57 protein-coding genes (2 of these 57 only partly in view) are annotated in these 54,219 nt (G+C 67.3%); 25 read left to right on the top strand and 32 right to left on the bottom strand.

The features are described from left to right. The 4 genes in view from dgcA to EKM57_RS04305 are tightly spaced (at most 1 nt apart) and all read left to right on the top strand, a layout consistent with a single transcriptional unit that may run on beyond the window. A protein-coding gene (dgcA, locus tag EKM57_RS04320) for an N-acetyl-D-Glu racemase DgcA (protein ID WP_129791246.1) crosses the window boundary here: on the top strand, positions 1-732 show its 3' portion. 264 nt of this gene lie to the left of the window's left edge; the window shows 732 of its 996 coding nt (coding positions 265-996); its start codon lies off the left edge, out of view; its stop codon occupies positions 730-732. Continuing rightward, complete coding sequence (locus EKM57_RS04315; RefSeq protein ID WP_129791245.1) at positions 729-2,282, top strand: amidohydrolase family protein; 1,554 nt, start codon at positions 729-731, stop codon at positions 2,280-2,282. The genes dgcA and EKM57_RS04315 overlap by 4 nt, the downstream gene beginning before the upstream one ends. Further along, complete coding sequence (locus EKM57_RS04310; RefSeq protein ID WP_129791244.1) at positions 2,279-3,529, top strand: dicarboxylate/amino acid:cation symporter; 1,251 nt, start codon at positions 2,279-2,281, stop codon at positions 3,527-3,529. Before EKM57_RS04315 ends, EKM57_RS04310 begins: the two co-directional genes overlap by 4 nt. A 1-nt stretch (position 3,530) precedes the next feature. Continuing rightward, complete coding sequence (locus EKM57_RS04305; protein WP_165357166.1) at positions 3,531-4,352, top strand: phytanoyl-CoA dioxygenase family protein; 822 nt, start codon at positions 3,531-3,533, stop codon at positions 4,350-4,352. A 34-nt stretch (positions 4,353-4,386) separates the two neighbouring features. Here the strand turns inward: EKM57_RS04305 and EKM57_RS04300 are convergent, their stop codons facing one another. Then, positions 4,387-6,231, bottom strand: coding sequence for an amidohydrolase family protein (locus tag EKM57_RS04300; protein ID WP_129791242.1), 1,845 nt, complete (start codon positions 6,229-6,231; stop codon positions 4,387-4,389). Further along, positions 6,228-8,267, bottom strand: coding sequence for an alpha/beta fold hydrolase (locus tag EKM57_RS04295; protein WP_129791241.1), 2,040 nt, complete (start codon positions 8,265-8,267; stop codon positions 6,228-6,230). The genes EKM57_RS04300 and EKM57_RS04295 overlap by 4 nt, the downstream gene beginning before the upstream one ends. A gap of 149 nt (positions 8,268-8,416) precedes the next feature. Between EKM57_RS04295 and dacB the strand changes: the two genes are divergently transcribed. Then, positions 8,417-9,886: a D-alanyl-D-alanine carboxypeptidase/D-alanyl-D-alanine-endopeptidase gene (dacB, locus tag EKM57_RS04290; protein WP_129791240.1), complete on the top strand. Its 1,470-nt coding sequence runs from the start codon at positions 8,417-8,419 to the stop codon at positions 9,884-9,886. On the opposite strand, the gene EKM57_RS04285 is transcribed toward dacB, so the two are convergent. Both EKM57_RS04285 and EKM57_RS04280 read right to left on the bottom strand, forming a co-directional pair. Then, the gene (locus tag EKM57_RS04285; RefSeq protein WP_129791239.1) at positions 9,883-10,911 is read right to left on the bottom strand and encodes a serine hydrolase; all 1,029 of its coding nucleotides are present in this window, start codon (positions 10,909-10,911) and stop codon (positions 9,883-9,885) included. The two genes, dacB and EKM57_RS04285, sit on opposite strands and share 4 nt — an antisense overlap. Next, positions 10,908-12,407 (bottom strand): permease, encoded by a 1,500-nt coding sequence (locus EKM57_RS04280; protein WP_243450881.1) that lies wholly within the window; start codon positions 12,405-12,407, stop codon positions 10,908-10,910. The genes EKM57_RS04285 and EKM57_RS04280 overlap by 4 nt, the downstream gene beginning before the upstream one ends. Before the next feature lie 358 nt (positions 12,408-12,765). Between EKM57_RS04280 and EKM57_RS04275 the strand changes: the two genes are divergently transcribed. Both EKM57_RS04275 and lysA read left to right on the top strand, forming a co-directional pair. Then, positions 12,766-15,594 carry a TonB-dependent receptor plug domain-containing protein gene (locus tag EKM57_RS04275; protein ID WP_371414115.1) on the top strand — a complete coding sequence of 943 codons (2,829 nt, stop codon included), beginning with the start codon at positions 12,766-12,768 and terminating at the stop codon, positions 15,592-15,594. 71 nt (positions 15,595-15,665) lie between these two features. After that, complete coding sequence (lysA, locus tag EKM57_RS04270; RefSeq protein ID WP_129791237.1) at positions 15,666-16,937, top strand: diaminopimelate decarboxylase; 1,272 nt, start codon at positions 15,666-15,668, stop codon at positions 16,935-16,937. 130 nt (positions 16,938-17,067) lie between these two features. Here the strand turns inward: lysA and EKM57_RS04265 are convergent, their stop codons facing one another. Continuing rightward, entirely contained in the window at positions 17,068-19,521 is a 2,454-nt protein-coding gene (locus EKM57_RS04265) for a zinc-dependent metalloprotease (protein WP_129791236.1), read from the bottom strand. A 140-nt stretch (positions 19,522-19,661) separates the two neighbouring features. Between EKM57_RS04265 and ychF the strand changes: the two genes are divergently transcribed. Next, positions 19,662-20,762, top strand: a complete 1,101-nt coding sequence (gene ychF / locus EKM57_RS04260; protein WP_129791235.1) for a redox-regulated ATPase YchF — start codon at positions 19,662-19,664, stop codon at positions 20,760-20,762. Here the strand turns inward: ychF and EKM57_RS04255 are convergent, their stop codons facing one another. Continuing rightward, positions 20,763-21,164: a DUF1398 family protein gene (locus EKM57_RS04255; RefSeq protein WP_129791234.1), complete on the bottom strand. Its 402-nt coding sequence runs from the start codon at positions 21,162-21,164 to the stop codon at positions 20,763-20,765. A 21-nt stretch (positions 21,165-21,185) separates the two neighbouring features. Further along, positions 21,186-21,656, bottom strand: coding sequence for a MarR family winged helix-turn-helix transcriptional regulator (locus EKM57_RS04250; protein WP_129791233.1), 471 nt, complete (start codon positions 21,654-21,656; stop codon positions 21,186-21,188). A gap of 146 nt (positions 21,657-21,802) precedes the next feature. On the opposite strand from EKM57_RS04250, the gene EKM57_RS04245 reads away from it, so the two are divergent. Further along, positions 21,803-23,350 (top strand): alkaline phosphatase, encoded by a 1,548-nt coding sequence (locus EKM57_RS04245; RefSeq protein WP_129791232.1) that lies wholly within the window; start codon positions 21,803-21,805, stop codon positions 23,348-23,350. 172 nt (positions 23,351-23,522) lie between these two features. Continuing rightward, on the top strand, positions 23,523-23,963 hold the full coding sequence (locus EKM57_RS04240; protein WP_129791231.1) for a MaoC family dehydratase: 441 nt from the start codon (positions 23,523-23,525) through the stop codon (positions 23,961-23,963). Positions 23,964-24,022: 59 nt separating this feature from the next. On the opposite strand, the gene EKM57_RS04235 is transcribed toward EKM57_RS04240, so the two are convergent. From EKM57_RS04235 to petA, 5 genes are all read right to left on the bottom strand, one after another. Next, positions 24,023-24,562 (bottom strand): hypothetical protein, encoded by a 540-nt coding sequence (locus EKM57_RS04235; protein ID WP_129791230.1) that lies wholly within the window; start codon positions 24,560-24,562, stop codon positions 24,023-24,025. A gap of 162 nt (positions 24,563-24,724) precedes the next feature. Further along, entirely contained in the window at positions 24,725-25,264 is a 540-nt protein-coding gene (locus EKM57_RS04230) for an adenine phosphoribosyltransferase (protein ID WP_129791229.1), read from the bottom strand. A 103-nt stretch (positions 25,265-25,367) separates the two neighbouring features. Beyond that, entirely contained in the window at positions 25,368-26,282 is a 915-nt protein-coding gene (locus EKM57_RS04225; RefSeq protein ID WP_129791228.1) for a cytochrome c1, read from the bottom strand. A gap of 15 nt (positions 26,283-26,297) precedes the next feature. Next, a complete protein-coding gene (locus tag EKM57_RS04220; protein ID WP_129791227.1) occupies positions 26,298-27,596 on the bottom strand; it encodes a cytochrome b/b6 in 1,299 nt (432 codons plus the stop codon). Between the two features lie 11 nt (positions 27,597-27,607). Continuing rightward, positions 27,608-28,174, bottom strand: coding sequence for a ubiquinol-cytochrome c reductase iron-sulfur subunit (gene petA / locus EKM57_RS04215; protein ID WP_129791226.1), 567 nt, complete (start codon positions 28,172-28,174; stop codon positions 27,608-27,610). A gap of 190 nt (positions 28,175-28,364) precedes the next feature. Here petA and EKM57_RS04210 point away from each other — a divergent pair, with 190 nt between their 5' ends. From EKM57_RS04210 to EKM57_RS04200, 3 genes are all read left to right on the top strand, one after another. After that, positions 28,365-28,814, top strand: coding sequence for a tRNA (cytidine(34)-2'-O)-methyltransferase (locus tag EKM57_RS04210; protein ID WP_129791225.1), 450 nt, complete (start codon positions 28,365-28,367; stop codon positions 28,812-28,814). A gap of 16 nt (positions 28,815-28,830) precedes the next feature. Further along, complete coding sequence (hemF, locus tag EKM57_RS04205) at positions 28,831-29,688, top strand: oxygen-dependent coproporphyrinogen oxidase (RefSeq protein ID WP_129791224.1); 858 nt, start codon at positions 28,831-28,833, stop codon at positions 29,686-29,688. Positions 29,689-29,761: 73 nt separating this feature from the next. After that, positions 29,762-30,277: an N-acetyltransferase gene (locus EKM57_RS04200; RefSeq protein ID WP_129791447.1), complete on the top strand. Its 516-nt coding sequence runs from the start codon at positions 29,762-29,764 to the stop codon at positions 30,275-30,277. 85 nt (positions 30,278-30,362) lie between these two features. On the opposite strand, the gene EKM57_RS04195 is transcribed toward EKM57_RS04200, so the two are convergent. Beyond that, complete coding sequence (locus tag EKM57_RS04195) at positions 30,363-31,166, bottom strand: glycerophosphoryl diester phosphodiesterase membrane domain-containing protein (RefSeq protein ID WP_129791223.1); 804 nt, start codon at positions 31,164-31,166, stop codon at positions 30,363-30,365. A gap of 42 nt (positions 31,167-31,208) precedes the next feature. On the opposite strand from EKM57_RS04195, the gene lipB reads away from it, so the two are divergent. The 4 genes from lipB (at position 31,209) to EKM57_RS04175 (ending at position 33,614) form a co-directional block, all read left to right on the top strand. Further along, positions 31,209-31,919 carry a lipoyl(octanoyl) transferase LipB gene (gene lipB / locus EKM57_RS04190; protein WP_129791222.1) on the top strand — a complete coding sequence of 237 codons (711 nt, stop codon included), beginning with the start codon at positions 31,209-31,211 and terminating at the stop codon, positions 31,917-31,919. Positions 31,920-32,010: 91 nt separating this feature from the next. Next, positions 32,011-32,274 carry a hypothetical protein gene (locus EKM57_RS04185; protein WP_129791221.1) on the top strand — a complete coding sequence of 88 codons (264 nt, stop codon included), beginning with the start codon at positions 32,011-32,013 and terminating at the stop codon, positions 32,272-32,274. Positions 32,275-32,486: 212 nt separating this feature from the next. Beyond that, entirely contained in the window at positions 32,487-32,792 is a 306-nt protein-coding gene (locus tag EKM57_RS04180) for a hypothetical protein (protein WP_129791220.1), read from the top strand. Positions 32,793-32,912: 120 nt separating this feature from the next. Beyond that, positions 32,913-33,614, top strand: a complete 702-nt coding sequence (locus tag EKM57_RS04175) for a hypothetical protein (protein WP_129791219.1) — start codon at positions 32,913-32,915, stop codon at positions 33,612-33,614. Positions 33,615-33,724: 110 nt separating this feature from the next. Here EKM57_RS04175 and queE read toward each other — a convergent pair whose 3' ends face one another. From queE to EKM57_RS04145, 6 genes are all read right to left on the bottom strand, one after another. Further along, complete coding sequence (queE, locus tag EKM57_RS04170; RefSeq protein WP_129791218.1) at positions 33,725-34,375, bottom strand: 7-carboxy-7-deazaguanine synthase; 651 nt, start codon at positions 34,373-34,375, stop codon at positions 33,725-33,727. Next, positions 34,372-35,088 carry a 7-cyano-7-deazaguanine synthase QueC gene (gene queC / locus EKM57_RS04165; protein ID WP_206185289.1) on the bottom strand — a complete coding sequence of 239 codons (717 nt, stop codon included), beginning with the start codon at positions 35,086-35,088 and terminating at the stop codon, positions 34,372-34,374. The genes queE and queC overlap by 4 nt, the downstream gene beginning before the upstream one ends. Before the next feature lie 182 nt (positions 35,089-35,270). Beyond that, positions 35,271-36,191 (bottom strand): Hsp33 family molecular chaperone HslO, encoded by a 921-nt coding sequence (locus tag EKM57_RS04160; RefSeq protein WP_129791216.1) that lies wholly within the window; start codon positions 36,189-36,191, stop codon positions 35,271-35,273. A 56-nt stretch (positions 36,192-36,247) separates the two neighbouring features. Then, a complete protein-coding gene (locus tag EKM57_RS04155; protein ID WP_129791215.1) occupies positions 36,248-37,435 on the bottom strand; it encodes an aspartate aminotransferase family protein in 1,188 nt (395 codons plus the stop codon). A gap of 126 nt (positions 37,436-37,561) precedes the next feature. Further along, the gene (locus tag EKM57_RS04150; protein WP_129791214.1) at positions 37,562-37,924 is read right to left on the bottom strand and encodes a hypothetical protein; all 363 of its coding nucleotides are present in this window, start codon (positions 37,922-37,924) and stop codon (positions 37,562-37,564) included. 138 nt (positions 37,925-38,062) lie between these two features. Continuing rightward, entirely contained in the window at positions 38,063-38,890 is an 828-nt protein-coding gene (locus EKM57_RS04145; RefSeq protein WP_129791213.1) for an ABC transporter permease, read from the bottom strand. Between the two features lie 69 nt (positions 38,891-38,959). Here EKM57_RS04145 and EKM57_RS04140 point away from each other — a divergent pair, with 69 nt between their 5' ends. Next, complete coding sequence (locus tag EKM57_RS04140) at positions 38,960-39,640, top strand: GcrA family cell cycle regulator (protein WP_129791212.1); 681 nt, start codon at positions 38,960-38,962, stop codon at positions 39,638-39,640. A gap of 205 nt (positions 39,641-39,845) precedes the next feature. Continuing rightward, on the top strand, positions 39,846-40,004 hold the full coding sequence (locus tag EKM57_RS21765; RefSeq protein ID WP_165357165.1) for a hypothetical protein: 159 nt from the start codon (positions 39,846-39,848) through the stop codon (positions 40,002-40,004). Positions 40,005-40,196: 192 nt separating this feature from the next. On the opposite strand, the gene EKM57_RS04135 is transcribed toward EKM57_RS21765, so the two are convergent. Continuing rightward, positions 40,197-40,697: an Hsp20 family protein gene (locus EKM57_RS04135; protein WP_129791211.1), complete on the bottom strand. Its 501-nt coding sequence runs from the start codon at positions 40,695-40,697 to the stop codon at positions 40,197-40,199. 211 nt (positions 40,698-40,908) lie between these two features. Here EKM57_RS04135 and parE point away from each other — a divergent pair, with 211 nt between their 5' ends. Both parE and EKM57_RS04125 read left to right on the top strand, forming a co-directional pair. After that, the gene (parE, locus tag EKM57_RS04130; RefSeq protein WP_129791446.1) at positions 40,909-42,885 is read left to right on the top strand and encodes a DNA topoisomerase IV subunit B; all 1,977 of its coding nucleotides are present in this window, start codon (positions 40,909-40,911) and stop codon (positions 42,883-42,885) included. After that, entirely contained in the window at positions 42,882-43,241 is a 360-nt protein-coding gene (locus tag EKM57_RS04125; protein ID WP_129791210.1) for a hypothetical protein, read from the top strand. The genes parE and EKM57_RS04125 overlap by 4 nt, the downstream gene beginning before the upstream one ends. Positions 43,242-43,250: 9 nt before the next feature. On the opposite strand, the gene EKM57_RS04120 is transcribed toward EKM57_RS04125, so the two are convergent. Then, positions 43,251-43,514: a hypothetical protein gene (locus EKM57_RS04120; protein WP_129791209.1), complete on the bottom strand. Its 264-nt coding sequence runs from the start codon at positions 43,512-43,514 to the stop codon at positions 43,251-43,253. An 87-nt stretch (positions 43,515-43,601) separates the two neighbouring features. On the opposite strand from EKM57_RS04120, the gene EKM57_RS04115 reads away from it, so the two are divergent. Next, positions 43,602-44,891, top strand: coding sequence for a serine hydrolase (locus tag EKM57_RS04115; protein ID WP_129791208.1), 1,290 nt, complete (start codon positions 43,602-43,604; stop codon positions 44,889-44,891). Here the strand turns inward: EKM57_RS04115 and apaG are convergent. From apaG to uvrC, 3 genes are all read right to left on the bottom strand, one after another. Beyond that, on the bottom strand, positions 44,888-45,286 hold the full coding sequence (apaG, locus tag EKM57_RS04110; protein ID WP_129791207.1) for a Co2+/Mg2+ efflux protein ApaG: 399 nt from the start codon (positions 45,284-45,286) through the stop codon (positions 44,888-44,890). The genes EKM57_RS04115 and apaG overlap by 4 nt on opposite strands. Positions 45,287-45,317: 31 nt before the next feature. Further along, positions 45,318-45,950: a DNA repair protein RecO gene (gene recO / locus EKM57_RS04105; protein WP_129791206.1), complete on the bottom strand. Its 633-nt coding sequence runs from the start codon at positions 45,948-45,950 to the stop codon at positions 45,318-45,320. Between the two features lie 113 nt (positions 45,951-46,063). Next, positions 46,064-47,986: an excinuclease ABC subunit UvrC gene (gene uvrC / locus EKM57_RS04100; protein WP_129791205.1), complete on the bottom strand. Its 1,923-nt coding sequence runs from the start codon at positions 47,984-47,986 to the stop codon at positions 46,064-46,066. A gap of 65 nt (positions 47,987-48,051) precedes the next feature. Here uvrC and EKM57_RS04095 point away from each other — a divergent pair, with 65 nt between their 5' ends. Both EKM57_RS04095 and EKM57_RS04090 read left to right on the top strand, forming a co-directional pair. Beyond that, complete coding sequence (locus EKM57_RS04095; RefSeq protein ID WP_129791204.1) at positions 48,052-48,771, top strand: SDR family oxidoreductase; 720 nt, start codon at positions 48,052-48,054, stop codon at positions 48,769-48,771. A 6-nt stretch (positions 48,772-48,777) separates the two neighbouring features. Then, a complete protein-coding gene (locus EKM57_RS04090) occupies positions 48,778-49,104 on the top strand; it encodes an MmcQ/YjbR family DNA-binding protein (RefSeq protein WP_129791203.1) in 327 nt (108 codons plus the stop codon). 95 nt (positions 49,105-49,199) lie between these two features. On the opposite strand, the gene EKM57_RS04085 is transcribed toward EKM57_RS04090, so the two are convergent. From EKM57_RS04085 to EKM57_RS04065, 5 genes are all read right to left on the bottom strand, one after another. Next, complete coding sequence (locus EKM57_RS04085) at positions 49,200-49,814, bottom strand: F0F1 ATP synthase subunit B (protein ID WP_129791202.1); 615 nt, start codon at positions 49,812-49,814, stop codon at positions 49,200-49,202. Beyond that, complete coding sequence (locus EKM57_RS04080) at positions 49,807-50,301, bottom strand: ATPase (protein ID WP_129791201.1); 495 nt, start codon at positions 50,299-50,301, stop codon at positions 49,807-49,809. The genes EKM57_RS04085 and EKM57_RS04080 overlap by 8 nt, the downstream gene beginning before the upstream one ends. Positions 50,302-50,401: 100 nt before the next feature. Beyond that, positions 50,402-50,629 (bottom strand): F0F1 ATP synthase subunit C, encoded by a 228-nt coding sequence (locus EKM57_RS04075; RefSeq protein ID WP_129791200.1) that lies wholly within the window; start codon positions 50,627-50,629, stop codon positions 50,402-50,404. A gap of 48 nt (positions 50,630-50,677) precedes the next feature. Beyond that, a complete protein-coding gene (locus EKM57_RS04070) occupies positions 50,678-51,454 on the bottom strand; it encodes a F0F1 ATP synthase subunit A (protein ID WP_129791199.1) in 777 nt (258 codons plus the stop codon). A 30-nt stretch (positions 51,455-51,484) separates the two neighbouring features. After that, positions 51,485-51,805, bottom strand: a complete 321-nt coding sequence (locus EKM57_RS04065) for an AtpZ/AtpI family protein (RefSeq protein ID WP_129791198.1) — start codon at positions 51,803-51,805, stop codon at positions 51,485-51,487. Between the two features lie 174 nt (positions 51,806-51,979). On the opposite strand from EKM57_RS04065, the gene EKM57_RS04060 reads away from it, so the two are divergent. Further along, the gene (locus tag EKM57_RS04060; RefSeq protein WP_129791197.1) at positions 51,980-52,729 is read left to right on the top strand and encodes a PdaC/SigV domain-containing protein; all 750 of its coding nucleotides are present in this window, start codon (positions 51,980-51,982) and stop codon (positions 52,727-52,729) included. Between the two features lie 140 nt (positions 52,730-52,869). On the opposite strand, the gene EKM57_RS04055 is transcribed toward EKM57_RS04060, so the two are convergent. The 3 genes in view from EKM57_RS04055 to EKM57_RS04045 are tightly spaced (at most 47 nt apart) and all read right to left on the bottom strand, a layout consistent with a single transcriptional unit that may run on beyond the window. Then, the gene (locus tag EKM57_RS04055; RefSeq protein WP_243450879.1) at positions 52,870-53,262 is read right to left on the bottom strand and encodes a YdbL family protein; all 393 of its coding nucleotides are present in this window, start codon (positions 53,260-53,262) and stop codon (positions 52,870-52,872) included. Beyond that, entirely contained in the window at positions 53,262-53,447 is a 186-nt protein-coding gene (locus EKM57_RS04050) for a YnbE family lipoprotein (RefSeq protein ID WP_129791196.1), read from the bottom strand. The genes EKM57_RS04055 and EKM57_RS04050 overlap by 1 nt, the downstream gene beginning before the upstream one ends. A gap of 47 nt (positions 53,448-53,494) precedes the next feature. After that, positions 53,495-54,219, bottom strand: partial view of a YdbH domain-containing protein gene (locus tag EKM57_RS04045; RefSeq protein WP_129791195.1) — the 3' end only. Its footprint extends 2,449 nt past the window's final position; 725 of the gene's 3,174 nt are visible here — the last part of the coding sequence; its start codon lies off the right edge, out of view — the gene reads right to left on this strand; it ends in the stop codon at positions 53,495-53,497.

The following is a 54,219-nucleotide window of genomic DNA, read 5'->3' as shown; positions in this document are numbered from 1 at the left end:
CGCAACGCGATCGACTGTGCCTTATGGGATCTGGAGGCCAAGCGCTCCGGGCGCGATGTTGCGGCCCTGATCGGCGGCCCCGCTTTGCAAGCCATCCCCACCGCGATGACCGTGGTGATCGACACGCCGGACGCGATGGCCCGGGAAGCGGCCATGCTGGCGCATGCGCCGGTGCTGAAGGTCAAGGTGGATGCGAACGATCCGGCAGCGCAGATCCTGGCTGTGCGAGCGGCGGCCCCAAGGTCTGACCTGATCGTCGATCCCAATGAAAGCTGGGACCGAGCGGTGATGGAGGCGATGCAGTCGGTGCTCGTCGAAGCGCGGGTCGGGCTGCTCGAGCAGCCGGTCCCTGCCGGCTCGGACGAATGGCTGGAGGACTTTACCCCGGCGGTTCCGATCTGTGCCGACGAATCCGTCCATGTGGCGGCCGATCTCGCGGTCGTCGCGCGACGCTACCAGGCGGTGAACGTGAAGCTCGACAAGACTGGCGGGCTCACGGCGGCGCTGGAGCTCGCCCGGGAGGCGCGAGTGCGCGGACTGGGTCTCATGACCGGTTGCATGGTGAGCTCCTCGCTGTCGATCGCGCCGGCGCTGCATATCGCCATCCTCTCGGACTTCGTCGACCTTGACGGTCCGTTGTGGCTCCGGGAAGATCGGCCGGGCGGGGTAAGGGGAGACGGCGGCTTCATCCATCCGCCGGCGGCGGGCTTCTGGGGAAATTTGCAAGCATGAAGCGAATTGCGCTGCTTCTGGCCATCGGGATGCTCGGTGGAGCCGCGGCGCCGGAGCGGGTCGACCTGATAATCCGCGGCGGCACCGTCTATACCGGATCCGAGGCGCCGTTTGTCGGCGACGTGGCGGTCTCCGGTGATCGAATCCACGCGGTCGGGCAACGGCTCCCGCATCAGGCTTCACGCGAGATCGATGCCAGCGGAATGATCGTTGCCCCCGGTTTCATCGACCCGCATACGCATCTCGGCGCGCAGCTCACCGGCGAAGACGCCCAGCAGCGGCTGATTCCGGGCTTTCTGATGCAGGGGGTGACGACCGCGTTCATCGGCAATGACGGCGGCGGGGACCCGGACGTCGGCGTCGTGATCGGCAGCGCCCGGACACGGCCCGTCGGGATCAACTATGCCGCCTATGTCGGGTTCGGCGGAGTTCGGGAAGCCGTCATCGGCGAGGCGGACCGCGCGCCCACGCCCGACGAGCTGGCGCGGATGCGGCAGATGGTCGCGGCGGCGATGTGCCAGGGCGCGCTGGGACTTTCGACCGGTCTATTCTATGCCCCGCAAAGCTTCGCCGAAATGGACGAGGTCGTCGCGCTGGCCCGCGAGGCCGGCAACCGCGGGGGCGTCTACGACAGCCACATCCGCGATGAATCCTCTTATTCGATCGGGCTGGCCGCGGCGGTGGACGAAGCGATGGCCATCGGGCGCGAGGCAGGATTGCCGGTCAACATCTCCCACATCAAGGCGCTCGGCGTAGACGTCCACGGTCAGGCGCCGGCGATCATCGAACGGATCGAGGCGGCGCGCCGGTCCGGGCAGCGGGTCACCGCCGATCAATATCCCTGGTCGGCGTCGGGCACGAGCCTCGCCGCCGCTTTGGTGCCGCGCTGGGCGCATGACGGCGGTCGGCCCGCAATGCTGCAGCGTTTCGACGATGCGAGCGTGGCGGAGCGCCTGCGCGCGGACATGACGGAAAATCTGCGCCGGCGCGGCGGGGCCGAATCGCTGCTGATCACGCAAGGATTGTATCGGGGGCAGAGGCTCGCCGAGGTCGCCCGGTCGCTCGGCACCGAGCCGGTGGCCGCGGCCATCACCGTCATCCGGGTCAGCGACCCTTCGGTCGCGTCCTTCAACCAGACCGAGGAAGACATTGCCGCCTTCATGCAGCGGCCCTGGGTGATGACCGGATCCGACGCGTCGGGCGGGCATCCCCGCGCTTATGGGAGCTTCGCCCGCAAATATGCCGAATATGTGCGCGGGCGCGAGGTGCTGAGCCTGCGCGAGTTCATCGAGCGCAGCACGGCGCTCACGGCCGACACCTTCCGGCTCGCCGACCGCGGCCGGCTGCGGCCGGGCGCCTTCGCCGACATCGTCGTCTTCGATCCGGAATCCTACGCCGCCCGGTCGACCTATGAGGAGCCGACCTTGCTGGCGACCGGGGTCCGGACGGTGCTCGTCAACGGCGTGCCGGCGGTCCAGGATGGTGCGTTGACCGGCGCGGCCGCCGGACGAGGGCTGACGCAGACGCCGCCGGCCGGTAGTTGCCCGTGACGCTGCTGCGCGGCTGGTTCGCCATCCCGCTATGGAAACGCGTGCTGGCCGCGCTGGCTCTCGGCCTCCTCCTTGGTGCCTTCTGGCCCCAGGCCGCTCCCGCAGTCCAGTTTCTCGGCGAGCTGTTCGTCCGCGCGATACGGATGCTGGTGGTTCCGATCGTGCTGGTGACCATCGCCGCGGGAATCACCACGCTTGGCGATCCCAGGCGGATCGGCGGAATCGGCGGGCGCACGATCGCCCTGTTCGCTTTGACCACCGCCATCGCGGTGTCGATCGGCATGGCGACGGCGAGCCTCATCCGGCCGGGCGAAGGGGCGCCGCTCGGTACCGCCGGGCCGCACGCAATGGGCACCCCGCCCACGCCCTACGAGCAGCTGATCGGCATCATCCCGGTCAACATTTTCGACGCGCTCGCGAATGGGGACATGCTGGCGATCATCTTCGTCGCCATCCTGCTTGGCGTCGGTACCCTGCTGGCGGGAGAGGCGGGCCGGCCCTTCGCGAACCTGCTCGAGTCGGCAACGACCGTTTTGCTCAGGATCGTCGGCATCGTCATGGAAGCAACGCCGTTCGGCGTGTTCGCGCTGATCGCCAATGCGGTCGCCGCGAACGGCGCGGCGGTTTTCGTCAATGTCGGCTGGCTGGCGCTGGCGGTCGTGCTCGGCTCCGCGATCCAGATTCTCCTGGTTCACAGCCTGTTGCTGCGGTTCGTCGCGCGCGTCCCGGTGCTGCATTTTTTTCGCGGTATCATCGATGCGCTGGCGGTCGCCTTCTCGACCGCTTCCAGCTCTGCGACTCTGCCGGTCGCCATGCGGGTCGCGGAGAAGAATCTCGGCGTCGGCCGTCCGATCTACTCGACCGTGCTGCCGCTCGGAGCCAGCATCGGCAAGGATGGCACCGCCATGTATGTCGGCCTGCTCAGCATGTTCAGCCTGCAGGCGCTCGGCGTGCCGCTCACGCCGACGACCTATGGGCTCGTCCTGCTGACCGGCGCGCTTGCCGCGTTCGGCACTGCGCCTGTCCCGAGCGCATCCTTGTTCATGCTCGCGGCGGTGCTTTCGTCGGTAGGCGTCGCACCGGAACAGACCGCCTTGGTGGTCGGCTTCGTGCTGCCGTTCGACCGACTGCTCGACATGACGCGAACGGTGCCCAGCGCGAGCGCGAATCTCACCGTCGCGACGACCGTGGCGCGCTGGGAGGGCGAACTCGACGACGATGTGCTTCGTTCTCCGCATGAGGACTGAGATGATCGATTTGGCAGACTGGCACCGCGACGGATATGCGATCGTCCGTGGCTTCTTCACACCCGAGGAAGTCGCCGCGATCGGCGCGGACATCGACGCCGTCCATGCCGAGGGCGTGGCGCATGGCCGCAGCTTCCGCCACGGCAATCTCTTCTACAAGATCTCTCGAGCTACGCACGGTCCGCTGGTGCAGATGGTGCAATGGCCCTCCTATCATCGGCCCGCGCTCGATGCGGTGCGCCTCGATCCTCGCTTCGCGGCGCTGCTCGAGCCGCTGATCGGGCGCGACGTCAAGCAGATCATCAACCAGATCCACTGGAAGGCTCCCGGAGCCGCCAGCGATTTCGCCTGGCACCAGGACTCACGCTTCCGCCGGCCCGCCGATTGCTACCGCAATCTCGGAACGTCCTACGTCCAGACCGGGCTTGCGATCGATCCGCACGGGCCCGAATCCGGGGGCATGGCCTTCCTGCCGCGCAGCCATCTGCACGGCGACCTCGATCTCGATACCTCCACCGAGGTGCTGGGCAATGTCATGCGCGAGGACGAGCTCGAGCGGGTGGGACTCTCGGCCGCGGATTCGATCCAGCTCGTACTCGACCCGGGCGATCTCGCGCTGTGGAATCCCTATCTGGTCCACGGTTCGGGCCCCAACCGCTCGCACCATCAGCGCCGCTTCTACATCAACGGCTATGTCCGCGCACGCGATTGCGACCGCGGCGAATGGGCGTTCCGCGAAGGCCGGCCGGTTCCGCTCGGCCCCGAGCCCGCGATGGTGCACTATGAGGAACTGCGCGAACGGGGCGAACCGCACTACGTTTGATAGTTTGCGAAACGCATGCTGAGCCCGCTGCGGTTCAATCCGACCTGTAGAAGCGGACGTTCCCCAGCTCGAGGGCCGCTTGGCCGCCCGGCTCGCCTTCTAGCCGGAAGACCAGCGCCCGAAGCCGCGCGAGATCGAGACGGTTCGCAGGATCGGGGCTCCGGAGCGCGCTGAAAGGGATGACGATCTCGCGCATGGTCTCGCCGGCGCTGAAGCTGGTTCCGAACGAATCTCTCGGCCCGATGCCGTAGCTTTCCAGCAGCAAGGCATAGCGGCCAGTCCCACGGGCATCGAACGCGATACCGGTGAAGCCGCGGGCGTCCGCTAGCTGGATCGCTCCGGGCGTGAGCGGCAGCACGAGGTTCGCATAAGGCTGCCCAGCCGCGCCCAGGCGCGCATAGAGGAACAAGCGCCCCTGCCCCTCCTGCACGCGGACATGATGCAAATGGCTGTGATCGATGCCGGGCTCGTTCGTCTCGACCGGCAGCGTGCCCAGATCGGTGCGGCCGTTCCTGCCTGCGCCAGTATCGATCGGCCCCGCCATTCGGTGGCTCGGCAGGGGCGATAGCGCATCGGAATCGAGCAGGCGCCGAAGCGCCGGGATGGCGATCTCGTTCCCCGAGACGAAGACCCGGCGGACATCGTACAGATCCTCGACCCGCTCGTCGGGGCGGCCGCCCACGAGGACGAGGTCGGCGCGCTGCCCGGGCGCGATCCGGCCGCGATCTTCGGCCTGCCGGAGAATTCCTGCACTGACGCCGGTCGCGGCGGCCAGCGCCTCCGCCGGCGTGAAGCCGTGCTGCGTCAGGACGCGGATCTCGCGCGCCGCCGAAGAGCCCTGATAGACGCCGCCGATGCCTGCGTCGGTGCCGATGCCGACGCGGACGCCGCCCGCCTTCAGGCGCCGGAGATTCTCCCGGAGGATGGTCCAACGCCGCGCCTCCAGATCGGGTATCGACTCTCGCGGCTGCGCCATCCGGGCTTCTTCTCGCGCACGCTCGGGCCCGCGCAGCTTGCGCCACTCCGCGGGCGAGAAGGCGCGGTCCTGCTGCGGTTCGTAGACGACCATCGTCGGGACATAAGCGGTGCCGTTCGTCCGCATCAAAGCGATCAGTTCGTCGTCCACGATCGCATCCCCGATGCCGTGGCCGAGCGCGTCGACGCCGGCGGCGGCGGCCACTTTGGCCCCTTCCAGCGTGACGGTGTGGGTGATGACCGGAATGCCCGCTTCATGCGCCCGCTCGACGATGGTCCGAAGCGTCGGCAGGTTCATGCTGTCGAGGTCCGGCGATCGACCATAGCGCCAGCCGTCGGTGAACACCTTGATGACGTTCGGCCGGTAGGCAAGTGCGCGACGCATCGCGATCTCCGCTGCGCGCGGCGTCGTCGCCTGAAGCGTGAACGCATCGCCCCAACCGTATTCGGTCCCATGCCCCTGCGGAACGCCGAGGCGGATGGCGAGCATCAGGTTCGGCGCCGTGACCGCGCCCGATCCCGTCATCTCCCGGATCGGCGCCAGCATCTCGCCCGACACGGAGAAGTCGTTGACGGTGGTCACGCCGTGCACGAGATGTCCGGCATAGGCCTTGCCGAGGTCTTCCGGCGCCGAAAAGCCAGGCGCGCGAAGATGCGTATGCAGGTCGTGCAGGCCCGGGATGAGGGTCATGCCCCGCGCGTTCACGACTCGGGCCCCGCGGGGAGCGCGCAGGCCGCGGCCGACCCCGACGATCCGCTCGTCCCGGATCAGCACGTCGGCGGGCGCAGCCGGCGCGCCGGTGCCGTCGAAAACATGCGCGCCGCGGATGAGCGTGCCGCCCTCCGGTGCAGCGCCAAGGCACAGCAGCCCCAGCAGGACGCAGACGAGCTTCGTCCAGCTCACGGCAGGGGCTGCTTGCGCATCAAGGTGAGGTCGAGAAACGTCTCGGTCGCGCGCAGGCCGCGAAGCCAGCTGTCATAGCGGAAGAAGCTGTGCCGCTCATTGGGGAAGACCAGCTCGCGATAGGGAATGTTGCGGGCGGCCAGCTCTCGGGCGAGGAGCAGCGACTGCGAGAAATCGACGTTGCGATCGTCGTCGCCATGGATCAACAGGACCGGTGATCGCCACCGCTCGATCGCGCCGAGTGGCGAGGAATCCCATTGAAGCTGGCGTGCCCGCTCCTGCGCTTCGGGCGACAGCGTGTTCGGCACCGGGCGGAGCATGCTGTGGACGCCGTGGAAATCGATGCCGGCGGCGAAGAGGTCGCTGTCCCGGGCCAGGGCGAGCGCGGTGAGATAGCCGCCCCAGCTTCCGCCCCAGACACCGATGCGAGCCGGGTCAACCTCGTCCTGTGCGGCCAGCCAACGGCCGGCGGCGAGGATGTCGCGATATTCCGACGCCCCCTCCCGGCCGGTGTCCGGCGCGTCGCGGAACGCTGATCCGTAGCCGGTGCCGCCCCGATAGTTCACGGCCAGCACATGATAGCCCTGGCCCGCCAGATACTGGTTCATGACGTAGGCATTGGAATAATAGCTGGATGGGTGAAAGCCGAGCAGCATCTGCCGGCGCGGACCTCCATGAACGTACACCAGAGCGGGGCGCCTTCCGGCACCGCGCGCGCGGAAGAGCTGGCCCCTGATCTCGAGACCGTCGGCTGCCCGGAATGTGATGGGTTCCGGGGCAGCGAAGCCGGTGGCGGTGGGCACCTGGGCCAGAGGCAGGTTTTGCTCGCCGAGCAGGACAGGGTGGGCCGGATTGGAGACGTCCGTCGCGATCGCGGCCACTTGGCCGCCGGCAATCGTCGGGAAGAAGTGCATGGCGTCGCCGTCACTCAGGCGCATCGGCGCGCCATCCCCCAGCGGCCGGCTCCAGATGCGACGGCGGTCGATATGGTCGGCATTCGCCGCGTAGAGGAGGAGATCCCGCTCCCGGTCGATCAGGAAGGTTTCCACCTCGAAGTCGCCGCCGGTAAGCGCGCGCGGCTCGCTGCCCCGCCGTGCCTCCAGTGCATAGATGTGAAGCCAGCCGGTGCGCTCCCAGGGAAAGAGGATCAGGCCGCCCCGGCTCCAGAAGAGATTGCGGCTGCGCGTTCCGACATAGCGGCCGCCAGGCCCCGAGGGCGCAGACCAGAGCGTGCGGGCGACCCCAGTGGCAAGATCGACGATCCGGATCGACCAATAAGGTCCGCTGTCGGGAGAGGCTTCGGCGGGCGGCGAAAGATAGCGGACGAAGGCGACCTCACGCCCGTCCGGCGAGAAGATCGGTTCGACGGAATGGCCGAGTCCCGGATCGAGATAGCGAAGCCGTTGGCCGTCGGCATCCAGGATCGCTACGTAGCTGTGCTCGCCGCGATCTTCGGAAAACAGCAGCTGGGTGCCGTCCGGCGACCAGGTGAGGCGATCGACATGGCCGTCGACCTTGGCAAGGCGCCGCGCCTCGCTGCCGCGCGTCCAAAGCCACAACTCGCCCCGGCGGGTGAAGGCCAGCCGCTCGCCGTCCGGCGAGAAAATGGGCGAATGGCCCTCCCCTATGGCCAGCGGCGTGCCGCCGCGCGTGGAGACCAGGAACACCTCCTGGGCCGGCGTGGTCGGCGCGATGCCGGTATTGGGCAATGCCTGCTGATCCGGGAATTCCTCGTCGCCGCCGCGGACGAAGGCGAGGCTGGCGCCGTCGTCGCTCAGGACGAGGCCGTAGAGTTCCTGACCATCATCCTCTGTGAAGGCGGTGAGGCGGTGCGTCGCCTGGCCGGCCGTCGCCATCCAGATGTTGCGCACCCCGGCTTCATTCTCGACCCACGCGAAGCGGGGCTCGTCGCGCGCGCCGACGAGGCCGCTCGCCACCGGCAGGCCGAGCGCCTCGGCAAGACGGCCACGTTCCTGGGCGACGCCGGGCTGGGAGAGTGCAAGGCCGATGACGGCCAGCCAGAGGCGGAAGAACATGCGCGGCGCCATGGCCTATGCTTGAAGCCGCTGCGCGCGCGCCACGCAAGCGCCGGCCGGATGGAAATGCCCCCGCGTTATAGCGGCGGCAACGCTCTGAATGAGCGATGCCGGGTTGTTCCTCGCGCGATGTGCCCTAGGCTTTGTTCATGCCAACCCTCCGTCTCCCTCCCCTCGGCGCCTTGTTGGCCCTCGCAATCTGTGTGGCTTCTCCGGCCCAGGCCCTGCAGGCGCCGCTTCAGCAACGGGTCGAGGCAGCGTTGGGGGCCGCGGGACCCGGAACGCGCTTCGGGCTGATGGTCACGACCGAGGATGGCCGCGAACTGATCGCGATCAATCCAGACGGCCGCTTCATCCCGGCGTCCAACACGAAGATGCTGACCACCGCCGCGATCTTCGCGAACCTGGCCGGGCTGGATCAGCCGGACGCGGTGGGCGGCGCGGCGGTGCGGCTCGACGGAGACGGGCGGAGCGTGCCCGACGTCATCCTGACCGGGCATGGCGATGCCCGCCTGTCGAGTGCGCCGGACTGCGTCGTGAATTGCCTCGCCGCACTGGCCGACACCGTCGCGGCGCGGGCGCGCCAGGTGCGCCATGTCGTCGGCGATGACAGCCTCTTCCCCGACCAGCGCTGGAGCCCCGGGATGAGCTGGAACAACATCCAGACCCGATATGGCACCGCCATCTCGGCGCTGACGCTGGACGACAACGAACTGCCGATGCGTGTTTCGCCGGGCGCCGTCGGCGAGCGTCCCGCGGTCGAGATATTGCCATATTACGAGGTGCTCAACGTCGCCACGACGGTCGCGGACGGGGCGACGGAGCTGAGCTTCCACCGGCTGCCGGGCAGCCGCACGCTGCGCCTCAGCGGAACGATCGCGGCCGGCGCCGAGCCCGAAACGCTGCGGCTCGGCGTGGACGATCCGGCCCATTTCGCGGCGTGGCGGCTGCGGGCCCTGCTCGAAGCACGCGGTGTCCGGGTGACCGGTGAGACCCAGGTCCGTCACCGGCCGTTCACGCCGGCCGATGATCCGGCAAATCGCAACGACGCCCCGGCGCCCCGGCCGCCGGCAACGGAGGCGCTCGCGCGCCTGACCCCTCCGCCGCTCCTCGAGGACGTCGTGCACGTCAACAAGGTCAGCCAGAATCTACATTCCGAGCTTCTCATCCGCCGGCTCGGGCTCATCGCCGGTTCCGGCTCGATCGAGGATGGCGTCGCGGTGATTGCGGCCATGATGGAACGGGCGGGGGTGCCGAGGACCGCCTGGGACCTTTCCGACGGCTCAGGCATGTCTACCTACAACCGCCTGGCGCCGCGAGCGGTCGCCACTCTGCTGCGCTGGGCTGCCGCGCAGCCGTGGGGCGCGGCGTGGCGCGCGACATTCCCGATTGCCGGAGAAGACGGCACGCTGGCCCGCCGCTTCCGCGGCACACCGCTCCAGGGCCGCCTGTTCGCCAAGACGGGAACGCTCAACGCGACCAATGCTTTGTCAGGCTATATGATCGCCCGCAGCGGCCAAACCCTGATCTTCTCCTTTTACGCCAATGACGTTCCCGGTGACGCCGGCGCCACCGAGACGATGGATTCGGCGCTCGCGTTGATCGCGGCGGCAAATTAGGGTCTGGCCCTAGCCTCGTCCCAGGCGGCGATCACCGCATCGCCCGTGGCACGGCGCAACTCCAGGATGCCGGTCTCGCGATGCCGGGACGGATGGACGCGGTTGGTGAGAAGCGTCCAGGCGAGGCCGCGGCCGAAATCCACCCAAAGGCCGGTGCCGGTGAAGCCGGTATGCCCGATCGTTTCGTCCGAGCATGCGTCCCCGCCAGGCCAGCTTTCGAAGCGGCGTTCCCAGCCGCAGGTGCGGTGCCCGTACACGGGCGTGCGGATCGCTTCGAGCCTGAACGGCGTGGTGCCGCCGCCGTCCAGCAAGCCGGCTGCGAAGTCGAGCACGCCCGCCACCGTCCCGAACAGCCCCGCGTGGCCGGGCGCCCCGCCGAGCGCCCAGGCATTCTCGTCATGGACCTCGCCTTTCATGACGCGCCCGCGCCAGGAGCAGGCTTCGGTCGCTACGGCCGGTCCGGGCGGCGGGCCGAAGCTCAAGCCCGGCCCGAGCCGCCATTCCGATAAAGGCGCGCCGGTAATCCGCTCGACGGCAATTCCGAGGAGGATGAAGTTGATGTCGGAATAGACTGCCGGGCCATGGCGCCACGCCCGCTGCAGCACGAACGCGCGTAGACGGTCCGGGTCGTCGCCATACGTGTAGATCGGCTCGACCGCCGGCAGGAACGTGCGATGGGCGAGGCAGTCACGGAACGTCAGGTTCCGCTCGGGTGCCGTCGCGACCTCATATTGGCGCAGGTCCGGTATCGCGTCGGTGAGCGGCCGGTCGAGACCGATCCGTCCCTCCTCCGCCAGGGTCAGGATCATGGTCGTCGTGGCGATGACCTTGGAGACTGAGGCGAGGTCGAACCAGTGATGCTCCGTCAGCGGTTCCGGTTCCGGCAGCAGCGCGGCCATGCCGGCCAGGCGGGTCGCCCGCCGCCCGTCGGCCGAAACGAGGCCGAGCACCGCGCCGGGTATGCGGCCGGCAGCCACGGCCTCCGCCGCAGGCGCGAAGGCCCGCTCCGCCACCGCGTCGATCATGCCGAATTCTCCGCCGGCCGCGGTCTCGCATTGGCGATGATCGGCAGGAACAAAAGCGCGGCCAGGCTCAACAGCCCCGACAGGGCGAAGAACAGGTCGAAACCTCGATAGCCGGCGCGGTCGAAGGCCTCGACGATCCCGCCGCCCGCCCCGGACAGCAGCCGCGGCAGCAGGAAGGCGAATCCCGACAGAAATGCATATTGGGCGCCCGGATAGCGGGGATTTACGAGCATCGAGAGATAGACCACGAACACGGCGCCGGCCATGCCGTTGCCGAACTGGTCGGCCGCCGTGGCGATGTAGAGCGCGGCGCCGTCGACGGGCTGATGGGCCAGCCAGACGAACCCGAAATTGCCCAGCGCAGCGAAGATAGCGCCGAGCGCGAGCGTCCACCCCTGCCGCCACCGTGCCGCCATCCAGCCGCCGAGTCCCACGCCGACGATGCTCGAGACCAAAGCGACATAGCTGTCGGCAAGGCCGATCTCGGTGAGCGAGTAACCGAGCTCGCGGATCATCGGCTTGGAAAGGTTGAGGGCGAGCACGTCGCCCATTCGGTAGATGGAGACGAAGGCCATCAGTGCCAGGGCCATAAAACCATAGCGCCAGAAGAAGTCGACATAGGGGCCGATCACAACGGAGCGCCGCGCCGGTGCGGTCGGCGGGAGCTTGCGGATCTTCGGCAGCGCCGCCGCCATGAGCAGAAACGGCACCATGCAGATCACCAGCACGAACGGCGTGACGTTGGTCTGGCCGGTGACGCCGACGCCCGAGGCGGCGCCGAGCAGCAGCCAGCCGACCATCGCGACGATGGCCGTCGCAGCGCCGAGGATGACGGCGCTCGCGCCGAGGCCGGTCAGCAGCGCGCGGCCGCGACTGCCCCCATGGCCGGGATCGGGCCGCATCAGCGCAAGAAGCGGGAAAGGCAGGAAGGAGGCGGCGGCAATGGCGAGATAGGCGCCGGTCCAGCCCCAGCCGGGCTGATCGGCGACGAGCAGCGCGCCGCTGCCGGCCGCGACCATGGCGGTGCGGTAGCCCCACAGGTTGGCGGCGGCGAGCGGGCCCTGTTCGGCCTGCGTCGGCGCGAGCTCGATGCGCCACGCATCGGCGGCGACCTCCAGCGTCGTCGTCCAGAAGGCGAGCAGCACGGCGAACAAGGCCGTTATTCCGAGATTTTCGTCAGAGGAGGTGAGGCCCATCGTCGCCATCGAGACGAAGATGCCGAGCTGCGCGAGCATGATCCAGCCGCGCCTCTTGCCCCAGAAGCGGCCGAAGCCCGGGACCTCATAGCGGTCGAGCAGAGGGGCCCACAGGAACTTGAAGGTCGGCAGCAATTGCACCCAGGCGAAGAAGCCGATGACGACCAGCCCGACCTCGTGCGCCTGCAGCCTGAGCGACAGCACGGTCGAAAACATGTAGAAGGGTAAGCCGGCCGAAAAGCCGAGCAGCACGTAGAGCGCCTGCCGGCCGAGGCCTCTCGGCACGACCTCGCCCGTCAACGCGCCTCCGTCTTGTGCCTGTGACGCCATCGCCCTCCCCGTCGCGGCCTCCTCGCGGACCGTCTTCACGGCTGCGCTGGTAGCATGTCCGCCGGCCTTTCCGCGGCACAATGGCGACAGGTTATGGATTGGCCAACAGAAACTATGGCGATCTGTTTCATAATTGTTACTTAATGGAGTTCGGCCGCTGCCCAGGGGGACAGATCAGATGCTTGCTTCCATTTCGCTGAAATCATTGCTCTTTTCTGGAGGAGCTTGCGCTGCGCTCGCGCTGGCCGGTACCGCATCGGCCCAGACGGCGCCGGTCCAAGGTCCGGATTCCGCTGCCGCTCAGGCAGCCGAGAGATCGTCGAGCGACGTGCAAACCCGGGACGATATCATCGTCACCGGCACCCGCGTCGTCCGTGACGGCTATGAGGCGCCGACTCCGCTCACCGTGCTGACTCAGGAAGAGATCCAGAACAGCTCGCCGACCAACAATGTCGCCGATTTCGTCAACCAGCTGCCGGCGCTCGCCGGGTCGACGCGGCCATCCAACTCACGCCTGAACCTTAGCAGCGGGCAGGCGGGCATCAACGCGCTCAATCTGCGCAACTTGGGCGAGGTCCGCACGCTGGTGCTGCTCGACGGCCGCCGGTCGGTCGCCTCGACCGTCACCGGCCTGGTGGACGTCAACACGATCCCGCAATTGCTCGTCGAGCGGGTCGAGGTTGTCACGGGTGGCGCTTCGGCGACCTACGGCTCGGACGCGATCGGCGGTGTCGTCAACTTCATCCTCGACAAGGACTTCGAAGGGCTGAAGTTCCAGGGGGACACCGGCATCACCTCTCGCGGCGACGGGTTCAACTATTCGGTCGGAATCGCGGGCGGCATGTCCTTCGCGGGCGGCCGCGGCCATGTGCTGGTGAGCGGCGAGATCGCGCATCGCGACGGCATCTTCGACGTCGATCGCGACTGGAACCATACCGGCTTCGTGCGAATCCAGGATCCCAACTGGACGTCGACCAGCACCACGCCGCAATTCCTCATCCGGCGCCAGGTCGGCGCGGTGAACTCGACTCCGGGCGGCCTCATCACCGGATCGACCGGCGGGATCCCCAATCGGTTGCGCGGCCTTTACTTCACCGGCGGCGGAGCGGTGAACCAGCTTCAATATGGCGAGCTGACCTTTCCGTCGCCCGACGGGTCCGCCCCGCCGACGCTGACGCAGGGCGGCGACTGGCGCGTCAACGATTCCGGACGGCGCATCGGCCTCGACCCGGAGGACGACCGCCGCGGCGTTTTCGGGCGGCTCAGCTACGAGGTCGCGGACGGCGTCGAGCTGTTCGCCGAAGGCTCGTACAATTGGCAGGAAGTCTTCTTCAACGCCGGCCCGAACCTGAACACCGGCGTTCGGCTGGAAGCCGACAACGCCTTCCTCATCAACACGCTGGGCGCGGAACGGCTGGCGGGCATCACCTCGGTGACGATCGCGACGACGGCCCGCGATCTTCCCTTCCGCGCGGCGAACAACAAGCGCGAGGTGCAACGCTACGTGCTTGGCGCCGAGGGTGATTTCGAGCTGTTCGGCGGACCGGCCCTGTGGAACGTGTTCGGACAATATGGACGTGCCGATCTGCGCGAGCAGCTGCGCAACATCATGCATATAGGGCGGCTGAGGAACGCGACCGACGCCGTGTTTTCGGTTCCTGGCGACACTTCCAGCCCCATCGTCTGCCGGATCAATGTCGACGCAAATCCGGACAATGACGATGCAGGCTGCGTGCCGCTCAACCGTCTCGGCATAGGCGTCGCCAATCCGGCGGCGATCCCCTACGTGCTCGGCGATCCCTATCGCGACGAGACCGTGGAGCAGATCGTTGCCGGCGCCAACCTGTCGTTCACGCCTTTCGCGACGTGGGCCGGTGACGTCAGCGTCGCGGTCGGCGCCGAATATCGCGAGGAGAAGATCGAGGGCTTCGTTCCGCAGGAATTCCAGCCGATCATCAACGACAACGACACGACGACGAACGTCTGGTCGGTCGGCAACTATCTGCCGACCAACGGCAAGTATGACGTGAAGGAGGCCTATCTCGAGACGGTCGTGCCGCTGGGCTTCGGCCTCGAGTTCAACGGCGCCGTGCGGGCCACCGATTATTCGACGGCCGGCTACGTCACGACCTGGCGCGCCGGCGCCACATGGCAGCCGATCGACGATATCAGGCTGCGGGTCACGCGATCGCGCGACGTTCGCGCGCCCAACCTCAACGAGCTCTTCCAGGCCGGCACCGCGAACAGCGACTCGGTGCGCAACCCGGCCTTCACGCCCGATGGGGCGAACGGACCGGCGACGTTCGGCTATTCGGGTTTCTCCACCGGCAATCCGGATCTGGGCGTCGAAAAGGCCGATTCGTGGAACGTCGGCGCGGTCGTCTCGCCGCGCTTCCTGCCGGGCTTCAGCGCGTCGGTCGACTATTTCCGGATCGACATGGAGGATGTGATCGACAGCCTCACCGCGCAGGAAATCGTCAATCGCTGCTTCGAGGGAATCCAGGCATTCTGCGACGCGATCACGGAGGACCCGGCGCGATCCCAGCCGGGACAGCCTTACCTGCTCATCCGCAGCCAGCCGTTCAACTTTGCGAGCAAGCTGGTGCGCGGCATCGACTTCGAGGCGACCTACCGCCTGCCGTTGAGCGACGTCTTCTCCAATGCCGAGGGCAGCTTCACGCTGCGCGGCATGGCGACGCGCTACATCGACAACATCACCGACACGGGTGTCGCAGGGACGGTGCCGCTCAACACGGTCGGCGCGAACGGCGGCCAGTACAGCACGCCCAAATGGATCTATCGCTTCAGCGCGACCTACGACACGGATGACATGTCGATCACCGCCGTGGGACGCGGTGTGAGCTCGGGCGTCTACGTCGCCAACGGCATCGAGTGCCAGACCGGCTGCCCGGTTTCGACTCCTCAGTTCCCGACCTATGACGATCTCGACATATCGGGAGCCTTCTACGTCGACCTCAACTTGACGCAGAAGATCGACTTCCTGGGGCGCGGCGACGCCGAATTCTTCGTGAACGTCACCAATGTGTTCGACTCCAACCCCATCCTGCTGCCGGAGACTGGCCTCGCGGCCAATTCGACCTACAGCGATCTGCTCGGCCGCGCCTTCCGGGTCGGCGTTCGCATGCAGATGCGCTGACGGAGCTACCTTGGAAGCCGCGGCTCCCCCGGGGGCCGCGGCTTTCGTTTGGCGTATATCGAGGACCAGGAATGAGTCATTTCCATCTTCGCGACGGGGTGACCCATTGTGAAGACGTGCCCCTGCCCACAATAGCGCAGGCAGTCGGTACGCCCGTCTTCGTCTATTCGGCCAATGCGATGCGCAGCCAGGCTAAGGCTCTGCGCGCCGCCCTCGCCCCTCTCGGCGATCCGCTCGTCGCTTATGCGGTCAAGGCCAACCCGAACATCGCCGTTCTGACCGCGCTGGCGGCGGAAGGGCTCGGCGCCGACGTCGTGTCCGGCGGCGAGTATCGCCGCGCGCGCGCGGCCGGGGTCGCTCCCGACAAGATCGTATTTTCCGGTGTCGGCAAGACGGCCGCCGAGATGCGGCTCGCGCTCGAGGGCGGCCTTTGCCAGTTCAACCTGGAATCCTTTCCCGAGGCCGAAATGCTGTCCCAGGTCGCGCAGTCCGTGGGTCGGACGGCGCCTGTGGCCTTCCGGATCAATCCCGATGTCGACGCCGGCTCGCACGCGAAGATCTCGACCGGTGCAGCCCACAACAAGTTCGGCATTCCCATCGACGAGACGGCGGCCGCCTGCCGGGCATTGCAAAGCCTGCCGGGGCTCGAGCTCATGGGGCTGGCGGTCCATATCGGCAGCCAGCTCACCCGCCTCGCGCCGCTCGAGGCGGCGATCGCCAAGCTGGGAGGAATGATCGCGCAGCTGCGTTCCGAAGGGCATAGGATCCACACGGCGGACCTGGGTGGCGGCCTCGGCGTGCAATATGATCCCTCCTCGCAGCCGCCGCCGAGCGTGGAAGATTATGGCGCCATGGTCACGCGCCTGACCCGCGGCTGGAACGTGCGGCTGATCTTCGAACCCGGCCGGCTGATCGTCGGCAATTCAGGCGTGCTGCTGACCGAGGTCATCCGGATCAAGTCCGGTCCCAGATCTCCGTTCGTGATCGTCGATGCCGCGATGAACGACCTGCTGCGACCGAGCCTCTATGATGCGTGGCACGAATTCGGCGCCGTCGCGCCCAGAGGCGGGGAAATGGTCGCCGACGTGGTCGGTCCGGTTTGCGAGAGCGGCGACGTCTTCGCGCTGGCGCGCCGGCTGGACCGGGTCCAGGCGGGCGACCTGATGCTCATCCATACGGCGGGCGCCTATGCCGCTGCCATGGCCGGCACCTACAATTCGCGGGCGCTGGCGCCCGAAGTGCTCGTCGACGGAGGCGAGTGGGCGGTGGTCCGGCCGCGGCGCGGAGACGAAGCCTATCTCGCGGACGAAGATGTGCCGCCGTGGCTCAAGCGCGCCGAATAGGATTCTGACGGACTTTCCGGACGCTCTTCAGGAGACGTTCCCACTGGTGGGTGGACCCTGGCGGGCGCCATCCCACCCTCGTGGCGCGGGGCGCGGCCAGCCCTCGTCACTCGCCGCACGCCATGATGTCCTAGAGCCCCGGCCACTCCCCTTCCGCGGCTCCGATGGGCATGCCCGGCGGAATTTTCGGCAGCCGCCGCTCGTCTGTCACCGCCTGCTGAAGCGCCTCCCGGTCGGCGAGCAGCCGCGCCAGACCGCGGCTCCAGTCGCGCTGCATCCCGTCGCCGCGGGTGCGGGCGAGGCTCGAAGACAGACGGACGAGGCGCTCCGACAAAGCAAGGGCCAGCGTCGGCGACAATTCCGGATCACGCTGCACGCGCGCCAGCGCCAGCACCGTCGTCGTCGCGATCCGCCGCTGGACGGCCGCCTGCGCTTCGCCGAGATCGCCGAAGTCGAACGTCCGATCGATCAGCTGATCGATCAGTTCGTCCGCACCGGGAAGTTGCGGGTCGGCCTGGTGCTGGATCTCCAGGCGGTTGAGCCGCTCGGGCGCAAGCAGACCGGACAGCGTCACCGCGGCGCCGGTCTCCGTCGCTGCGAACGGGTCGAAGACGGGTCCGCCCGCGGTCGGCATGATCTCGATATCGGTCTGCCGGTCGCGATTCCCCGACCAGCCGACGGAGAGGCTCGGCACCAGCGGCGGCGGGACGGTCAAGGCCGCGGGCGAAAGCGTGTCGAGCAAGGCGCCGAGGGCACGACGCTGGTCGCCCGCGGAGACGGCCTGGGCGGCCGCGTGGCCGCCCCCGCGAACGCCATAGCTATAGTCGACTCCCCCAACGAGCTTCGCCGCCGCATCGACCTGGTAACGGTGCAGAAGCCAGATCGGGACGAAGGCGCGGCGCAGGCTCGACTCCGGCTCGCCCGGGCCGATCGCCTCGGGGCCGAAGCGCGAAACCGCCACGGCGCGCACGTCCATCATCCGCCGCAATTCCTCTACGGGATCGGCATAGTCGTCCCACAAGCTGCCGATCGGATGGGCGGCGCCGGCCGGCCGAGCATCGTCGTCGGCGACGTAGCGCAGCCCCTCGGCCATCGCCGCCGCCATGATCGGGGCCGCTTCGGCGTCGGTCTGCGCCCCGTAGAGCCAGTCGACGGCGAACAGGTCCCAGCGCCCGACGCCCACGCCATAGGCATCGGTCAGGTCGATGGCCCCGTCCGCCAGCCGCACCCTCGGCGCCGGATAGTCCATGACCGAATAGCGTCCCTGGATGCTGGCCGCGAAGTTGTGGGCCAGGCCGAGCGCGTGCCCGACTTCGTGGGCGGCAAGCTGGCGGATGCGGGCGAGCGCGGCGGCGACCGGATCGTTGGGATCGCCGGTGCCGGTTAGCCCGGCGCCGACCAGGCCCTGGAAGATCAGCATGTCCTGGCGCACCCTGAGCGAACCCAGGAGGACCTGGCCCTTGATGATTTCGCCGGTTCGAGGGTCCTCGATCACCTGGCCGTAGGACCAGCCCCGCGTGGCGCGGTTGACCCAATTCACGACGTTGTAGCGGATGTCGAGCGGATCGATTCCCGGCGGAAGCATCTCGACGCGAAAGGCGTCGACATAGCCGGCTGCCTCGAACGCCTCGCGCCACCAGGCGACGCCCTCGAACAAGGCCGTGCGGATCGGCTCGGGCGCGGCGGTGTCGATATAGAAGATGATGGGCTGGCGAACGCGCGAGCGCGCCGCGCCGGGATCCAGCGGCTCGAGCCGGAAGCGGTTGGCGAGCTCGTAGACGACGGGACTGCCCAGCGGGGCGGCGAAGTCGACCACCTGGCTACCGAACGTCCCGGCGCGCGGGTCGAACCGGCGCGGCTGATAGCCCGGCTCGGGCAAGGCGATGAGGGAGTGGCGGACGACGAAGCTGGCATTGCCCCTGACCGGGACGATGTTTCCGACCTCCGGCCCCGGCTTCGCGCTGACGAAGGTGAGCCGCGACTGAAGCTCGATGTTGCGAGGGAAGACCCGGACGAAATTGGTGTCCGCGATGCTCAGGTCGGAATCCAGGCGATAATCGCCATTCTCCTGCTCGCGCAGGGCCTGCGCGATATTCATGTCGTCCCGGGTCAGGAAGGAGGAGATGTCGACGAGAAGGCGCCCGTCGGCCGTCTCGGCGGCAATGTCGCCGATCCAGACCGTCGAATAGGCAAAGGCCCGCCTCACCCCTTCCTGCTCCCCGGCCGGCGCGCCGGCGGCGCGGAAACGGGGATTTTCGATCTCGGCCGCGATTCGGCGGCCGATGCGCCGGAAGACGAGCAGGCGCGATCCGCCGCTCAGCGCCCGGTCGAGACCCAAAGCGGCCGAGCCCAGGCCGGTCTCGAGCGCAGTGACATGGATGAATCGGCCCGCCAAACCGTCGGCGTCGGGTGCGGGCAGCGACAGCAGAATCCGCCCGCCGTCCCGATCGACATGGACCGGAAGCAATCCTTCTTGGACCTCCGTGCCGCGAAGCGCCTCCTGCGGCGTCGCGAGCGCCAGGGCGGGCAAGGGCGACGACGCGATCAGCAACGCGGACAGCAGACGGATCAGGACAGGATTCATCGGGCACCCCCTTAAGCGAGGCGGCACAGTAAGAAGGCGATGCGGCAGTGTCGAGCGACGCTGGCGTTCATCGCGCCGACCGTCTAACGGCGGTCGCTGACGCGCCGGCCGTGCCGGCCTCCCCTTGAGCAGGAACGAAAATGGGCTTTCGTTGCGGAATCGTCGGGCTGCCGAATGTCGGCAAGTCCACCCTCTTCAACGCGCTGACGGAGACGGCGGCGGCGCAGGCGGCAAACTATCCGTTCTGCACGATCGAGCCGAACGTCGGGCGGGTGGCGGTGCCCGATCCGCGCCTCGACCGCATCGCCGCGATCGCCAAATCGGCGCAGGAGATCGAAACCCAGCTCGAATTCGTCGACATTGCCGGGCTGGTGCGCGGCGCCTCCAAGGGGGAAGGCCTCGGCAACCAGTTCCTCGCCAACATTCGCGAGGTGGACGCCATCGTCCACGTGTTGCGCTGCTTCGAGGGCGGTGACGTCACCCACGTCGAGGGGCGGGTCGATCCCGTCGCCGACGCCGAGACGGTCGAGACGGAGCTGATGCTCGCCGACCTGGAGGGGCTCGAGCGGCGGGTCCCGAACCTCGCCAAGAAGGCGCAGCAGGGCGACAAGGAAGCGAAAGTCCAGGCTTCCGTGCTCGGCCAGGCGCTCGAATTGCTGCGGGATTCGAAGCCGGCGCGGCTCACCAAGCCGAAGGATGAGGAGGAGAAGAAGGCCTTCGCCCAGGCGCAGCTCCTTACCGCCAAGCCGGTCCTCTACGTCTGCAACGTCGACGAAGCCGATGCCGCGAGCGGAAATGCACATAGCGCAGCCGTCTCCGCCAGGGCGGAGGCCGAAGGCGCCAAGGCGGTGATCATCTCCGCCGCCATCGAGGCGGAGATCGCGACCATGCCGCCCGAGGACCGGGCCGAATTCCTCAAGGATCTGGGGTTGGAGGAGACCGGCCTGGCCCGGATCATCCGCGCCGGCTACGGCCTCCTGCACCTCATCACCTTCTTCACCGCGGGCCCCAAGGAAGCGCGAGCCTGGACGGTGGAAAAGGGCGCCAAGGCGCCGCAGGCCGCCGGCGTAATCCACAGCGACTTCGAGCGGGGCTTCATCCGCGCCGAGACGATCGCCTATGACGACTATATCGCCTGCGGCGGCGAAGCGGCGGCGCGCGAGGCCGGCAAGCTGCGCTCGGAGGGCAAGGAATATGTCGTCCAGGACGGCGATGTGATGCTGTTCCGGTTCAATGTGTGATCAGAGCACCGGAGGAAAATTCTCGACGTACAGGTCGCCGGTGCGGCCGAGATAGATTGCCCGCCGCCCCGCGATTGAGACGATATAGCCCGTGCAGCCCGCCGTCGTGATCCTGTCGCAGAATTCCGCATAGTCGATCTTGCCCCGCTGCACCTGGTCGAGCGCCCGCCTGATTCCCTCCTCGGAGAAATCCGCGCCGAAACTGTCATGGCCGAGAGCGCTGGCCAGGACGTGCGAATGACCGTCGGAGAGATAGTAGGTTCGCTCGGAGCGCCGCAGGTCGGCATGATATTGTTCGACGCCGGCAGCATCGAGGAGGCGGACGACTTCGGGGAAGCGCATCGACCCAGCTTCGGATCCCCGGCACACCGACTCCATCACCTCCACCAATTCGCCCTTCATTACGATTCTCCTTTCACGTCCTCAGTCGACCGGCACTTCCTTCAGCCCGTGGCGCGCTACGACATCCCGAAGCAGCGCGATGAGATTCTCCCGCTCGAGCAAGCCGAGATGGCCGAAAAAGACGTCATCGTTCCGGTCCGCTTCCGCAGCCAACTCCGGGATCAGCCGGCGTCCGGCGGAAGTCAGCGAGACCTGCTGGAAACGGCGGTCTCTCCCTACCTGTCGCTTTTCGACCAGTCGCTTCGCCGCCAGCCGGTCGACCAGCTTCGAAATGGCCCCTCGCGTCATGCCGAGGTCGCCGGCGAGGCGGCTTGGCGCGCAGTCCGACCGATCCAGCAGCGCCCGCAGCACCACCCATTCGGCGACGGTCACGCCCTGCGCCGACACACGGCGGCTGAACTCATGGGAAACATGGTTCGAGACGAAGCGCAGCCAGTATCCGACGTGCCGCTCCAGACCGCTCGCTGCTTCTTGCTCTTCCAAATCCAACATAATTTCCAAGTAAACCAGTATTAGCTTCCTAGTCAACTATAGGGGCACGGGCCGCAGCAATCGGCAAGCTTCTGCTCCGGCGCGACCTGACCTAGGGAGAGGCAAGGCGACTCGAACTCGTCACGTTCAGGGGATAGTTCCACTCCATGCTCAACCGCCGCCAGTTCGCCGCCAGCGCCGCCGCCCTGCTGGCCGCGCCTGCCCTCCTCCGGGCCCAGACGATGTGGCGGAACTATCCGTTCAGCCTCGGAATCGCCTCGGGCGATCCGGCCCCTGACGGCTTCGTGATCTGGACCCGCTTGGCCCCCGATCCGCTCGAGCCGCATGGGGGCATGGGCATGGGCGCGATGCCGGTCAAATGGGAGGTGGCGGGCGACGAGCGCTTCCAGTCGATGGTCGCCCAGGGCGAAGCGCAGGCGCGGCCCGAGCTAGCCCATTCGGTTCATGTCGAAGTGACCGGCCTGCAACCCGACCGGCCTTATTGGTACCGCTTCGAGGCGGGCGGGGAGCGCACCATCCGCGGCCGCGCCCGCACCCTGCCCGATCCTGCCTCTGCGCCGCAAGCTTTGCGCTTTGGCGTCGCCGGCTGCCAGAATTTCGAAGACGGCCTCTACACCGCCTATCGGCACCTGGCGCGCGAGGATCTCGCCTTCGTCTTCCATTATGGCGACTATATCTACGAATATCGCGGCGACCCGCTGCGCCCGCAGCACTGGACGGGCGACGTCTTCGTCCCGGTCCGCCAGCATGCCGGCCAGCTGCTCTTCAGCATCGATGACTATCGGCGGCGCTACGCCCAGTACAAGGCCGACGCCGACCTCCAGCGCGCGCATGCCGCCCACGCCTTCTTCACGACCTTCGACGACCATGAGGTCGACAATAATTGGGTGGCCGCTATCGACCATCGCGACACGCCGCCGGAGGTCTTCCGCCTGCGCCGGGCCGCCGCCTTCCAGGCCTGGTACGAGCATATGCCGGTGCGGCGGGCCTCCTTCCCCAATGCCGCGGCGATCCAGGCGTATCGCAGCGCCCGGTTCGGCAACCTGGCCGAGCTCAACTTCCTCGACACCCGCCAGTATCGCTCCGACCAGCCCTGCGACGACGGCTTCAAGCCGGTCTGCGCGGATGTCCGCTCGGCCGAGGCGACCATGCTCGGCGCCGAGCAGGAAGCCTGGCTCGCGCGCAATCTTCAGCGCCGCGACGTGCGCTGGAACTGCCTGGCCCAGCAGGTGATGATGATGTCGGTCGATCGGCGCCGCAGCCCCAACGAAGCTCCCGCCAGGATCATGAACATGGACACGTGGGCGGCTTACGAAGGGCCGCGCCAGCGTCTGTTCGCGCGACTGCGCGGGCTCGACAATGTCGTCGTGCTGACCGGCGACGAGCACCAGAACTGGGCCGGATTGCTCCACGACGACCGGGACCGTCCGATCGCAGCCGAGTTCGTTTCCACCTCCATTTCCAGCGGCGGCGACGGCCAAAACCTTCGTCCGGGAAGTGACACGATCCTCGCCAACAATCCCCAGCTCAAGTTCGTCAACGACCAGCGCGGCTACCTGACCTGCGACGTGACGCCGGACGCCTGGCGGACCAACTTCATGGTCGTCGACCGCGTGTCCACGCCGGACGGAGCGCTGAGCAAGCGCGCCACCCTCGCCGTGCCGCACGGGCAGGTGGATCTGCTGAGCAGCTGATGCGCGGCGATTTCGGCCGGGCTCCTCGCCCTCGCCTTTGGCCTTCCGGCAGCGGACGGATCCAGCCGGTTCGGCGGAATGCGCGGTCCTCCCTCACTGAAAGGCTGGAATCTCCGGCAAATTGGTTGCAAAGGCGAACCTATATTCGGTGAGCCGGTGGAGGGAGGAAGGCGTGATCTATTTCGAGGATCTCGAGGTCGGCAAGGAGACCTATTACGGCCGTTACGAGGTCACCCGCGAGGAGGTGCTCGAATTCGCCCGAAAGTATGATCCCCAGCCCTTCCACCTCTCGGACGAGGCAGCGGCGAAGACCTATTTCGGGCGTCTTTCGGCCAGCGGTTGGCACACGGCGGCCATGACCATGGCAGTGATCGCGCAACATCTCGGCCAGCAGGCGGGACTCGGCTCGCCGGGCGTCGACGAGCTGCGCTGGCTGAAGCCGGTCTATCCCGGCGACACCCTGCATGTCCGCGGCACGGTCATCGACAAGAAGCCGTCACGCAGCAAACCGGACATCGGCTCCTTCCGGACCGAGACGACGGTCACCAACCAGGACGATGTGCCGGTGATGCGCTACACGTCGATCGTCCTCATCCGGCGCCGCCCGGAATAGGGGCCGCAATCCCGTAGCCGCCGATCGTGTCAGCGTCCGCCCTTCGGGATCGGACTTGCTCAGTCCCGGCGGATCCGGCGGTTTTCGCGACGAAACTGGCGCCGGTCCTGACGCAGGTCGCGGCGATATTCGCGCCGGTCCATGCGACGATCGGTCCGGAATTGCTGGCGGCTGACCTCGCCCTGTCTGAAGGCGCGGCGGTCCTGGCGCCGCTCCTGCCGGAAGTCGCGGTCGTCGCCCCGGCGCTCGCGGCGGAAGTCGCGCCAATTGTCGCGCAACGCGCGGCGGTCTTCGGGCGAGGCGCGACGGGCGGACCAATATTGGCGCCGTTCGGACCAGTAGCGGCGATGCCGGTCGGACCAGCGGTGCGGCCGGCGCCAACGGTCGTAGACGTAGATCCCGCTCCCCGGATAATAATAATCGTCATACCAACCCCAATAGGGACGGCTGCCATAATAGCCCCACGGATCGTAATAGCCGGCGCTTGAGTAGCCCACGGACAGGCCGCCATAGCCATAGCCGTAGTCGTCGGTCACGCAGGCGGAAAGCGAAAGGCCGGCGGCTATCAACAGGCCGGCGGTGGTGAAGCGAGAAGGCATTGAGGGTCTCCCGATGGCAGCGCCGAACGATCGGGTGAGATCCCGCTCGCACGGACTCGATGCAAGCAGGATCCCCGAAACTTGCTGAACGTACAATGACTTGGATTGGCTCCCCACGCGCGCGACGGGGCCATGCCGCGCGGGAGAAGGGGCCGGCGCCGGTCAGTCGCCTTCGAACTCGACCAATGCGTGGACCGGAAAGCCTTCCTGCTTCAGGCGCGCGGAGCCGCCCAGGTCGGGCAGGTCGATGATGAAGCCCGCGCCGGCCACTTCGGCGCCGGCGCGACGGATCAGGCGCGCGGCGGCCAGGGCGCTGCCGCCGGTGGCGATCAGGTCGTCCGCTAGCCACACTCGCGCCCCCGGCGCGCAGGCATCGACATGCATGGTGAGCCGGTCGGTGCCATATTCGAGGGCATAATCCTCGGCGATGGTCTGGCCTGGGAGCTTGCCGTCCTTGCGGATCAGCAGCACCCCCGCGCCGAGCCGCTGCGCCAGCGCAGCCGCAACGATGAAGCCGCGCGCCTCGATGCCGGCGACGAGGTCCGGCTTTTCCTCGATCTTGAAGGCGAGCCGTTCGATCGCCGCCGCGAAGCCGGCGCCGTCGAGCAGCAGGGTGGTGACGTCTCGAAACTGGATGCCGGGCTTGGGAAAGTCCGGAATGGTCCGGATCAGCGCCTTGAGATCGTCGTTCGATCCGATCATCGAATCCGCTCCCCGAGCTTGGCCCGGCCGGAAACAAGCGAGCCGGCCGGCGGCCCGCCGCGCCCCGCTCCGCGAGGAGCAGGGCGCTGCGGGCGTCTCGACGTCAGCCTTCGATCCCTGCCTCGCGCTCCGCCGCCTGGCGCCGGGCGATGTTCGCCGGATCAAGCGGGCCGGTCGCGCGGACGTTCCGTTTCGCCGCCGCCCAGATGTTCCGATAGGAGAGATAAGCAAGGATGGTGGCGAAGATCAGGAAGATCAGGATGACCAGGCCGCCCTGATGACGCGATTCGAGCTTGGGCTCGGCCGCCCAGTTCAGGAAGGCTGAAACGTCGGTCGACATCTGGTTGATCGTCGCCGGTGTGCCGTCGGCATAGGTGACCTGCCCGTCGGCGGTGAGCGGCGGCGGCATCGCGATGTTGAGGTTGGCGAAATAGGGATTGTAATAGAGCCCCTGCCCCGGCCGGTTCGCTTCCGGCAGCTCCGCCGGCGGGTTGCGATAGCCGATCAGCAGCGAATGGATGTAGTGCGCGCCGCCTTCGCGGGCCTTGGCCATCAGCGACAAATCGGGCGGGAACGCATTGTTGTTCGCCGCACGCGCCGCCGTCTCGTTCGGATAGGGATCGGGGAAGCGGTCGGCGGGAATCGGGTTGCGGCCCGCGGGCTCGCCCGTTTCCGGATTGATGGACGGAACCTGGATCTGCCACTGGTCGGCGATCGCGCGGACCTCCGCTTCGCTATAGCCGAGATCCGCCAGGTTGCGGAAAGCCACCTGGTTCAGGCCGTGGCAGGCCGCGCAAACTTCCTTGTAGACCTGGAAACCGCGCTGCAGTTGCTGGCGGTCGTAACGCCCGAGCGGGCCCTCGAAGGAAAAGTCGACATGCTCCGGATGGAGGTGGAATCGATGCTCCACCGTCTCCGCCGGCGGCTCGCTTACATAAGCGATGACGCCCCAGAGCAGCGACCAGGCAGCGACGCCGACGAAGCCGAGGCCGACCAGAAAGCCGAAAAACCGAACCATGATCGTCTCGTCCCCTTATTCGGCTGCCGTGGCCGGCTTCACACCGACCGGCGCCGCTTCCTGTTCCTCGCCATGCAGCACGCTTTCCGAAATCGAATTGGGCAGCGGAAGCGTGCGCTCCACCATCGACAGGATGGGCAGGATGAGGAGGAAGTGTGCGAAATAGTACATCGTGGCGACCTGGCTGAGCATTACCCAAGGCTCCTCCGCCGGCATGCCTCCGCAATAGCCGAGCACCAGCACGTCGGCGATGAGGATCCAGAAGAAGATGCGGAAGGTCGGCCGATAGCTGCCCGACCGGACCGGCGACTTGTCCAGCCAGGGCAGGAAGAAGAGCAGCAGGATCGATGCGAACATCGCCAGCACGCCCCACAGCTTGGCCGGAAGGATGAAGTCGACGGTGAAGGCGCGCAGGATCGCGTAGAACGGCCAGAAATACCATTCGGGGACGATATGCGCCGGCGTCGAGAGCGGGTTGGCCGGAATATAATTGTCCGGATGACCCAGATAGTTCGGCAGGAAGAAGAGCAGGATCGCGAAGAGGATCAGGAAGACGCCCAGCCCGAACCCGTCCTTGGCGGTGTAGTAGGGATGGAAGGGCACCGTGTCCTGCGGCGACTTGACGTCGACGCCGGTCGGATTGCCCGATCCCGGTATGTGCAGCGCCCAGATGTGCAGCACGACCACGCCGAAGATGACGAACGGCAGCAGATAATGGAGCGAGAAGAAGCGGGTCAGCGTCGGCTGGTCGGGCGCGAAGCCGCCGAGCAGCCATTGCTGGACCGGCTCGCCCACCAGCGGGATCGCGCCGAACAGGCCGGTGATCACCTTGGCGCCCCAGAAGCTCATCTGCCCCCATGGCAGGACATAGCCCATGAAGGCAGTAGCCATCATCAGCAGGAAGATGACCAGGCCGAGCATCCACACCATCTCGCGCGGCGCCTTGTAGGAGCCGTAATAGAGGCCGCGAAAGATGTGGATATACGTGACGATGAAGAAGAAGCTCGCGCCGTTGGCGTGAGCGTAGCGCAGGAACCAGCCCTGGTTCACGTTGCGCATGATGTGCTCGACCGAGTTGAACGCGGTTTCCGCATTGGCTTCGTAATGCATCGCCAGCACGATGCCGGTGACGATCTGCAGCGCCAGGGCGACGCCGGCGAGCACACCGAAATTCCAGAAATAGTTCAGGTTGCGCGGCACCGGATAGCCGCCTCCGACCGCGCCGTAGACCAGCCGAGGCAGAGGCAGCCGCTCGTCCAGCCAGCGCATGAACGGATGCTTGGGACGATATTCTTCAGCCCAGGGAAAGCTCATTGATCTAGACCTCAGCCGATGCGGACAGCGGTGTCGGACATGAATTCATATTCCGGCACTTCCAGGTTGGTTGGCGCCGGGCCTTTGCGAATGCGCGCGGCGGTATCGTAGTGGGAGCCGTGGCAGGGGCAGAAATAGCCGCCATATTCACCGCGATTCTCGCCCTCGGACGCGCCCAGCGGCACGCAGCCGAGATGGGTGCACACCCCGAGAGTGATCAGCCACTGCGCCTTGTCCGGCTTGGTCCGGTCGGCCAGCGTCTGGGGGTCGCGCAGCGAGCCGACGTCCACCGCATTGGCCGCCTCGATCTCCTGGGGAGTCAAATGCCGGATGAAGATCGGCTGCTTGCGCCAGATCGTCTTGATCGCCTGCCCAGGCTGAATCGACGAGATATCGACGTCGATCTGGGCGAGCGCGAGCACGTCGGCCGACGGATTCATCTGGTTGACCAGCGGATAGAGCAAGGCGGCGCCGCCGACGCCGGCAACGCTCACGGCTGCGATGTTGATGAAGTCGCGTCGACGGAGCCCGTCTTCGCCGGCCGGGGCCGTTGCCTCGTGATGTTCAACCGTCGCCATAATGTCCTTCAGCGCGTCCAGACTACAAATAAGCGCATACCGCCCCCTGCTTAGGCCGGACGGCCTTGGCGGCTCGCGGCGCCTGATAGACGCGTGGCGCGCAGTTTGCCAACTGCCATTTTGCCGCGCTTGGACGCGGGCGCCCGTTGCCGCCCACGCGCGACGATGGACAAGCACAGGGAGTGGCTCGATGCGGCTTGCGCTTTACCAGCCCGATCAGGCGGGCAATGTCGGGACGATACTCAGGCTCGCGGCCTGCCTCGGCGTTGCCGTCGACATTATCGAGCCGTGCGGCTTTCCCTGGGGCGACCGGGCGTTGAAACGGGCCGGCATGGACTATGCCGGGCTCGCCCGCGTGACGCGGCACGCCGACTGGGAAAGCTTCGATGCGGCGCTCACCGGTCGGCTGGTCCTGCTCACCACGAAGGGCGAGACCCGGCTCGACGCCGCGCGATTCGCTCCGGACGACCTGCTGTTGCTCGGCTCGGAGAGTGCGGGCGCGCCGCCGCCGGTGCATCGCCGCGCCGGGCTCCGGGTCCGGATCCCGCAAGTCGCCGGCACCCGCTCCTTGAATATCGCGGTCGCTGCGGGCATCGCGCTCGCCGAAGGCCTGAGGCAGACGGAAGGATGGCCGTTATGATCGAGGTAGCGCCCTTATGATGGAGCTGGACGCCGAGCAGCAGGCGGCGCGGGACTGGTTCGAATCGCTGCGTGACCGGATCTGCGCCGAATTCGAGGCGATCGAGGCCGAGGCCGGCGGAGATGCCCGATTCGACTATATTTCCTGGGACCGCGAGGATCCGGACGGCGCGCCCGGGGGAGGCGGCGTTCGCGGCGTGATGAAGGGCAAGGCGTTCGAGAAGGTCGGCGTGAACGTCTCGACCGTCGCCGGCCGCTTCAATCCCGAATTCGCGCAAACCATCCACGGCGCAGCCGAGGATCCGCGCTTCTTCGCCACCGGCATCAGCCTCGTCGCCCACATGGCCAATCCGCATGTCCCCGCGGTGCACATGAACACGCGCTTCCTGGTCACGACCAGGCGCTGGTTCGGCGGCGGCGCCGATCTCAATCCGCCCATTCCCTACGAGGAGGATACGGCCGAGTTCCATGCCCGCCTTCGGGCGGCCTGCGCCGCCCACGACCAGACTTACTACACCCGCTTCTCGAAATGGGCGGACGACTATTTCTTCATCCCCCATCGGGGCGTCCACCGGGGCGTCGGGGGGATCTTCTACGATCATCTCGAATGCCAGGAGCGCGGGGCAACGTTTGACGCCAATTTCGCGTTCACCCGTGATGTGGGCGAGGCGTTCCTCGACGTCTATCCGAAAATCGTCAGGCGGCGGCGCGATACGCCCTTCGACGAAGCGGACCGGGCGCGGCAGCTCGAGTGGCGCGGCCGCTATGCCGAGTTCAACCTGATCTACGATCGCGGGACCTTGTTCGGGCTCAGGACCGGCGGAAATGTCGATGCCATCCTGATGAGTCTGCCGCCCCTCGCGACCTGGTCGTGAGGCTCGGCGGGTGAGCGCCGCCCTGGTCGACGTGCCGCGCGGCCACGTCGCCGCGGTGGTGACGTATCTCGAGATGACCACCCGGCCACTTTCCGCCGCCATTCCCGATTCGCCGCTGCGGCTGGAGCGGTGGGCGACGGTCGACCTCGACCGCTATCGCGCCTTGTTCCGCCGCGTCGGCGCGAAATGGCTGTGGTTCTCGCGCCTGACGATGGACGACAGGACGTTGACCAGGCAGCTCGCCGAGGTCCATGCCGTGATGGACGACGCGGGCCGGGACTGCGGCCTCCTCGAGCTCGATCTGCGGACGCCCGGCGAATGCTTGATCCGCTTCCTCGCCCTCGCTCCGGAACTGGCGGGGCGCGGGCACGGCCGCTGGCTGCTCGCGCAGACGCTCGCGCTCGCCTGGCGGTCGAACGTTCACCTGGTGCGGGTGCACACCTGTACGCTCGATCATCCCGCCGCCCTGCCCGCTTACATGCGCGCCGGCTTCGTCGCGCGTCGCCGAGCGTTCGAAACCTTCCCCGATCCCCGCTTGTCCGGCCTTCTTCCGCGCGACTGCGCGCCGCAGATACCCCTCCTGGGCTAGGCACAGACCTTGGCCGGACAGGCGCCTCCCCTGCGGGAGACGGGCTCGAACTCGGGGAGTCGCCCCGCCCGCGGCGGCGGCGCGATCAGGCGAAGACCTGGGGCGTGCCGGCGTCGGTGAGCTGGGCATAGATCCGCGCGATCAGGGTCACGAACAGGGCGCTCACGACCGCTTGCAGCAGGGCGGACAGGACCAGCAGCAGGAAAAAGGAAAGGCTGTCCGGATCCGGGGGACCAGCCAAAGCGAAGACCAGCAGCCCGCCGAGCATCGTGACGACGAACATGACCACGATCGCGGCCACCGCGACGAGGGCGACGAAACCCAGCAATTTCCAGAAATGGCCGCGGGTCAGCTCCCAGCTGCGCGCGATGATTCGCAGCGGGCCGACTTCCTCCATGGCCGCGACCGGCGTCATCAGCATCAGCCGCACCCAGAAGAAGAGAAGGACCGGAAGCGCGGCGAGCATGAGAAGGGCGGCCAGCGAAGCGGCCCCTGCTTCGCCGCCGCCCATCGCCGCGGCGCCGGCCAGGATGATCAGCGGCACTGCCAGCAGGGCGGCGGAGATTCCGATCACGAGGGCGGCGCCGAGCAGGTAGATGAAGCGGCGCAGGCCCACCTGGAGGCTTTCGGCAACCGACGCGCCGGGCCGCAGCGCCAGGAAGCTGATCGCCAGCGTACCGACCATGCTTGCAGCGATCGCGAGCGGCAGGACGAGCAACCAGGGTCCGGCCTCGGGCGCCTGGCCGGGCGTCGTCGTCGGCATGACCAGCTGAAGGATCGCTCCAGGAAGCGCCACCAGCAGGAAGGCGATTGGGAAGAGGAGGCGCCCCTCGCGAGTCACGAACGCTACGGTCTCGTTCCAGGCCGAAGTGATCGATAGAGTCGTCATGAGAATTCCCCTCTGTGTTCGCGGGCGTTATGCGCAACGCCGATGCCCCACGCAACGCACAGCTTGAACGATGAACATTTACCGGACCGCCCGGGTCCGGCGGACGAGGTCGAGTGGCGGCTGTCGCCCGGGCTGACCTCTTATCCGGAGGCGCTGGCCGAGATGGAGGCGCGTGCCGCCGCCATCCGGAATGGCGAGGCGGCGGAACTGATCTGGTTGCTCGAGCATCCGCCGCTCTACACCGCCGGCACCAGTGCCGATCCTGCAGAATTGTTCAATCCGGACCATCTGCCGGTCTATTCCGCCGGCCGCGGCGGCCGCTACACCTATCACGGCCCCGGTCAGCGGGTCGGCTATGTGATACTCGACCTCGACCGGCGCGGACGCGACGTGCGCCGGTTCGTCCATTCCTTGGAGGGCTGGGTGATTGGAGCGCTGGCCGAGCTCGGCGTTGCGGCTCGGCGGGCGCCCGGGCGGATCGGGATCTGGGTCGACCATGACGGGCGCGAGGCCAAGGTCGGAGCGATCGGCGTTCGGGTCAGGCGTTGGGTTACGCTGCACGGATTCTCGATCAATCTGGCCCCGGAACTTTCCCACTTCTCAGGCATAGTACCGTGCGGTATTGCCGACTTTCCAGTGACCAGCCTCGACGAAATGGGAGTGACGCAGGTGCAAGCTCGTTTCGACCTGGCGCTGAAGCGCGGACTCGCAGAGTTCCTGTTCTCACTCGAGGGGGGAATGGGGAAGGCTTGAGAGCCGCAGTCTTTCCGTATAAGGTGCATAACCGATTTGGGCAAAAAAGGGGGCCTACCCGACCAAATCATCAATCTAGGGAGACCTTTTAATGCGTGACATTCTCAAGAAAGTGACCACCGGTTCGATGATTGCCGGCGCGGCCCTGCTCGTCGCGGCTTGCGGCGGCGACACCGAGGCGAACAACACCGCCACGACGGACCTCGGCAACGACACCATGATGGACATGAACGCGACCGACATGGGCGTGGATATGAATGCCACCGACATGAACGCGACCACCGACATGAACATGACCGACATGAACATGACGGACATGAACATGACGGACATGAACGAGACCAACGCTCAGTAAGCGGGTCGAGTTTTCAGATCGAGAAGGCCGCCGGGCGACCGGCGGCCTTCTTTTTTGTTCGCGCCTCCCCTGCCGCTCCTCAGGCCGCTCCGGCTTGTTTCGCAAAACCTTGGAATAAGCCGCGGATTCAGCCTATTGGAAGGTCGATTTGGCTTTTGCCAGCCGGTCTCGCGCGATAGAGACGGCCGACCAAGGCAAGACAGGAGCATAATATGCGCGATCTTTTCTCCCGGACCGGAACCGCGGCTCTCATCGCCGGACTGGCGCTCGCCGTCGCCGGCTGCGGCGGCGATACCGAGGCGGTGAACGAGCCCGAGGCGAACCTGGTCGACAATATGATGCTCGAAGAGCCGGCGAACGATGCGAGCGTCCTCGAATCGACGGCCGACCTGACCGAGCCGGCGCCGATCACCAACACCGTCAACGAGACCGACGCCGAGGAAACGAACATGCTCGGCGAGTCGAGTGGCGGCGATACCGGCGGCAACACGGTCGAAAGCAACGTCAGCGGCATGTGAAGAAGGCGGGGCTTGGCGGGCCGTCCGCCGCGCCTCGAAGCGCTCCGTCCGGACTGATGCCGAGCGGCCTCGCAATCGGACGGAGCCCGTGATTATGGTGGAGCGGATGTGGAGGGGCGTATGAACATCGACTGGAAGGCGCGCGCCGGGCGCTTCGCACTCGGCGCCCTTGGCGCCCTCGCTTCGCTAGGCTGGGCGGTACCCGCCGCGGCGCAGGTCTTTCTCCATGATCCGACCTATCAGAGCGGGCCAATCGAGCCGACGGATCCACTCGTCGGGTTGGCGCTTCCCGGCGCCACGCCCGAGGAATATCGCGCCCATCTGCTGTGGAACCTGCGGTCCGGCCTCAATGTGGCTGCGCTGCAATGCCAGTTCTCGCCGTTCCTGAGGACGGTCGACAGCTATAACAGCCTGCTCGCCCACCATTCGCGCGAACTGGCCAGTGCCTATCAGGCGCTCGAAGGCTATTTCCGAAGGATCCACGGCCGGACGGGCCCGCGTCAGTTCGACGATTATTCGACGCAGACCTACAATAATTTCTCGAGCATGCAGGCTCAGCTCGGCTTCTGCCAGACCGCCGCCCGGATCGGCAAGGAAGCGCTCACCGTCCGCAAGGGCGACCTGCACCAGCTCGCCACCGCCCGGGTGCGCGAGCTGCGCAGCAGTCTCAAGCCGACCTACGAGCCCTTCGCCTTTCTCCAGACGCCCGTCCGGCTCTCGCCAATCAGCCTGATTCCGGATTGCACCCGCCTGGATCGCCGCGAGCGCCGAAGGTGCGAGCGCGAGCTGCGGGACATGCAGCGCCAGGCACAGCGCCGCTGATCCGGAGCGCGTAGGCGCAATGCCCGACGGGGTGCGATTCAGCCCCCCCAGGGAAGCTGGGACCCAAAGGGCTTCTTGCGCCGACACAGGCGCCCCTCAGGGCAGCGGAATCAGGGGAGGCCTATCAGCTTATGGGCCTGCAGGCTGAGCGCCCAGCCAGGATGCCCCATCACGAATGCGATCGAATCCTTCAGCGCCGACCCCGGGTCCGCTCCATCCATCGGCTGGATCAGGAAATGCTCGAAGTCCCAGGCGGCAAGCTCGTCCGGGTCTATCCCCTTTTGCGGCCAGACCAGCTTGAGCTCGTTGCCGGAGCGCTGCACGACCGTCGTGCCCGCCTTCGGGCTGATGCAGAGCCAGTCGATGCCCGGTGGGGCGGGCAGCGTGCCGTTCGACTCGACCGCAATTTCGAATCCGCGGTGGTGGAGCGCGTCGATCAGCGCCGTATCGAGCTGAAGCAGAGGCTCGCCTCCGGTGACGACCACGAGGCGGCGTGCGGAGGCCGGTTCGCGTCGCGCCTCCGCAGCGCCCCAGAGCATCTCGACCTTCGCCGCCAGTGCATCCGCCTCGTAGCGGCCGCCATTCTCGCCGTCGATGCCGACGAAGTCGGTATCGCAGAAGGTGCAGTCGGCGCTCGTCCGGTCGCGCTCGCGTCCGCTCCACAGATTGCAGCCGGAAAGGCGCAGGAAGACCGCCCGCCGACCGGCCTGCCGCCCCTCTCCCTGCAGGGTGAGGAAGATCTCCTTGACGGCATAGCTCATGCCGGTTCGTCCCGCGACGGCGGCCGACGCGCATAATCGGTCGGGTCCTCTATCCCCGCCTCGGCAAATCCCTTCGCGCGCAGCCGGCAGGAATCGCACAAGCCGCAATGCCTGAGATCCTCGCTCGGATCGTAGCAGGACCAGCTCATTCGCGCTTCCAGTCCGAGCCGCTCGGCCTCGCGGGCGATGTCGGCCTTGCTGAGGTCGATAAGCGGCGTGTGGACGGTGAAGCGATCACCCTCGACCCCCGCCTTGGTGGCGAGATTCGCCATGCGTTGGAAGGCGGCGATGAACTCCGGCCGGCAGTCCGGATACCCGGAATAATCGAGCGCATTGACGCCGATGAACAGGTCGCGCGCTCCCGCCGCCTCCGCCCATCCGAGGCAAAGCGAGAGAAAGATGGTGTTACGCGCCGGCACGTAGGTCACCGGGATGTCGTTGCTCGGACCCTCCTTCGGCACCGCAATGTCATCGGTCAGCGCCGATCCGCCGAAGCGGCTGAGATCGAGCGGCAGGACGAGGTGCCGCTCGGCCCCAAGGCGCTCGGCAATGCGGGCCGCCGCCTGAAGCTCGACCCGGTGGCGCTGATTATAGTCGACGGTGAGTGCGAGCAGCCGGAATCCTCCCTCCCGGGCGAGGCCGGCGGCGACCATCGAATCCAGGCCTCCGGACAGGAGCACGACGGCGGTTTTCGGCGCAGACATGGCGCGCATATAGTCGAGAGGCGCCGAAAAAGAACGGGCCGCGCCTCGTTCTCCAAGCCGCGGCCCAGTTCAGGCATCAAGCCTGCTAGGGAGGAAAGCGTGCCCACTCTCGGCACGCTTTCCCTATAGCAAATTCATAGTAAACCGAGGGTTAACGAGTTTCGGCCGAGCTCAGCGTCTGCTGGCGCCTCTCACTCGCCGAGGTCGCTCAGCCTGATCGGAAAGACGCGTGAGCAGAATTCGCAGTCGACGCTGATGAAGCCGTCATCATCGACCATCTGCGCATGCTCTTCCCGTCCGAACCGGGCGATGACATCGCGGACATATTCGAAGCTGCAGCGGCAGCCTTTGCTGAGCGGAACGGCCGAGAGGATGCGGACTTCCTCTTCCTCGTGGAACAGGCGCCACAGCAGGGTCTGGAGCGGCAGCCCCGCATCGGAAAGCTCGTTGGCGCGTATCGTCTCGGCGAGGATGCGGACATGCTCCCATTCCGGATGATCGAGCCGCGTGTGCAGGCGCTCGCGCCCCTCCTCGCCTTCCGGCAAATGCTGGAGCAGGATCCCGCCGGCGACATGGCCGGTATCGTCGATCGCCAGGCGGACCAGGCTCGGGATCTGCTCGGATTGGCTGAAGAAGTGCTGGGCCGCCTCGGCGAGATTTTCCCCTTCGAGAGGCACGATGCCCTGATAACGCTCCTTCGTCACCGCCTGGTCGAAGGTGATCGCCATATAGCCCTTGCCGAACAGGGCGAAGAGCGAAGGAATGTTGGTTTCGGCAGCGAGCCGCTCGGCGTCGAACCGGACATAGCCGCGCAGCTCTCCGCCCTTATAGTCGCAGACCAGCAGGTCGACGATTCCGCTCTCGGTCTGCGCCTGGAGCGTCAGCTGTCCGCCCGCCTCCTTCAGCATCGCTCCGAGCAAGGCGGTGAGGACCAGAGCCTCGGACAGGATCCGGGCGATCGGCGCGGGATAATCGTGGGCGGACAGAACCTCGTCGAGCACCGGCCCGAGGCGCACCAGGCGCCCGCGCGCGTGGCGGCTCGGAAGGGCGAAGCCCACCGCCTCGTCGAGATTCGCGACAGCGACCGCCGCGTTCAAATGTTCAGAAGCCATGGCGCCGATGTGGCGACGCGGGATGAGGGTTCAAGTTTCGGCTCTGCCGGCCTTGCTCACGCCGCCTGCGGCACCTCATAGGCGCGGGCGGCCTCCGAGAGCTTCTCGACGAACTCGGAGATGTGCGCCTCCTCGACGACCAAAGGCGGCAGGACGCGCACGACATTGTCGCCAGCGGCGACGGTAAGGAGGCCGTGCTCGCGCAGGTGGGTCACGAAGGCGCGGCTGTCGCTCTTCATCTTCAGTCCGAGCAGCAGGCCGACACCCCGCACGTTCTCGAACAGGTGATCGTGATTGGGGATCATCTGCTCGAGCGCGCCGCGCAGCCGGTCGCCCATCTGGCGGACATGGGCGAGGAACTTCTCGTTGGCGACCACGTCGAGCACCGCCTGGCCGGCGGCACAGGCGAGCGGGTTGCCGCCATAGGTCGAGCCGTGTGTGCCGATCGTCATCCCGGCCGCCGCTTTCTCGGTGGCGAGGCACGCACCGAGCGGGAAACCGCCGCCTATGCCCTTCGCCGCAGCCATGACGTCCGGTTCGATCCCATAATGCTCGTAAGCGAACATGTGGCCGGTGCGCCCATAACCGCATTGCACCTCGTCGAGCACGAGCAGCAGGTCCTTCTCGTCGGCGAGCCGACGGAGCCCCTTCATGAATTCCGGGCTGGCCGGGCGGATGCCGCCCTCGCCCTGGATCGGCTCGACCAGGAAACCGGCCGTATGCGGCCCGATCGCCGCCTCCGCCGCCGCGAGATTGTCGAATGCCACCACGGTGAAGCCGGGCAGGAGCGGCGCGAAGCCGTCGCGCAACTTGTCCTGGTTGGTGGCGCTGATCGTGCCGAGGGTGCGGCCGTGAAAGGCGCTGGTGAAGGTGATCAGTTCGTGGCGCTCGGGGCGGCCGTGATGATGGTGGTAGCGCCGCGCCGTCTTGATCGCGCACTCTACCGCCTCGGCGCCCGAATTGGTCAGGAACACGGTATCGGCGAAGGTGAGGTCCACCAGCCGCTGCGCGAATGCCTCGCCCTGCGGCGATCCGTACAGGTTGGAGACGTGGATCAGCGTCGCGGCCTGGTCCTGGATCGCCTTGGTGAGATAAGGATGGCCGTGGCCGAGCAGGTTCACCGCAATGCCACTGGCAAAGTCGAGATACTTCTCGCCATTCTCTCCGTAGAGATACACGCCCTCGCCTCGGACCGGCCGCACCGGTGAGCGCGGATAGACGGGCATGAGCGGCGTGATCGCCATGGCGGAGACTCCTCGGGCAAATGGTGTAAGGGAAAAGGCGACCTTCATGAGGCCGCCTTTCCTTAATTCCCGCTATAGGGATTGCGTGGGTGCCGCGTCAATCGACCGGCACCCCCCTTTTCCGCATCAGCCGCGCCGCCGATCGTTGTCGCGGCGCTCGATCCGAACGCGCTGCTCGAGCCGGTTCACCTGGACCCGAAGCGAGGCAAATTCGCGTCCGGACAGGCCGTTGCGGCCGGCCCGATTGAGGTGGAAGCGAACCTGATTGGCGTCGCGCCGCAGACCGAAGGCCTCGCGCGGCGAGATGACGCCGCGCCGGGCCGAGCGTTCGATCCGGTTCTCGACACGATCGAGCTCGCGGACGAGCTGGTTCACCGCGCGGCGATCGGGGCCGTGCTGGCTCCATCCGCTATTGTGATACTGGGCCGCAGCCGGAACGGCGGCCAGGGTCGAGGCCGCGAGGGCGACGGAAATGAGCAACTTGCGCATGACACCTGAACTCCTTGCTGCACCATTGCAGTGACCCCGCTCTACGGCCTGCCCGGTGTGACGAGGCTGAATGGGTCCGACAGAATCTGTTCAGGTTTGTCGCAATTTGTATGAACGAATGCGCGAAAGCTTCGGGCCTCAGGGCTTCAGCTTCCAGCCGCTGCGCAGCAGTGCATAGCAAAGGGCGCACAGGCCGAGATTGATCACCAGCAGCAACACGGCACCGAACAGCACCGGAGAATCGGCGGTGCCCAGGAAGCCGTAGCGAAAGCCCGAAATCACATAGAAGAAGGGGTTGGCATGGCTGATCCCCTGAAACAAAGGCGAAAGCGCCTGGATCGAGTAGAAGGTACCCGAAAGCAGGGACAGCGGCGCCACGACGAAATTGGTGACGGCGGCGGCGTGGTCGAATTTCTCGGCCCAGACCGAGGTGATCAGGCCAAGGAAGCCGAGCATCGCACTGCCCATCAGGCCGAACCAGAGCACCGCCAGCGGATGCTGCGGTATGACATGGACCCCGGGCCAGAGCAGCATGGCGAGCCAGACCGCGAAGCCGACCAGCACGGCACGGGTGACGGCGGCGCCGACGAGGCCGGTGATCAGTTCGCCCACCGAGAGCGGCGGCATCAGATAATCGACGATCGTCCCCTGTATCTTGCCGACCAGGAGGGAGAAGCTCGAATTGGCGAAGGCATTCTGGAGCATGCCCATGACGATCAGCCCGGGAGCGACGAAATCGGCGAACGGGGCGCCCATCACGGTCCGGCCTTCACGGCCCAGGGCGACCGTGAAGATCACCAGGAAAAGCATCGTGGTGACCGCGGGCGCCCAGATCGTCTGCAACTGGACCTTGAAGAAACGACGCACCTCCTTCACATAGAGGGTCTTAAGGCCACCCCAATTGACGGTCCGGATGACGGGCACGCCAGGGCTGGATCGAACCCAATTTGAAGGCTGGTCGTTCACAGGCGCCGTCGCTAGTCGCAGACGCTTGGACCCGCAAGCCGCGAAAGCTGAATGAGGATGGTGACGCCGATGTCGTGGACCGACGAACGTATCGAACGCCTGAAGACCTTGTGGAGTCAGGGCGTGACGGCGAGCCAGATCGCCGACGAGCTGGGCGGCGTCTCCCGCAATGCCGTCATCGGCAAGGCGCATCGGCTCGGCCTTCAGTCGCGACCCTCGCCGGTCAAGCCGAACGAGGCCGAGCAGCCGGCCGGCGCAACCCCGGTTGACGCGCCGGAGGCGCAGCCACAGAAGCCGCGGCCGGCACCCGAGCCTGCCGCGTCGAAGCCCGAGCCGCAGCCCCGCACTGGAGAGCCCGTCGCCGCCCCTGCCGAGACGAAGCCGGAGACGAAGCCCGAGCCGAAGACGCCGCAGCCCCAGGTCCGCTCGATCGGGCCGGGCGGTTTCATCCGTCAGGGCCCGAGCGACCAGCAAGCGCCCATTCCCCCTGCTCCGCCGCGCCGGCTGGTGCCCGCAAAGCCGAGTCCGGAGATTGCCGACAAGACCAGCCTGCTCGATCTCAACGAGCGGGTCTGCAAATGGCCGATTGGCCATCCCGGCGAACCCGATTTCCATTTCTGCGGGCGTCCGGCCAATCCAGGCTTTCCTTATTGCGTCGAGCATTGCGGCGTCGCCTATCAGGCGCAGCTGCCCCGGCGTGACCGCAAGCCCCCGCCCCCGCTGCCGTTCGGCGGTCCGCGGGTCCGCTGAAGGCGCCGTCGGGCCTGCTCGGCTCCGGCGCGGTCCGCGCTACGTCCGGCCCATCGTCGGGCTTTCCCGGCCGCGCGCGCTGGAGCGAGACCGCGGGCGTTGGCTGACATCGGTTAGTCGAATTCTCAGGAACGCGGCGGTAGCGTCGGCGTTGGACGGGCGTTGCGGAGCAAAGAAGCTCCGACGTTCACGACAAGAGCGAAGAATGGATACCGACGATCTGAATTATTACGAGCAGCGCGCCGAGGCCGAGATCGAGATGGCCCAGCGCGCGCATGACAGCCGGGCCGTTCAGGCCCATTATCGGCTGGCCACCATCTATCTCGACAGGATCCACCCGGAGGCCTCTCCGGAAGCAAGCTGATCGCGGCCGATCCGAAAAGTGAGGGCCCCGGAGCCAGGCTCCGGGGCCCCTTGCTCAGGGCGCGTTCCGCCATCGTCCGGCATCTTCCCGCGGCGCTGGGCCTCGGCTCCCGCCGCTGCCCGGCACCAGGGAGCGGAAGATCGTCATCGGCGGACCCGGACCGGCGCTGCCGGTCCGGGCAGCGGAGACGGCTCAGGCCGCCTCGAGCTCGCGCACCTTGCCGCTGCCGGACTCCTGGCCGGCCGGCGCAGCTTCGAGCCGACCCGCGGACTGGCCGCCGCCGATTTCGATCTTGCGCGGTCGCATCGCCTCGGGGATTTCGCGTTCGAGCTCAATCGAGAGCATCCCGTCCCTGAGCTCGGCGCCGCGCACCTGGACATAGTCGCCCAGAGCGAACCGGCGCTCGAACGCGCGGGCCGCGATGCCGCGATGAATGTAGCGGCGGCCGTCCTCGTCCTTCTTGCGGCCGGTGACGATCAGCAGGTTCTGCTGCGCGGTGACGTCGATCTCGTCGGCGCGGAAGCCGGCGACGGCCAACGTGATGCGATAGCGGTCCTCGCCCTCCTGCACGAGATCGAAGGGCGGGTAATTTTCGCCCAGCTGGCTCGGGAAGCCGCTTTCGAGCAGGTCGAACAGCCGGTCGAAGCCGACCGTCGCGTGGCGATAGGGCGTGAAGTCGATATTGGTCCTCATTTCCAAGTCCTCCTTTGAGCAACATGGTGACGAGGCGCGTCCGAGAGCGCGGACGCCCTCAACAAGCCGGATCCTGACGGCATCCGGCACGAACCCATGTGGTTAGAAACGTCGTCGATTTCAAGAGTTGGCGGGGCTGGCCGACGGGGCTTCGGGGCGTCCTTCGGCCAATCCGCTTGGAACGGGAGTCGTGACCCCCTATAGCTTCTCCATGTCCGACCTGTTCGCTTCCTCCGGGCGCTCCGGCGCCGACTATGACGCTCATTCGATCGAAGTCCTGGAAGGCCTGGAGCCGGTCCGGCGGCGGCCGGGAATGTATATCGGCGGCACCGATGAGCGTGCCCTCCACCACCTCGCCGCCGAGGTGCTCGACAACAGCATGGACGAAGCGGTCGCAGGCCATGCCAGCCGCATCGAGGTGATCCTCGAGAGGGGCAACCGCCTGACCGTGATCGACAATGGCCGCGGCATGCCGATCGACGAGCATCCCCGCTATCCCGGCAAATCGGCGCTCGAAGTGATCCTCACCATGCTGCATTCGGGCGGCAAATTCTCGAACAAGGCCTATGCCACGAGCGGCGGCCTGCACGGCGTGGGCGTCAGCGTCGTCAATGCCTTGTCCACCGAGACGGTGGTCGAGGTAGCGCGCAATCGCGAGGCCTATCGCCAGACCTTCGCCAGGGGCCAGACCACTTCCCCGTTGACCCCGCTCGGCCCCGCCCCAAACCGCCGCGGCACCAAGGTGACTTTCACCCCCGATCCCCAGATCTTCGGCGAGGACGCGAAGTTCCGGCCGGCCCGCTTGTATCGGCTGGCGCGGTCCAAGGCCTATCTGTTCGCCGGGGTGGAGATCAGGTGGCGGTGCGACCCCGAGCTTATCTCGGACGATACCCCGGCCGAGGCGGTCTTCCAGTTCCCGGGTGGACTGGCCGATCATCTGAACGAGCAGATCGAGGGCAAGGAGACCGCGACCAGCACCCCCTTCGTCGGGCGCCACGAATTCCCCGGCGAACAGGGCAAGGTCGAATGGGCGGTGGCCTGGCCGATCTGGGGCGACGGCAATTCCTCTTATTATTGCAACACCATCCCGACGCCGGACGGCGGCACTCACGAGCAGGGACTGCGCACCGCGCTGACGCGCGGCCTGCGCGCGTTCGGCGAACTGGTCGGCCACAAGAAGGCCAAGGATCTCCAGGCCGAGGACGTGATAGCGGGCGCGGAGATCATGCTGTCGGTCTTCATTCCCGAGCCGCAGTTCCAAAGCCAGACCAAGGACCGGCTGACCTCCCCGGACGCGGCGCGACTGGTCGAAAGTGCCGTTCGCGACCATTTCGACCATTTCCTGGCGGACCATATGGAGCGGGGCCGCTCGTTGCTCGGCTTCGTCCTCGACCGGATGGACGAGCGCCTGAAGCGGCGCGCCGAGCGGGAGATCAAGCGCAAGACCGCGACCTCGCACCGCAAGGTCCGCCTGCCGGGCAAGCTCACGGATTGCGTCAACGACGATCCGGCCGGGACAGAATTGTTCATCGTCGAGGGCGATTCCGCCGGCGGTTCGGCCAAGCAGGCGCGCGACCGCAAGACCCAGGCGATCCTGCCGATTCGCGGCAAGATATTGAACGTGGCTTCCGCGACCGCCGACAAGATACGGGCCAACCAGGAGGTCGCCGACCTGATCCAGGCACTCGGCTGCGGCACGCGCGACCGCTGCCGCCCGGAGGACCTGCGCTACGAGCGGGTGGTGATCATGACCGACGCCGACGTCGACGGCGCTCATATCGCGACCTTGCTGATGACCTTCTTCTTCCAGGAGATGCCGGAGCTGGTGAAGCAGGGACACCTTTTCCTGGCCCAGCCGCCGCTCTACCGGCTCGCCGCCGGCGGCACCGTCGCCTACGCGCGCGACGACGGTCACCGCGCCGAACTCGAGGCAAGCCTGTTCAAGGGCAAGAAGGTGGAGGTGTCGCGGTTCAAGGGCCTGGGCGAGATGAATCCGCAGCAGCTCAAGGAAACGACGATGGATCCGCGCACGCGCGGCATGATCAGGATCACGCTGCCGCAGGATTACGAGGAACGCTCCGCGGTACGCGACCTGGTCGACCGGCTGATGGGCCGCAACCCCGAGCATAGATTCCAGTTCATTCAGAGCCACGCCGCAGAGCTCGACGAAGAGGAAATCGACGCGTGAGCCGGCGACGCGCCTTGCGCCGCGCGGCTCCGCCGGTCCGCCGCGGCCGCGGCCTGGCACGATGGTGGACGATCCAGCGGGCGACGGGCTTGGGTATCGTTGCCGGTCTGGCGGCTTTGCTGACCGCCGGCTTGCTCGGCACGTCCGGCGACGCCCTGCTCTATCCTTATGCGGCGCTGCTCGCCTTCACCGCCTTGTGCGGCGCGTCGATCCTCTGGATCACCGCTTTCGACATTCGCACGCGCGGCACCAGCGGCCGGATGCGCCCGATACGCGGCTTCGATGCCGCGGTCGGCTTGGCGTTGCTGCTGCCCTCGCTTTATGCCCTGTCGCTGGTCTGGCCGCGGCTCGGCTGAGGCCTGGCTCTAGGAGCGGACGCCTTCGCCTGCTTCGGCAAGCGCCGCCTCGATCATTCGGTCCCACACCTCCAGATCGCCCACTTCGGCCATCGCCGGATCCGGCTCGCGCAACGTGCGGATGATCGAGAGCGCATCCTCCCGATAGTCCCGCCAGATCGAATCGACGCGGTCGCCGGCGGAAGGATCCTGGCCGGCGGCGTTGATGCTGACCACGCGGCCGGCAATGACCCGCGCGATGCGCTCGACCAGGCTGGTGCTCGAAACGGGCATGTTTGTGTCTCCTGATTCTTTCGTGCCTGTAACGGTGGAGCCGCGGACTGGTTTCACCTAGGATCCAAACTCAGTCAGGAGGAAAGCATGGCAGGACGATGGTTCGCGGCCTTGCTCGCGCTCGTCGGCATGGTGGCGCTGCCCGTGCCCGCCGGGGCTCAGGCGCAGCCGAGCCCGGAGCTTCGCTCCCGGGCGGAAGCGGTGATGGCGATGCTCCGCGGCGGCGGCAATCCCGCGGAGATGTTCACCCCCGAATTCCTCGCCCAGATACCGGAAGCCCAGGTCCGGGCCATTCCGCGCCAGCTCGCCGATCAATATGGCCCGGTCCGGGCTATTGCCGGTATCGACGCGAAGACGCCGACGGCGGGAACCCTCCACGCCGAGTTCGAGCGCGCCGTCCTCCATATCGAGATCGTCATCGAGCCTCAGGCGCCGCACCGCATCAGCGGTCTGCTGGTAGCCGGCGCGGACGTGCGTGGAGACACGCTCGATGCGGTGATGGCGGAGGTGCGCGCCCTTCCCGGGCAAGTGTCGGTGGCGGTGGCGCGCCTGGGCGACGGGGCGCCGGAAATGCTCGCCTCGGTCGAGCCCGGCCGCCCGCTGGCGATCGGCTCGACCTTCAAGCTGTTCATTCTCGCCGAGCTCGACCGGCAGATCCGGGCTGGAGAGCGGCGCTGGAGCGACGTCGTCGCGCTCGACCGCCGCTCGGTAGCCTCCGGCGTCCTGCAGAATTGGCCCGCCGGCTCGCCTTTGACGGTCCACACGCTCGCCGCCCTGATGATCTCCCAGAGCGACAATACGGCGACGGACCAGCTGCTCCATCTCGTCGGCCGCGAGAATGTGGAGCGGATGATGGCGACCCTCGGCGTGGAGGCCGCCGACCGCAACCGCCCGTTCCTGTCGACGCTCGAAGTCGCCGCGCTGAAAGCCGGGCCGGCGGGCTTGCTCCAGTCCTGGCGCTCGGCCGACGAAGCCGGAAGGCGCCGGCTACTCGACTCGGAGCTCCCCAACGTCGACGCCGGGCACATCGAGCTCACCCGATTCACCGGCGCGCCGCTCCACATCGAACTTGTCGAATGGTTCGCGTCTGCCGCCGACCTGGTGCGGACGATGGACTGGCTGCGGCGGCACGGCGACGACGCAACCCGGGCGATCCTCGCCATCAACCCCGGCGTCGGACCGACGGTGACGGGCGGTCTCACCTTCGTCGGCTACAAGGGCGGGTCGGAACCCGGCGTCCTCAACCTCACCTGGCTGCTGCGTAACCGGGCCGGCCAGTGGCACGTCGTCACCGGATCTTGGAACAACCCGGCCGCGACCGTCGAGGAAGCCCGCTTCCTCGGCCTCCTGTCCCGGACGGTCCAGCTGGTCCGCTAGCTGGTCACGGCCGGAGCGATCAGCGGGAATCGCGGAATGGCCACGTCGAACGACGCCCCGTCGGCGCCGACCATGAAATAGCGCCCCTCCATCGATCCGGTCGGCGTCGTGAGCGGGCAGCCCGAGACATAATCGAACGATCCGCCCGGCTCGATCACCGGCTGCTCGCCCACGACGCCTTCGCCGCGGACCGGGTGCGACGCGCCGCGGCCGTCGGTGATCACCCATTCGCGGCTGACCAGCTGAACGGCCATCGTCGATTCATTCTCGATGCGGATATGATAGGCCCAGAACCAGCGCCCCTTGCCGGGCTCGGACTGCTCCGGAAGATAGCTCACCGACACGCGCACGATTATGTCGCGGGTGGTGGCGCTGTGCGGGAAGAATTCTTTCACATGCGCTTCCTGTGACGCGCGCCGCCCCGGGTCAACCGCCGACGCGCTTGAGCCGCGCGATGAGCCGCTCGCGGGCGGCGAGTATCTCGCTCTGGCGGCCGGTCAGCAGGTCGCGCTCGAGATGGCGGCCGGTAAGTCGAAGGCCGTCGACGATATCGTCCCATCCGGGTGCAGGGCCGGCCAGTCGGGGCGGCAGCGCGGCGATCCGCTCCGGCGCCAGCCCGAACCCCAGCTCGGCCAGCACGATCAGCTCGTAGCGAATCAGGGCCGCGCTCCAGCCGCGCGCCGAAGGCGCCGCCTCGATCGCGCCGAGCAACCCCTCCAGCGCCTCGAACAGGTGCGGATAAGGCTGGCCTTCCGGCACGGCGGAGGCGGTGAGCGCGCAGGCCCATTCGAGCCCGGCGGCCGCGAGCGGTTCCGACAGCAGGAAGGCGCGGCTGTGCACCAGCTCCACGGTGAGGTGGGCCAGCTGTTCCTCGGTCCGCGCGCGATATTCGGCATGGAGAAGATTGCCGGGCACGAGCATCGGCTTGAGCCGCCGCGATCGGCCGCCGCGGACATAGCCGGCCTGCACCCCCTCCCCGGGCGTCAAGGCGCGGACGATCGCGCCATGCTCGCCATGGGCGCGAACCGCGACGACGATGGCGTCGGTTTCCAGGTGCACGGTCCTAGGCCGTCACCCCAGCGAAGGCTGGGGTCCAAACTGCCTGCGAGCTGCGCCGGAGCCGCCTCGATCCCGGCCTTCGCGGGGATGACGAGAGATTGCGATCCCGCACGTCACCCGGCCGGATGAAAATAATCGTAGACCTGTCGCGCGGTCGTCCGCGAGATTCCCGGCACCTTTTCGAGATCCTCCAGCGCCGCGCTCTTGACCGCCCGGGCGGTGCCGAAGTGCATGAGCAAGGCGCGCTTGCGGCCCGGTCCGATGCCCGGAACGTCGTCGAGCGGGCTCGCCGTCATGCTCTTCGCCCTCTTCTGGCGATGGGCGCCGATCGCGAAACGATGCGCCTCGTCGCGCAGCCGCTGCAGGTAGAAAAGGACCGGCGAGTTGGGCGGAAGCGTGATCTCTCGGCCGCCCGGCAGATGGAACACCTCGCGGCCGGCATTGCGGTCCGGACCCTTGGCGACCCCGACCACGGGCACGTCGTGGACTCCGGCATCCTCGAGCACCTCGCAAACCGCCGAAAGCTGCCCCTTGCCGCCGTCGATCAGCAACAGGTCCGGCCACTCGCCGCGGCTGCGGTCGGGATCCTCCTTCTCAAGCCGTGCGAAGCGGCGGCTCAGCACCTCCCGCATCATCGCGAAGTCGTCGCCCGGAGCGGTCTCCGGCCGCTTGATGTTGAACTTGCGATAGGCATTCTTGCGGAACCCCTCGGGCCCGGCGACGATCATCGCGCCAACCGCATTGGTGCCCATGACATGGCTGTTGTCATAGACTTCGATGCGCTGCGGCGGCTCGGGCAGCTCGAACGTCTCGGCGATCTCGCGAAGGTTGCGGGTCTGGGTGGACGTCTCGGCGAGGCGGCGATCGAGCTCCTCCTCGGCGTTGCGCTTCGCCTGGCGGATCATCTTCGCCTGCTCGCCGCGCTGCGGCGCCTTGATCGTGACCCGGCGCCCGGCGCGCTCGGAAAGGGCCTCTTCGAGCAAGCTTGCCTCGCCGAGACTTCGGTCGGCGAGGATCAGCCGCGGCGGCGGAACCTCCTGATAGAATTGGGCGAGGAAGCTCGCCAGCACCTCCTCTTCGGGCACGTCCGCCGTATGGGCGGGGAAGAAGCTGCGATGCCCCCAATTCTGGCCGCCGCGGATGAAGAAGGCCTGGATGCACATCGTGCCGCCCTTGCAGGCGAGCGCGAACAGATCGGCATCGCCGAGCTTCTCGGCATGGATCGCCTGGCTCCCCTGGATATAGGTGAGCGCGCGCAGGCGATCGCGATAGACCGCGGCCAGCTCGAAATCCATCGCCTCGGCCGCCTCGCTCATCAGCCGGCCGAGCTTCTGCTGCACCTTGGTCCGGCGCCCACCGAGAAAATCCTTCGCGTCCTGGACCAGCTCGGCATAACCGGCATCGTCGATCCGGCCGACGCAGGGCGCCGAACACCGGCGTATCTGGTAGAGCAGGCAGGGACGCGAGCGGTTGGCGAAGAAGCTGTCGGTGCAGCTCCTCAGCAGGAACAGCTTCTGCAGCGCGTTCAGCGTCTCTCGCACCGATCCGGCGCTGGCGAACGGGCCATAATATTGGCCCTTGAGGCGGCGCGCGCCGCGATGAAGCTGGACACGCGGAAAGTCGTGATCTTCGCGCAGGAGGATGAAAGGGAAGCTTTTGTCGTCGCGCAGCAGGACGTTGTAAGGCGGGCGGTAGCGCTTGATGAGCTGCGCCTCGAGCAGCAGCGCCTCGGCCTCGCTGTTGGTCGTGACGATCTGCATGGAGCGCGTCTGCGAAACCATCCTCAGCAGACGTTTCGTCTGGCGTGCGACCTGGGTGTAGGCGTTGACCCGGTTCCTCAGCGCCCTCGCCTTGCCGACATAGAGGACATCGCCGCGGCTATCGAGCATGCGATAGACGCCGGGCCGGACCGGCAGCGTCTTCACCACGGCGCGGATCGCGGCGATTCCGGCATCGAGGTCGGGCGCGTCGGCGCCGCGGACCGTATAGGTCGCCTTTTCCTCGCTGAAGCGGTCGGGGGAATTGGGTTCGGACATCGGCATTGATTTAGGGGCTCGGGTGGCTCAACGCACTAGCTGTGCGCCGCCGAGGGGGCCAGCCCATGAAGCTTGCAGGCAAGTCCGCGATCGTCACCGGCGGCACCGACGGGATCGGCAAGGCGCTCGGCCTCGCGCTCCGGGAGCGGGGCGTGCAGGTCATCGTCGTCGGGCGCGACAAGGGCCGCCTTGCGCTGGCCGCCGCCGAGGGGTTCGACACGCTGGCGGCGGATCTGGCGAGCGCGCAGGGCGTCGACGCCGTTGTTCGTGCGCTCGACGGCAAGGCGATAGACCTGCTGGTCAACAATGCGGGTGCGGGGGCCAGCTACGACGTCTCCGCTCCGGTCGACCTCGCGCAAGTCGACCGCTGCATCTTCCTCAACCTCGTCGCGCCCATTCACCTTTCGACGCGGCTCCTGCCGATGCTCCGCGCGCGGCCGCAGGCCATGATCGTCAACATCACCTCCGGTCTCGCCGTGGCGCCGCGCGCCGGCAGCCCCGTTTATTGCGCCACCAAGGCGGGCTTGCGCAGCTTCACGATGGCGCTGCGTGCGCAGCTCGCCGGATCGAGCGTGCGCGTGCTGGAAGTCCTGCCGCCGGTCGTCGAGACCCGCATGACCGCCGCCAATTCCCATCGCAAGATGCCCGTCGGCGAGTGCGCCCGGCAGATCGTTCGGGCCATCGAGCAGGACCGCGACGAAGCCAATGTCGGCGCGACGCGGCTGCTTCGGCTTGTCTACAGCGTCTCGCCGGCTCTCGCCCGGCAAATCATGCTGCGTTACTGAAGGGCCATGGCGTCACCGGACGATTTCCGCCGCCTCGCTCTGGCCCTGGGCGGCGCGGAGGAAGGCTCGCACATGGGCCATCCCGACTTCCGGGTTGGGGGCCGGATCTTCGCGGCTTTGGGCTCGCCCGATCCGGCCTGGGGCATGGTCCAGCTCCTCCCGGAGCAGCAGGCGCTCGCGATCGACGCCGACCCCGCGTTCAGGCCGGCCGCCGGCGCCTGGGGCCGCAAGGGCAGCACCCTGGTGAAGCTGCATGCCGTGCCGGACGAATGGCTCGAGCGCAGCTTGCGCTGGGCCTGGGAAAATCACGCCGCGGCGGGCAATAGAAGATAGCCCCTCTCTCCCGAGGAGAGGTTGGGGTGATGGCGCCGAATCGACGCGCGTGAGGCTCCGCCTCGATCCCTCCCGAACTGGGAGGGCCGGACGAATTATGGCCGGCCCAGCTCCGCTATGGTCGCGTCGACCATCGCCTTGTCGGCGGCAGCGTCGAGCCGCTCGCGGATCAGCCGCTCGGCCGCCGCGGCGGCCGCCGTCGCCGCCTTGGCACGCACCTCGTCGATCGCGGCGCGCTCGGCGGCGGCGATCTTGTCCTCGGCCATGCGCGTGCGCCGCTCGACGAGCGCGGCAGCGTCGGTCTCGGCCTGGCGGACGATGCCTTCGGCCTCGGCGCGAGCGCGCTCGATCATCGTGGCCGCCTCGGCGTCGGCCTGCGCCGACTTGGCTTCATACTCCGCGCGCAGCGCCTCGGCTTCGGCGCGAAGCTGCGCCGCCTCGTCGAGCTGCTGGCGGATGCCGGCGATCTTGCGGTCGAGCGCCTTGCCGATTGCCGACGGCACCTTCTTCCAGATCATCAGCAGGAAGACGGCGACCATCGCCAGCGCGACCCAGCCGCTGGCGTCGAAGCCCCAGGCGGTCGGCTCGACATGGCCGCCGCCATGATCCTCGGTCGCGCCCACCATCTCGGCATGACCGGGAGCGGCGTGACCCTCTTCGCTGTCGCCCACGGGAACGGCGTCGGTGGTGGGGGGATGTGCTTCAGACATCGGCCATTGCCGCCTTCACTGCCCTGGCCGCTTCCGACTTGCCGACCTTCACGCCGGCCAGCCGTGCGACCATGTCCTGCGCCGCCTCGGCGGCAACATTCTCGATATCGGCCATGGCCGCCTCGGCCGCGGCCCGAAGCCGGGCCTCTGCCGCCTCGATCTTCTCCCGGCTCGCCGCGTCCGCGGCCGCGACCCGGGTTTCGGTCGCGCGGGCGCTCTCCTGCTTGGCCGCACCGGTCACCTTCATCGCTTCGGTCCGGCTCTCCGCCATCCGCGCACGATAGGCTTCCTCGGTCGCGTCGGCGGCGCGCCTCGCCGCCTCGGCGGCGGCGAGATCGTCGGTGATCCGGCTGCTGCGCGCGTCCATGGTCGACATGATCTTCGGCAGCATCGCCTGGCCGATGCCGAAATAGATGACGGCAAGGGTCAGCAGCAGCCAGAAGAGCTGCGAGTAGAGAACGTCCGAGAGCTGATTGATCTGAGGCATTTCGGCCCTTCTTGCCTTGCTGGCCGCATGGCCGCGAAGGACCGCCGGGCGGCCTTCGCGTCAATGCGTGGGCGGCGAGCCGAGGCCCGCCGCTCGTGCCTTACCGGGCGTAGAGGATGATCATCGCGACGGCGAACGCGATCAGGCCGAGCAGCTCGGCGGCCGCGAAGCCGATGAACAGGCGGCCCTGCTGGCTGTCGGCCGCGGCCGGGTTGCGCAGCGCGCCCTGGAGGAACGAGCCGAAGACGTTGCCAACGCCGGCAGCCGCGGCTCCGACGCCGATCGCCGCGAGACCGGCGCCGATGACCTGGGCAGATTCGAAGTCCATGATAAGCTCCTTTTGAAATTCAGTCGGTTGATTCGAACGAACGGGCGATCAGTGAAGATTCTCGGCGTCGTTGATGTAGAGCGACGTCAGAAGCGCGAACACATAAGCCTGGATCGCGGCGACCAGCAGCTCGAGCGCGCTCACGCCGGCGATGAACAGGAAGCTCAGCAGCGCGATCGCCGGGCCCATGGCGCCCTCCGCATTGAGCCCGCTGACGATGAAGCTGGCGAACACCTTGATGAGGATGTGGCCGGCGATCATCGCCACGAACAGCCGGAGCGCCAGGCTGAACGGGCGCACGAGGAAGGAAAGCAGCTCGATCAGGAAGATGAGCGGCAGCAGCGGCTTGGGCGTGCCGTGCGGGATGAAGAGCGAGAAGAAATGGAAGCCATGCTTCCAGAAGCCGACGATCAGCACGATCGAGAAGCTGATGATCGCCATCACGCCGGTGATGGTGAACTGGCTGGTCACCGTGAACGGGTGCACGCCCGGCACCACGCCGAAGGGCATCAGGCCCATCAGATTGGCGAACAGGATGAACATGAAGATGGTGAAGACCCAGGGAAGATATTTCCGCCCTTCCGGCCCAATGCTGGTGTCGATCATCGACGCGACGAAGGAGGTGATTCCCTCGACCATCACCTGCCAGCGACCCGGGACGAGCTCGCGCTTCATCCCGCCCAGCATGAAGACGAAGATCGCGCCGAGCACGATCAGCATCCACAATGCGCTATTGGTGAAGGCGAACGGATTGCCGGCCAGATCTCCCGCAAGGGAGTCGATCTGGAACTGGTGCATCGGGTCGATAGTGGATTCGGCCGCCACGCGTGAAAGAACCTCTGCTGCTGCCAGCGCCTATTTCGGACGCTGCCTTGAAATCCAAAGCACATTCCGCACGGCGATGCCGAACCCGAGGAACAGCATAGCCAGCATCAGCCACGGCGCGGTCCCAAGCCACCGGTCGAGCAGCCAGCCGATGATGGCGCTGCCGAACGGGATGCCGAACAGGTCGGACAGGATCCGCATCCCCTGGGAACGACCCACCTGGGAATTGGACTTCGTCTTCCCCGTTCGGACCGCCTCCTGAAGCTGAGCCTGCTTCAACCGCTTGTCGAGCGATGTCAGCCGCGCATCTTCCGGAAGCCGAGGGTCCTGCCAGGGCTCGTTTTCCGACATGCCGTTCTCCTGAAGGAACAAGCCGAATAGGCACGATCAGGGGGGACATACCGGCGAACGATCCCGCCAAGGCGCGGTTCCTTTAGGAAGGGGTGGGAGGCAAGTCAACCGGCCTGCCGCAGTGCAGCATAGAAGCCTGTTCTGCACCTGTGCCGGAAGTGATATCCGCTCGTCATGAACCCCGTCCCCTTTTTGCTCGCCTCGCTCCTCGCGGCCGCCCAGCCGCAGCCCTTCGCCAAGGCGCAACAGGACGCCTTGCTCGACTTCCGCTACGGCTGGCCGGCGGTCGTCGAAGAGGAGCCGGCGCTGCGCGACCGCTTTTCGCGCGAGATGCAGGCGGCCGAGGCGCAGGCGCGACGGGAGGCGCAGGAGGATCAGGCGGCGCGGCAGGGCAGCGACGCCCCCTTTCACAACCACGTCTATTCCAGGGAATGGGAGAGTGCCGGCAGCACGGCGCAGCTGCTCAGCCTGACGGCGCGCACCGAGACCTATACCGGCGGCGCCCACGGCAATCTCGGGCTCGCAGCCCTGCTGTGGGATCGCTCGGCCGACCGGGAGGCGGATACGGCCGACCTGCTCGGCCCGGCGGCCCTGCAGGCGCTCGCGCCGCGCTACTGCGCGCGGCTGAACGCGATGCGCTCCGAGCGGCGGGGGGAGCCGGTGCGTTCCGGCGGCGGGGAACCCTTCACCGATTGTCCCCCGCTCCCCGGACACCCGCTCGCGCCGGCCGACAAAGACGGCAACGGCCGGTTCGAGACGCTACGGATCCTGATCGGGCCCTACGAGGCGGGACCGTGGGTGGAAGGCGCCTATATCGTCGAGCTTCCGCTGGAACCGGGCGACCTGGCCGCCCTTCCCGAAGCGTTTCGTCCTGCCTTCGAGGTCGGCGCCGCGCCAGCGCTGGAGGCCGGCGAACGGGGCTAGTCGGAAAGTCGGCCCCCGGTCGCGCGATCCGCGCCCGCCCTCCCGACGAATGGCGGGATCGATGGACCCGGATGCGCGGATTCTCGGCCGGACCGGTTCAGGTCTCCCGGTCGAGCCCGCGCTGTCGGACCCGGGTCGCCTCAACCGCAATGATCCGGCCGCGGCACCGGCTCGTTGCCGTTGCGCTGCCGCCATACGCCATCGGGGAGGCGATAATATTGACCCGGGCCGACGCGGTTGGCGAAGATCTGGCAGGCGGTCGCCGCGGCGACCTCTTCGATCGTGGCGTTCCGCTGCGACGCGAGCTGCGTGTAGGCGGCACGCCGCTGGATATTGATCGCGTCCATCCGCGCGCGAACGGCGGCCGGAGCCGAGCCGACCAGGCCCAGATAGCCGTCCGCCTGTTCCCCGACCTGCCCGGTCGAGCGCAGCTCGCCGGCGGCGTCCTGCATCCCATAGGCATAAGCGCTGCTTCCGGCGAGCGCCGCTAGGCCGAGCCCGGCGGCAACCATCAGTTTCATTCGGCGGGTCATCAGAACACTCCTGGATTTTGCTGTATCAGCTCCCGAACGTCTTCCTGGAGCCTTACCACGACTTCTTGTCGGATGTTGATGTTGAGATTGATCTCGATCGGCCGTTCCGGGGCCGTCACCTGGACGCATCCCGTGAGCGCCGGCAGCGCCGCCGCGGCGGCGAGGGCGCTCCGCAGACTTGCCATTCTTCCGAGGCTCGCATTGCGTCTCTCTCTCGTCAAGTTCGGCTGCATCATTGCACGGGCTCGCTTTCTTCATCCTGAACGTCGTTGATGGTGGTGGAGCGGTCCCGCAATATGTCCGGGAGGACCGACTGGATCAGGGGAGTCGGGTCGCTGAACGAACGCGCGGTCGCCATCAGGGCGCGGAACTGGCCCTGGATCCGGATATTGAACTCGAAGGGTATCTGGGCGAGCTGCCTGAAAACCCGCCCGACGACCAGGCCGGGCAGGCCGCCGCCCGAGGGCACCGTCGTCATCGTCGGATCACGCGCGATCCCGTCCAGGTCGATGACGGTGATGAACTCGCCGTCGAGCGCGCCGTCGAGGGTAAGGTCGAAGCGGCTGTAGCGCAGGGACTTCAAGGCGTTGAATGCCAGGATTCCATAGGCCCCGAGATCGCGGTCGGTGAGCTCGCCGACATAGGACAAGGTCCCGCCGGCCGCCCGCGCGCTCATCCGTCCGCCGACGATCCGGCCGCCGCGCGTGTCGAACTGCATCGGGATCACGCCGTCGAACGTGCCGGTGGCGGCAATGTTGCTGAACTCCATCTGCTGCACGAAGGCGGCGGCATCGAGCCCGACTACCCTGAACGTCAGATATTTGGTCGCCGGCTGGCTGAAGTCGAGCACGGTCGGCTCCAGGTGCAGCTCGCCGCCGGCGAACGGCCAGTGGCCGGCCTCGATGGCGACATTGTAGTTGGGCAGGAGCTGGTAGCTCAGGCGACCGTCATAGACGT

It is taken from the genome of Sphingosinicella sp. CPCC 101087, from assembly GCF_004151485.1.
GTDB lineage: Bacteria > Pseudomonadota > Alphaproteobacteria > Sphingomonadales > Sphingomonadaceae > Allosphingosinicella.
Note: the sequence above shows the minus strand (reverse complement) of the source record. Positions and strands in the feature narration are given on the sequence as shown.

What these genes read in the sequence shown, in the direction of transcription:
- EKM57_RS04220 (WP_129791227.1), bottom strand. Translation starts at nt 27,596, where the DNA reads ATGAGCTTTCCCTGGGCTGAAGAATATCGTCCCAAGCATCCGTTCATG.
- EKM57_RS04230 (WP_129791229.1), bottom strand. Translation starts at nt 25,264, where the DNA reads ATGATCGGATCGAACGACGATCTCAAGGCGCTGATCCGGACCATTCCG.
- EKM57_RS04150 (WP_129791214.1), bottom strand. Translation starts at nt 37,924, where the DNA reads ATGCGCAAGTTGCTCATTTCCGTCGCCCTCGCGGCCTCGACCCTGGCC.
- EKM57_RS04095 (WP_129791204.1), top strand. Translation starts at nt 48,052, where the DNA reads ATGAAGCTTGCAGGCAAGTCCGCGATCGTCACCGGCGGCACCGACGGG.
- EKM57_RS04255 (WP_129791234.1), bottom strand. Translation starts at nt 21,164, where the DNA reads ATGAAGGGCGAATTGGTGGAGGTGATGGAGTCGGTGTGCCGGGGATCC.
- EKM57_RS04225 (WP_129791228.1), bottom strand. Translation starts at nt 26,282, where the DNA reads ATGGTTCGGTTTTTCGGCTTTCTGGTCGGCCTCGGCTTCGTCGGCGTC.
- EKM57_RS04285 (WP_129791239.1), bottom strand. Translation starts at nt 10,911, where the DNA reads ATGATCGACGCGGTGGCGGAGCGGGCCTTCGCGCCTGCGGCGGAGGCC.
- EKM57_RS04210 (WP_129791225.1), top strand. Translation starts at nt 28,365, where the DNA reads ATGCGGCTTGCGCTTTACCAGCCCGATCAGGCGGGCAATGTCGGGACG.
- EKM57_RS04090 (WP_129791203.1), top strand. Translation starts at nt 48,778, where the DNA reads ATGGCGTCACCGGACGATTTCCGCCGCCTCGCTCTGGCCCTGGGCGGC.
- EKM57_RS04155 (WP_129791215.1), bottom strand. Translation starts at nt 37,435, where the DNA reads ATGGCGATCACGCCGCTCATGCCCGTCTATCCGCGCTCACCGGTGCGG.
- EKM57_RS04305 (WP_165357166.1), top strand. Translation starts at nt 3,531, where the DNA reads ATGATCGATTTGGCAGACTGGCACCGCGACGGATATGCGATCGTCCGT.
- EKM57_RS04245 (WP_129791232.1), top strand. Translation starts at nt 21,803, where the DNA reads ATGCTCAACCGCCGCCAGTTCGCCGCCAGCGCCGCCGCCCTGCTGGCC.
- EKM57_RS04120 (WP_129791209.1), bottom strand. Translation starts at nt 43,514, where the DNA reads ATGCCCGTTTCGAGCACCAGCCTGGTCGAGCGCATCGCGCGGGTCATT.
- EKM57_RS04200 (WP_129791447.1), top strand. Translation starts at nt 29,762, where the DNA reads ATGACCACCCGGCCACTTTCCGCCGCCATTCCCGATTCGCCGCTGCGG.
- EKM57_RS04055 (WP_243450879.1), bottom strand. Translation starts at nt 53,262, where the DNA reads ATGACCCGCCGAATGAAACTGATGGTTGCCGCCGGGCTCGGCCTAGCG.
- EKM57_RS04160 (WP_129791216.1), bottom strand. Translation starts at nt 36,191, where the DNA reads ATGGCTTCTGAACATTTGAACGCGGCGGTCGCTGTCGCGAATCTCGAC.
- ychF (WP_129791235.1), top strand. Translation starts at nt 19,662, where the DNA reads ATGGGCTTTCGTTGCGGAATCGTCGGGCTGCCGAATGTCGGCAAGTCC.
- EKM57_RS04075 (WP_129791200.1), bottom strand. Translation starts at nt 50,629, where the DNA reads ATGGACTTCGAATCTGCCCAGGTCATCGGCGCCGGTCTCGCGGCGATC.
- EKM57_RS04235 (WP_129791230.1), bottom strand. Translation starts at nt 24,562, where the DNA reads ATGCCTTCTCGCTTCACCACCGCCGGCCTGTTGATAGCCGCCGGCCTT.
- EKM57_RS04295 (WP_129791241.1), bottom strand. Translation starts at nt 8,267, where the DNA reads ATGTTCTTCCGCCTCTGGCTGGCCGTCATCGGCCTTGCACTCTCCCAG.
- EKM57_RS04065 (WP_129791198.1), bottom strand. Translation starts at nt 51,805, where the DNA reads ATGTCGGAAAACGAGCCCTGGCAGGACCCTCGGCTTCCGGAAGATGCG.
- lysA (WP_129791237.1), top strand. Translation starts at nt 15,666, where the DNA reads ATGAGTCATTTCCATCTTCGCGACGGGGTGACCCATTGTGAAGACGTG.
- EKM57_RS04195 (WP_129791223.1), bottom strand. Translation starts at nt 31,166, where the DNA reads ATGACGACTCTATCGATCACTTCGGCCTGGAACGAGACCGTAGCGTTC.
- lipB (WP_129791222.1), top strand. Translation starts at nt 31,209, where the DNA reads ATGCCCCACGCAACGCACAGCTTGAACGATGAACATTTACCGGACCGC.
- EKM57_RS04085 (WP_129791202.1), bottom strand. Translation starts at nt 49,814, where the DNA reads ATGTCTGAAGCACATCCCCCCACCACCGACGCCGTTCCCGTGGGCGAC.
- hemF (WP_129791224.1), top strand. Translation starts at nt 28,831, where the DNA reads ATGATGGAGCTGGACGCCGAGCAGCAGGCGGCGCGGGACTGGTTCGAA.
- petA (WP_129791226.1), bottom strand. Translation starts at nt 28,174, where the DNA reads ATGGCGACGGTTGAACATCACGAGGCAACGGCCCCGGCCGGCGAAGAC.
- dacB (WP_129791240.1), top strand. Translation starts at nt 8,417, where the DNA reads ATGCCAACCCTCCGTCTCCCTCCCCTCGGCGCCTTGTTGGCCCTCGCA.
- EKM57_RS04135 (WP_129791211.1), bottom strand. Translation starts at nt 40,697, where the DNA reads ATGAGGACCAATATCGACTTCACGCCCTATCGCCACGCGACGGTCGGC.
- parE (WP_129791446.1), top strand. Translation starts at nt 40,909, where the DNA reads ATGTCCGACCTGTTCGCTTCCTCCGGGCGCTCCGGCGCCGACTATGAC.
- EKM57_RS04265 (WP_129791236.1), bottom strand. Translation starts at nt 19,521, where the DNA reads ATGAATCCTGTCCTGATCCGTCTGCTGTCCGCGTTGCTGATCGCGTCG.
- EKM57_RS21765 (WP_165357165.1), top strand. Translation starts at nt 39,846, where the DNA reads ATGGATACCGACGATCTGAATTATTACGAGCAGCGCGCCGAGGCCGAG.
- EKM57_RS04175 (WP_129791219.1), top strand. Translation starts at nt 32,913, where the DNA reads ATGAACATCGACTGGAAGGCGCGCGCCGGGCGCTTCGCACTCGGCGCC.
- EKM57_RS04060 (WP_129791197.1), top strand. Translation starts at nt 51,980, where the DNA reads ATGAACCCCGTCCCCTTTTTGCTCGCCTCGCTCCTCGCGGCCGCCCAG.
- EKM57_RS04115 (WP_129791208.1), top strand. Translation starts at nt 43,602, where the DNA reads ATGGCAGGACGATGGTTCGCGGCCTTGCTCGCGCTCGTCGGCATGGTG.
- EKM57_RS04180 (WP_129791220.1), top strand. Translation starts at nt 32,487, where the DNA reads ATGCGCGATCTTTTCTCCCGGACCGGAACCGCGGCTCTCATCGCCGGA.
- queC (WP_206185289.1), bottom strand. Translation starts at nt 35,088, where the DNA reads ATGCGCGCCATGTCTGCGCCGAAAACCGCCGTCGTGCTCCTGTCCGGA.
- EKM57_RS04185 (WP_129791221.1), top strand. Translation starts at nt 32,011, where the DNA reads ATGCGTGACATTCTCAAGAAAGTGACCACCGGTTCGATGATTGCCGGC.
- EKM57_RS04250 (WP_129791233.1), bottom strand. Translation starts at nt 21,656, where the DNA reads ATGTTGGATTTGGAAGAGCAAGAAGCAGCGAGCGGTCTGGAGCGGCAC.
- EKM57_RS04140 (WP_129791212.1), top strand. Translation starts at nt 38,960, where the DNA reads ATGTCGTGGACCGACGAACGTATCGAACGCCTGAAGACCTTGTGGAGT.
- EKM57_RS04315 (WP_129791245.1), top strand. Translation starts at nt 729, where the DNA reads ATGAAGCGAATTGCGCTGCTTCTGGCCATCGGGATGCTCGGTGGAGCC.
- uvrC (WP_129791205.1), bottom strand. Translation starts at nt 47,986, where the DNA reads ATGTCCGAACCCAATTCCCCCGACCGCTTCAGCGAGGAAAAGGCGACC.
- EKM57_RS04080 (WP_129791201.1), bottom strand. Translation starts at nt 50,301, where the DNA reads ATGCCTCAGATCAATCAGCTCTCGGACGTTCTCTACTCGCAGCTCTTC.
- EKM57_RS04050 (WP_129791196.1), bottom strand. Translation starts at nt 53,447, where the DNA reads ATGGCAAGTCTGCGGAGCGCCCTCGCCGCCGCGGCGGCGCTGCCGGCG.
- queE (WP_129791218.1), bottom strand. Translation starts at nt 34,375, where the DNA reads ATGAGCTATGCCGTCAAGGAGATCTTCCTCACCCTGCAGGGAGAGGGG.